We start from the raw sequence: 57,671 nt of genomic DNA on the forward strand, positions 1-57,671 counted from the left end.
CGCGCAAATCTTTGCCCGGCACGGGCAGGATGAAGGGCACGGAGCCTGTGGCGATGACAAGCTTGTCGTAGCTTTCGGTAACGCCGTGGTCTGATGTGACAGTGCGCGCGTTGCGGTCGATCGCGACGATCTTGTGTCCCTTGTAGAGGGTGATCCCGTGATCGACGTACCAGCCGTCACCATGAATGACGATCTGCTCGAAGGTCTTCTCCCCCGAAAGGACAGGCGAGAGCATGATGCGATCGTAGTTCACCCGCGGCTCGGCATTGAAGATGGCCACCTTGTAGCGGCCGGGCGCCTGCTCGAAGAGGTGCTCCAGCATCCGGCCCGGCGCCATGCCATTGCCGATGATGACGAGTTTTTCCATTCTGCTACTCATTGGCTTCCCTCTGTCAGAGGTGTCGGAAAACATAAAAAACGCCGCGTGGAGATCGCGCGTGCGGGACGGGCCCGAGCTGCAAAATCCTTGCGACGTCGATGTCTGCTGATGGCGCATCACTTGCGCCTTACGTCCGATCGCCGTTGATCGGTCTGTAGTTACGAATGCAAAGCGTGTGCCAGACTACGAGGAGAGTCGGAACCGATTGTTTGCACTGATAAAAAATCTCGCGCCAGCACCACCCGTGCGAGGATGTTCATGGCGCGATGCCTAATCATTCGGCTCGAAGAGGAAGCGTTGAGCTCTCGTCGTGTGCACAAGCGGCTGGCGTTTCTGGCATGGGCGAAGAAGATGGCATAGCCGTGAACCCGTGGACTTAGGTATCCTCGTCCTGGCGATGAGGTTTGCGCCATGCAACGGGGAAGCTCTCGACATAGTTCGACAGGCTGCCCGGGTCGAAGATATGTCCGTCCATGAAGCGATCGTCCGGCCGTTCGCCCTCTATTCGCAGATCTCCGTCTGCTGGAGCCGCTTCCTCACCCAATGCAGCACGGTAGAGATCCGGTCGGTAAGCGCTGGCCGCAGCCGCAGTGCCGGCTTCCGAATAAGGGACCTGCCCCCAGCGAACCATTTGGCTGTAGATCCACAGCGCATGGCTGGGGCGGGGATAGCCAGCATGGTCGGAGTGAAAGGTGAAGTAGTTCTGGATGACGCGGCTATTGCCCTTGGCGTCCAGGCTGAATTTGCCTGAGAGAACGTGGCGAATGATGTCGACAGGCGCGCTGATATGGCGGGAATCGGCCAAGGCCTCCGCGAGGCTGTCATGATTTTCCGGCTCATCGCACCAGCGTGCCGCCGCATCCAGCGCCACCAGCAGCCGCATGACCGTATCCGGCTTGCTGTCTGCCCATTCCGGCCGCATACCGAGTACTTTTTCCGGTGCAGAGGGCCAGATGTCCTGTTTGGCGGCAACGATCCGCCCTACTCCGCGCTCGGACGCCACCATGTTCCAGGGTGCGCCGACGCAAAAGCCATCGATTGCGCCAGCCGCCAGGGCATCCGAGGTCATAGGAGGCGGCACGACAACAAGGCGGACATCCGTGTCAGGGTCGACACCTCCGGCGGCCAGCCAGTAGCGGAACTCGTAGTTATGGGAGGAAAAAGGATAGGTCATGCCGAGCGTCAGCGGCGCCTCCCCCCGTTCCTTCATCGAACGGACAACCCGTGCCAGTGCTTGGGCATTTTCCAGCGCGCTCGCATCGTCGCGCAAATCAGCTTTGTGTTGCATGCGGGCGAAGAGCCGCGTGGAAAGGGTGATTGCGTTGCCACCTCGACCGAGAGAAAGCGGCGTGATCGTTGGAGACGGGTTCGACCCGAGCCCCAGCATCGAGGCGACCGGCATCGGCGACAGCATGTGGGCGATGTCGAACTGGCGAAAAGCCAGCCGGTCGCGAACGTTCGCCCAGGAAACGTCCCGCACCAGCTCCAGGCTGAGCCCTTCGCGCTGCGCGAAACCGAATTCGGCCGCGGCAATCAGAACCGAGGCATCGACGAGCGGGATGAAACCGGCCCGCAGCACCCGCGAACCCTCGTGTCTAATGCTGGCGGGGGCAGGCACGCGCGGTGCCGAGACAATGCTCTTTGTCATCATGTTCATCCTGGCTTCCTTGAACACGCCGTCACAGCAACAGCCGCGCGGCGGTCACGATGCTCTGCGCGATATCAGCCATCTTCTTCTTTTCGTTCATTGCAGACTGGCGAAGAAGCGCGAACGCCTCCTCCTCCGAAAGTCCGCGCATCTTCATCAAGATGCCCTTTGCCCGTTCGACAACCTTGCGCTCTTCCAAGGCAGAACGAGCCTCCGCCAATTCTCGCTGCAACCGGCTGAAGGCGTTGAAGCGGCTGACGGCCATGTCGAGGATGGACTTCACCCGCTCCTTCTTCAAACCGTCGACGATGTAGGCGGAGACGCCCGCCTCCACTGCAGCCTCAATAGAGGCGGTGTCGGAACGGTCAACGAACATCGCAATCGGCCGGCTGATGGTGCGGGTCAGCTGAAACAGGTGCTCCATCATGTCACGGTTGGGATTTTCGAGATCGATGATGATAACGTCCGGCTTAAGGCTCTCGATCATCCGCGCCACGCCGTGCACCTCGTGAATGACCGTAACCTGCGAATGTCCAGCTTCGCGAAGTCCCTCCTCAATGATCGAGGCGCGGATCGCATTCTCATCGATGACCAGAATTGTAAGCTCGCCCTGCACCATGCGCCATTGATGACGCAGTGCAGCAGAATTGTCTACTAATTATGCTCTAGATGGGCTCGCTTAGAAAATGTGCAGATCTCGGTGTCGCTCCGGCTGGTCAAAGGTCTTGTCATAGGTGATCGCTCGTGATCGCCGGGACTCTCGTAGCGATCGTTTTTTCGTATTGGGACGTCCAGTTCAAATCATCAGCCGCGCGACCAGAGGGTGGTTCGAGTCGAGCAGGCCGTCTAGGACGTTGAAGTGGTGGCGGTCGGGCTCTTCCACGACCTCGGTTTCAGCGCCCAAGCCCTTCCAGATGTTGGCGAGGAGGGTGTTCTGGCGCAGGAACTCCGATCGCTCTGCCGCTCCGGCCCAGCAGGTGATGCGCGTTCCGGGTAAGGGATGGAGAAGGGCGGAACTTTCACGCCGGGCTTCCTCCTCGTCTATGTTCAGTTGGTTGTTCATCGCAGTCTTCATCAGGGGACGGAGATCGTGCAGGCCTGAGACGGAGATGGTGTGAGCGATCCGCTCTCGGACGTGTGGGGGAAGTGGTGAGGTTTCGGTGACCATGCGGCTTGCAAGGTGGCCGCCCGCCGAGTGGCCGATTAGCCTGATCGGCCCTTGGACGAGATCGGCAGCTCTCTCGATCGCGGCTCCAATTTCTCTGGTGATCCCGCTGATGCGGTTGGCGGGGCACAGCGTGTAGGAAGGTATGGCCACTGCATAGCCGCAGCTTACGGCGCCATAGGCGAGATGCGACCAGTAGGACTTGTCCAATCGCAACCAGAACCCCCCATGAACGAAGACGACGAGTCCACTGGGCGCGCCTCTTGGAAGGAAGAGGTCGAGACGGTTCCGATCACCATCAGCGTAGGGGATGTCCGGGCGAGCCAGGCCCGCTGCCAACTGCGCCTCACGGAATCGCCGCGCAGGCTCTACCCAAAGACTCGGCCACCGTTCGCCTCTAGGGATGTTGGGTCCGTTTGCATAAGCGTCGTCCCAATCGATGATCTGATGCCGCATTCGTTGTACCGTCCTGGTGCGAGTCTACCTCTAGTCTTGCATCCAACGTCACCCGAAGGAAGGGGGAGGGCCGGATCTTAAAATTATTACAAACTTAAAATTTCTCTCTTGCCACCCGCTCGGACAGGTGCTTTTCTGGAGAAAAGGCAAAAATGCCGCGGCCGCTGCACCGGAGAAATTCCGAGCGGCGGACCAGAAGAACGCATGGGAACTCGACGATGAAACTGGGACCGACAGGCCATCTGGATTCGTTTGCGCGCGACAATCTTCCGCCGCCGGATCAATGGCCGGAGCTTCTTCTCGACAGCTTCGATTACCCTGAGTGGCTGAATGCCGGCGTGGAACTGACCGACCGCATGGTGGAGCGGGGCTTCGGCGATCACACCGCGCTAATCGGCAACGGTCGGCGCCGGACCTACAAGGAATTGTCCGACTGGACGAACCGGATTGCCCGAGCATTGACGGAGGACTACGGCCTCAAGCCCGGCAACCGGGTGCTGATCCGCTCCGCAAATAATCCGGCGATGGTGGCCTGCTGGCTGGCGGCGACGAAGGCGGGCGCCGTGGTGGTCAATACGATGCCGATGCTGCGCGCCGGTGAACTTGCCAAGGTGGTGGACAAGGCAGAGGTGTCGATTGCCCTCTGCGATACTCGCCTGATGGATGAGTTGGTGGCGGTGGCGAAGGAAAGCCGGTTCCTGGAAAAGGTGATCGGCTTCGACGGGACGGCCAATCACGATGCGGAACTGGATCGCGCAGCACTCGACAAGCTGGTGAAGTTCGATGCGGTAAAGACAGGAAGCGATGACGTAGCCCTACTGGGTTTCACCTCCGGATCGACGGGGGTGCCGAAGGCGACCATGCACTTCCATCGGGACATCCTCATCATTGCGGATGCCTATGCGAAGGAAGTCCTGAACGTCACGCCCGATGATGTCTTCGTGGGGTCGCCGCCGCTCGCCTTTACCTTCGGCCTCGGCGGCCTGGCGGTCTTTCCGCTGCGTTTTGGAGCGGCGGCAACGCTTCTGGAGCAGGCGACACCACCGAAGATGATCGAGATCATCGAGACCTACAAGGCGACCATCTGCTTTACCGCGCCGACGGCTTACCGCGCCATGCTGGCCGCCATGGATGAGGGTGCTGATCTGTCATCGCTGCGTGTCGCAGTCTCGGCCGGAGAAACGCTGCCGGCGCCTGTCTATGAGCAATGGGTCAGAAAGACCGGCAAGCCAATCGTGGATGGCATCGGCTCGACCGAAATGCTCCACATCTTCATCTCCAATCGACTGGATGACTCAAAGCCCGCCAGCACCGGCAAGCCCCTGGCCGGCTATGAGGCGATCGTCGTGGATGACGACATGCGTGAAGTACCCGCGGGGACGGTCGGCAAGCTTGCGGTGAAAGGCCCCATCGGATGCCGCTATCTCGCCGATGATAGACAAGGCGACTACGTCCGCGACGGCTGGAACCTCACCGGCGATTCCTTCGTCCGGGACGAAGAGGGGTACTTCCACTTCGCGGCACGTTCGGACGACATGATCGTTTCCGCCGGCTACAACATCGCTGGCCCGGAAGTCGAGGCGGCACTTCTCAAGCATGAGGCGGTTGCCGAATGCGCCGTGATCGGCGTGCCTGATTCAGAGCGCGGCCATATCGTCGAGGCGCACGTCGTGCTTGTAGATCGCAACACCGCGTGTGATGCCATGGCCAAGCTCCTGCAGGAGCACGTCAAGAAGGTTATCGCGCCTTACAAGTATCCGCGATCGATCGTCTTTACCGATGCACTGCCGAAAACGGAATCAGGCAAGATCCAGAGATTCAGGCTGAAGCAAGCGAGGGCGGCATGAGGCGGCGCATGTCGGGAAATCTGGTGTCCCGCAGCTTGGGCTGTGGACGTTCTTTTGCAAGTGTGGAAGGTATCAGCAATACCGAACGGTGATGATCCGAGCGGAAATCCGGCAGCGAGATCGAGGGGTCCGCGCCCGGGGATGGGACAATAAGAACAACTGGGAGTTCGAAAAATGAAGAAACTGATTTCTGCCGCCACTCTGGCGCTCAGCATGAGCGTATCCGGCCTCGCCGTCGCCGAACCTCTGAAGATCGGCATGATCACGACCCTTTCCGGCGGCGGTGCCGGCCTTGGCATCGATACGCGAGATGGCTTCATGCTGGCCATCAAGCAGGCCGGCAACGATGAGATCGAGGTTATCACCGAAGACGATGGACAGAAGCCGGAACTGGCTGTCCAGATCGCCGACAAGATGGTCCAGAGCGACCAGGTCGACATCCTGACTGGCATCGTCTGGTCGAACCTCCTGATGGCGGTCGCCCCAAGTGCCGTCGCCCAGGGTAAGTTCTACGTCTCCACGAACGCCGCCCCGGCGGCACTTGCGGGCGAGAACTGCAATCCGCTCTACTTCAATGCCGCCTACCAGAACGACAATCTTCATGAGGCCATGGGCGAATACGCCAACAAGGACTACAAGAAGATGTTCATCATGGCGCCGAACTATCCGGCGGGGAAGGACTCGCTGACTGGATTCAAGCGTTTCTACAAGGGCGAGGTTACCTCTGAAGTCTACACCCAGGTCGGACAGACCGATTACGCGGCTGAAATCGCGCAGATCCGCGCTTCCGGCGCCGACGGCGTCTTCGCCTTCCTCCCGGGCGGCATGGGCATCGCCTTCATGAAGCAGTATGCGCAGTCGGGCGTCAAAATCTCGATCATGGGCCCGGGCTTCTCCTTCAGCCAGGACGTGCTGGGTGCAATCGGTGATGCGGCCCTCGGTGTGAAGAACTCCGGCCATTGGGCAAAGGACCTGGACAACGAGGCGAACAAGAAGTTCGTCGAGGCTTTCCAGGCTGAATACGGGCGTCTGCCGTCGATCTACGCCGTGCAGGCCTACGATGCAGGCCAGCTGATCGCATCTGCAGCCGCCAAGGCGGACGTAAAGGACACGGAAGCTTTCCGCGCGGAGCTTCTGAAAGCTGACATCCAATCGCCACGCGGCAAGTTCAAGTTCAACATCAACCAGCACCCGATCCAGGATATCTACGTCCGCGAAGTGGTGAAGGATGGCGACGTGCTGACGAACAAAATCATCGCGCCGGTCTTCACCGATCACGAGGATGCCTACGCCAAAGACTGCAAGATGTAAGGCTGCGCGGTGACTCTCGCACTTGCTCTTGAGCAGCTGCTCAATGGCCTTCAGCTCGGCGTCATGTTGTTTCTCATGGCCGCCGGGCTGACGCTGATCTTCGGCGTCATGGGCCTCATCAATCTCGCGCATGGCTCTCTCTACATGGTCGGCGCCTTCGCCTGCGCCGCGGTGGCATCGGCGACTGGTTCCTTTTGGATCGGACTGATCGCCAGCTTCGCCTGCGCGGCGGCTGCCGGCGCCATAGTCGAGCTTCTCGTCATTCGGCGGCTCTATGACCGCGACCATCTGGATCAGGTTCTGGCGACGTTTGCGCTGATCCTGATCTTCTCTGAAGGAACGCGCTGGTTGTTCGGCTCCTTTCCGCTTTACCTCGATATTCCCCGGCTTCTTCAGGGTGCCGTAGCGCTCCCTGGCGGCGCGCAATATCCGGTCTATCGCCTGGCGATCATTGCTGCCGGGGCGCTCGTTGCCCTCGGCCTCTACCTGCTGATCGGCAAAACACGGCTGGGCATGCGTATTCGGGCGGGTGAAAGCGACCGCGAGATGATCGGCGCACTCGGCGTCGATATCCGCACCCTCTACACAGTAGTCTTCGCGCTGGGTGCCGCCCTTGCGGGCTTTGCCGGGGCCATGGTCGGTGCGCTGCAGTCGGTGCAGGTGGGAATGGGTGAACCGGTTCTGATCCTCGCTTTCGTGGTCATCGTCATCGGCGGCATCGGGTCGATCAAGGGTGCGCTCCTCGGCGCGCTGCTGGTCGGCGTTGTCGACACCATGGGGCGCTTCCTGCTGCCGCAGGTGCTGGCATTGTTCGTGCCGCCTTCCCAGGCGGGGCTGATCGGCGGGGCGGCGGCTTCCATGCTGATCTACGTCATGATGGCGCTCATCCTTGCGGTGAAGCCGCGCGGGCTCTTCGCCGCTGCCCATGCGTGAGGGCGTGATGCTGACCCGCGAAACCATCGTCAACATTGTCCTGGCTGCGCTGCTGCTGGCAGTCCCGCTCGCTGCCAATGCTTCCGGGCAGCCGTTCTACGTCACGATTGCGACGCGCGTTGCCATCTTGGCGCTTGCGGCAACCGGCCTCAACCTTGCTCTTGGCCTCGGGGGACTCGTGTCCTTCGGCCATGCAGCCTTCTTCGGGATCGGCGGCTATGCTGCCGGCATCCTGGCCAGCCATTCCTTTTCCGGCGAGCCGCTGCTCTTCGGCCTGTCCGGCACGAAGCAGATGCCGCTGATCTGGGTGGTGGCCATGCTCGTCGCGGGGCTGGTTGGGCTCTTGATCGGCACGATCAGTCTGCGGACGTCAGGCGTCTACTTCATCATGATCACGCTGGCCTTCGCGCAGATGGTCTACTACTTCGCCATTTCCTGGCCAGCCTATGGCGGCGAGGACGGCCTTTCGATCCTGGTGCGCAACCAGTTCGCAGGCGTGAACACGATGAAGCCGGTGAGCTTCTTTCTGATCTGCTATGTGCTGCTGATGCTCGCCCTTGGCCTCTTCGTGCTGGTCCGTGGATCCCGTTTCGGCTCCGCCTTGCAGGCGGCCCGCCAGAACGAGGTCCGGGTCGCGACGGTCGGGATCGCGCCTTACCGCATCCGCCTGACGGCCTTTGCCATCTCCGCCGCGATGACGGGTTTGGCTGGCGCTTTATATGCCGATCTCAACCGCTTCGTCAGTCCGTCCATGCTGTCCTGGCATATGTCGGGCGAACTCATCGTGCTGATCATCCTCGGTGGTACCGGGCGGTTGTTTGGGCCTCTCGCGGGTGCCGCGCTGTTCGTCATCTTCGAATATCTCCTCGGTGGATTGACGGAGCGGTGGCAGTTTTTCCTCGGGCTCATCCTGCTCGCCACCGTGCTCTTTGCGCGGGGCGGGCTTTTGGGGCTGCTGGCCGGAAAGGCCCGTCATGGCTGAGCCGGTTCTTGAACTCTCCGATCTCGTGAAGAACTTCGGCGCGCTGAGGGCGACGGATCATGTTTCGATCGACCTGAAGCCGGGCGAGATCCACGCGTTGATTGGGCCGAACGGCGCGGGGAAGTCCACGCTGATCCACCAGATATGTGGCACGGTCAGGCAAGATTCCGGGACGATCCGCTTTGCAGGTCAGGACATCGGCCATCTCGGCGTAGCAGAGCGTTCGCGCCTTGGGCTTGGCCGCACCTTCCAGGTGTCCTCGCTTGCGCCGGAGTTTTCGGCTTTGCGCAACGTGATGCTGGCCGTCCAGGCGCAGCAGGGAACGAGCTTTGGTTTCTTCAAGCCGGTGATGCGCGACGCTTCCTTGATCGATCGCTCCATGGCTATGCTCAAACGGGTTGGCCTGCAGGACCGGGCGCGTCTTGCGGCCGCCGAGCTCTCCCACGGCGAGCGCCGGCAGTTGGAGATTGCAATCGCTCTTGCATTGAACTCGAAGGCCTTCCTGCTCGACGAGCCGATGGCCGGCATGGGGCCGGAAGGATCGAAGTCCCTGACAGGGTTTCTCGACACCCTTCGGCAGGAAGCGCCAATCCTGCTCGTGGAGCACGACATGGATGCGGTTTTCGCACTGGCGGATCGGATTTCGGTGCTCGTCTACGGCCGCATCATCGCCACCGGGACAGTAGAAGAGATTCGGCGTGATCCCGCCGTAAGGGCCGCTTATCTGGGAGATCACGCCTGATGTTGCTCGACGTCTCGAAGATCGAAGCGTCCTATGGTGCAAGCCAAGCGCTGTTCGGGGTGGACCTCGCGGTTGCGGAAGGCGAGGCTGTCGCACTGATGGGCCGCAACGGCATGGGCAAGACGACCACCATCAGGGCGATCTGCAACCTTAATCCGCCACGCGCTGGGTCCGTCCGGCTGGCGGGTACGGACCTGAAGGGAAAACCGTCCCATCGCGTCGCAAAGCTTGGAATCGGGCTGGTGCCTGAGGGGCGTCGCTGCTTCCCCAATCTGACGGTGCACGAGAACCTGGTTGCAGCCGCGCGACCGGGAGCCTGGACGCTCGACCGCGTGAATGTACTTTTCCCGCGTCTCGCGGAGCGCCATGCCCAAATGGCGCGGTCGCTTTCGGGCGGTGAACAGCAGATGCTGGCAATCGGGCGGGCGCTGATGACAAACCCGCGTCTGCTGATCCTCGACGAAGCCACCGAAGGTCTCGCGCCCGTCATCCGGCAGGCTATCTGGGCAGCGATCCGCAAGCTGAAGGCAGAGGGGCTTTCAATCCTGGTGGTCGACAAGACGCTGTCCGAACTTCTACCAGTCGCAGACCGCTGCGTGATCCTCGAGAACGGCAGGAGCGTCTGGCAGGGCCCGCCGGCCGCATTGACCGCTGATCTGCAGGACCGCTATCTGGGTGTCTGAGCCGTAGCGAACATCGGCCCGCCCTTGAAGGCCGGGAAACCGTAGCCGTTGATCATCACCAGATCGATGTCGCTGTCGCGAGCAGCGATTCCTTGCTCAAGGAGATTTTTGCCTTCTTCCGCCATGGCGGCAAGCAGGCGGTCGATAATCTCGCTGGCGGTGAAGCTGCGGGGAGTGATGCCCTTCTTCGCACGACACTGCGCGATGATCTCGGTCACGTCCGGATCAACCTGCCGCGTGCCTTCTGGATAAACGTACCAGCCTCGCCCGGCCTTCTGGCCGAGACGCCCGGCCTCGCAAAGACGGTCAGCGATTTCCACATAGCGCTCCCCCGGATCGCGCGTCGCCGCCTGACGCTTCCGACGCGCCCAGGCAATCTCCAGACCTGCCATGTCGTAGACGGCGAAGAGGCCCATTGGAAAGCCATAGTCCTCCAGCGCCGCGTCGATCTCATGCGGCAGGGCGCCATCCTCCAGCATGCATTCGGCCTCACGTCGATAGGCGGAAAAGATGCGGTTGCCGATGAAGCCTTCCGTGACACCGGTGACGATCGCTAGCTTGCGAAGCTTCTTGGCAAAGGCAAGTCCGGTAGCGAGAACATCGCGCGCGGTACGGGCGCAGCGGACAACTTCCAGGAGCCGCATGACATGTGCGGGCGAGAAAAAATGTAGGCCGAGGACCCGCTCCGGATGGGCCGTCGCTGCGGCGATTTCGTCCGGGTTGAGGTAGCTCGTGTTGGTGGCCAGGATGGCGTCCGGCGGGACGACCTTGTCCAGCCGGCGGAAGAGGTCGATCTTTACGTCCAGATCATCGAAGACGGCTTCGACAACCAGGTCGCAGGGTTCCAGATCTGCGTCCGATGAGGTTACCGCCAAGCAGTCGCGCTGCGCATCGAACGTCTCTTGATCGATACGGCCAGCGGCGAGATTGCGCTGCAGGAGCTCGATAATCCGCTCGTGACCCTTTGCCGCCGCCTCTGTCGTCTGGTCGAGACCGATCACACGATATCCGGCACCCAGTGCGGCTACGGCGATGCCACTTCCCATCAGCCCGAGGCCGGCAATGCCAACCGTGTCGACAGGACGTGGGTTGATACCTTCCAGTCCGTCGACCTTGGAGGCTATCCGTTCGGCGAAGAAGACATGTCGCAGCGCTGCGGCCTCTGCACTATGCCGCAGGCTGAGGAAAGTTGCGCGTTCGTCGGCGAGGCCTTCCGTCAACGGTCGAACGGCGGCTTCCACCAGGCAGACGGCCTCGATGGCAGCTCTTTGCCCGCGAGCCTTTGCCAGGATCTTGGTCTTCGCGGACTCGATCGCTGAAGGATCTGATGGCGGCAGCTGCAGCTCGCCAGTCCGGCGGAAGTCTGTTTCGGCAAGACGGTGAGCAGCGGCCACGGCCGTGTGCAGCAGGTCAGCCTCTGCGATCTCGTCCACGAGACCCAGAGAACTAGCTTCCGTCGCTTCCACACTGCGGCCGCTTCCGATGATATCGATCGCGGCCGGAACGCCGATCAAGCGCGGCAGACGCTGTGTGCCACCGGCACCCGGCACGAGGCCAAGCTTTACCTCCGGGAGGCCAAGTTGCACGCCGGGAGAGGCAACGCGGAAGTGGCATCCAAGCGCCACCTCCAGTCCGCCTCCGAGAGCCGCACCGTTGATCGCGGCGACGACCGGTTTCTCAAGCCGTTCGATATGCTCAATCACCGACGGCAGGAGCGGCTCTTGAGGCGGCTGGCCCAATTCCCTGATGTCGGCGCCACCGATGAAGGTCTTGCTGGCGCCCGTGATTACGATGCCTGCGATGTCAGGGGCGGCTTCACCATGAGAGAGTGCCCTCTCAAGCCCGCTACGCACATCCGCCGACAGTGCGTTGACAGGCGCGTTGTCGATCGTGACGAGCAGTATTCCGCTTCCGCCCTCATCGACGAGTCCGGCTGAAACGGTTGCGGAAAATTGTGTCACTTCGGCCATTGTTCTATTCCGGAATGACGGCTGTCGCCTGGATCTCGATCTTCGCTCGGTCTTCGACCAGTGCCACAACCTGCATCGCGGCCATGGCCGGGAAGTGCCGACCGACGACTTCTCTATACACCCGGCCAATGCCCTTCAGGTTGCCGAGATATTCAGCCTTGTCGATGAAGTACCAGGTCATGGTCGTAATGTGCTCTGGCTTGGCACCGGCCTCGGCCAGCACGGCAACCACGTTCTCCAGCGCTTGCTTGACCTGGCCGATGAAATCGTCGGTTTCGAATTGGCATTGACCGTTCCAGCCGATCTGACCGCCGACGAAAACCTGGCGGCCGCTGGCGGCGATGCCGTTGGAATAGCCGATAGGCTTGGCCCAGCCCTCAGGCTGAAGGATCGTGTGCATTGCTTGTCTCCAGATGCAGTGTCAGCGCTTCGCGTATGTCGTCGGGCCAGGGGATGGCTTTCGTGGTGTCGTGCGATGTCAGAACCAGCCGTTGTTGTGCCAACCAGAGCGTGCGTCCTTCAGCCTTGACGACATGATCGAGATCGACGGAGGTGCGTCCAAGCCGAACAACCGTCACTTCGAACTCCATTAGGTCTCCATGGAGACCTGGATTGTTGAAGGTGAGGTGCAGCGTCACCGTCGGCAGGCCAAGCCGGCGCTGCTTGATGAGCTCGGGCCATGGAAAGCCAATGACGCCAAAGAACTCTTCGTAGACCCCGACTAGGATATTCAGGTAGGATGGGAAATACGCGATGCCGGAAGGATCGCAGTCGCCGAAGTTCAGCCGGCGCGTCGTGGTGAAAGCCATCCCCGCCTCACGCCTTCAAGAGTTCACGAGCGATGATGAGCTTCTGGACTTCGGTCGCGCCCTCGTAGATCCGCAATGCTCGGATCTCGCGATACAGGCTCTCGACCATCTCGCCGCTCTTTACTCCGCGTCCACCAAACATCTGAACGGCCCGATCGATCACTTGCTGGGCATTCTCGGTCGCGACCATCTTGGCCATAGCAGCTTCCTTGGTGGTAGGCAGTCCCTGAACGTCGCGACGCCAGGCGGCGCGGTAGGTGAGGAGGGCGGCTGCATCGATCTGCGCTGCCATGTCACCGAAGGCGGCTTGTGTCAGTTGCAGGTCGGCGAGAGACGATCCGAACATTGGGCGGTTCTTGGCGTGGGCCAGCGCCTCGTGCACTGCCCGGCGCGCGAATCCGATCGCTGCTGCCGCAACCGAGGCGCGGAAGATATCGAGGGTGCGCATGGCGATCTTAAATCCTTCGCCCGGGCTGCCGAGAAGGCGCTCGGCCGGGATACGGCAGTTTGCGAAGCGAATCGTTGCCAGCGGATGCGGGGCAATGACGTCGATTCGTTCAGCCATTGAGAAGCCAGGATCGTCGGCATAAACGACGAAGGCGGAGATGCCATGGGTGCCGGGTGCCTCGCCGGTACGGGCGAAGACGGTGTAGACATCGGCGATCCCGCCATTGGAGATCCAAGTCTTTTCGCCGTCGAGGATATAGTGGTCGCTTTCCTTGCGCGCGGCACAGGCCATGGCGGCGACATCGGAGCCTGCGTCCTTCTCCGACAAGGCGAAAGCGGCGATCCAATCGCCAGAGCGCGCCTTCGGAAGCACCGTTCGACGCAACTCGTGCGAGCCGGAAAGACATATCGCGCCCGTGCCGAGGCCCTGCATGGCGAAGGCGAAGTCCGCCAGGCCATCGTGCCAAGCGAGCGTTTCCCGGGTGAGGCAGGCTTCGCGTGAGTCGACGGGCCGCTGTCCGCCTGCTCCGGTCGCCGCGTCCAACAAACCCGCTTCGCCGAGTGAGCGAACGAGGCCGCGGCAGGCGCGATCGGTGTCGGCATGGTCGATGCCGGAAAGCGCGCCGGAAGCGGCGTAGCCGTCCAGCTTGGCCGCCAATACTTTGTGGCGGTTGTCGAAGAAGGGCCAATCGAGATGCTCGCGCGTGGGGCCGGCAAGCGATGTCGGTGCCGCCATCTCAATTCCCCTCGAACACCGGCCTGCGCTTTTGCGCAAAGGCTTCGAAGGCACGGCGGAAGTCCTTGGTGGCCATGCAAACAGCCTGCGCCTGGGCTTCCGACTCGATCATCTCATCGATACCCATGGCCCATTCCTGGTTCAGCATCGTCTTGGTCATCGTGTGGGCGAACCATGGCCCGTCCGCAAGCGACTGCGCCAGCTTCAGCGCCTCCGCCTCAACCGTCTCATGCGCATGAAGGGCGTTATAGAAGCCCCAGGCGTGTCCCTCCGATGCGCTCATGGAGCGACCGGTAAACAAGAGTTCGGCAGCACGGCCTTGTCCGATGATGCGCGGCAGTATCCCGCAGGCGCCCATGTCGGCACCCGCAAGACCGACGCGGGTGAAGAGAAAGGCCGTCTTCGCTTCCGGCGTCGCCAAACGCATATCCGAAGCCATGGCGAGAATGGCGCCGGCACCGGCGCAGATCCCATCGACCGCAGCAATGATCGGCTGAGGGCACTTGCGCATTGCCTTGACGAGATCGCCGGTCATACGGGTAAAGGCAAGGAGATCGGGCATCGGCATCTGTGTCAGCGGCTCGATGATCTCGAAGACGTCGCCCCCAGAAGAGAAATTTCCTCCCGCGCCCGTCAACACCACTGCGCGAACATCGGAAGCGTAGGCTAGATCCCGGAACAGATCCCGTAGCTCGGCATAGCTCTCGAACGTAAGTGGGTTCTTGCGGTCTGCCCTATTCAAACGAACTGTGGCGACACGTCCGTCCTCGCTGACATCCCAGAGGAAATGCCGTGCTTCGTAATCCTTGAACGGGCGCAGGTGCCCTGCCATGGAAACCGTGCTCATCCTGCCAATACCTCCCCACCGGCGATGGCGATCGCCTGACCGTTGATCGAACCTGCAGCGGGCAATGCCAGCCACAGAACGGCGTCTGCGACTTCCTCCGGCTTGATTAGCCGCCCCTGCGGGTTGCTTCTCGTGAATTCCTTCAGCGCGTCTTCCCGGCTGCGGCCGGTTTTCGCCATGATCGTCTCGATCGCCTGGGCGATCAGCGGCGTGTCGGTGAAGCCAGGGCAGACTGCGTTGACTGTGATGCCCTTCTGGGCAAGCTCCAGCGCGAGCGATCGGGTGAGGCCGATAACGCCATGTTTTGCTGCCGTGTAGGCGGAGACATAGGCGTAGCCGGTAAGGCCGGCAGTCGAGGCGATGTTGATGATACGGGCACCTTCGCCACGCAGCTTCAGGTCCGGCAGCACCGCTTGCGTGACCTGGAAGACACCAGTCAGGTCGACGGCCATGACCCGGCTCCACATTTCAAGCGAAGTCTTCTCGAAGGGCGCGCTGGGGGCCTCTCCGGCGTTGTTGACGAGGATGTCGATGGGGCCGAAGGCAGCGCGAGCGGCTTGCAGCCCCCCCGCGATCGCGTCTGCACGGGTGACATCGAAGCCATGAGCGGCTTGAACTTGCGAGGTGCCGATCTGCTCTGCCAGAGCCTGTAGCGGTTCGGCGCGACGCCCGGCCAAGGTGACGCGGGCACCTGCGGCAGCGAGAGCTGTCGCGATCGCGGCGCCGATACCACTGCCGGCGCCGGTTACCAGGACATGGCGCCCTTCCAGCTTTCGGGTTGCCTCCATCAGCCGATCCTCATTTCGCTGCCGCGGCACGCGCGAGATTGCTCTCGTATTGCTGCTTGCCAGAGTAATACTGCTTCGGCCAGGCGACGTCGGTCATTCCTATGCGGGCGGCCTCGTGCAGCACCCAGGCTGGATCAGCAAGATGCGGGCGGGCCACGGCACAAAGATCAGCGCGGCCTGCTGCAATCACCGAATTGGCATGATCCGCCTCGGAAATGGCGCCGACGGCAATAGTCGGGATGCCGACCTCGTTGCGGATCTTGTCGGAGAAGGGTGTCTGGAAAAGGCGCCCGTAGATCGGCTTTTCTTCCTTCCACACCTGGCCCGACGAGCAGTCGATCATGTCGGCGCCGGCGTCCTTGAACATCCGGGCGAAGATCGCCGCATCGTCCGGCGTGTTGCCGCCCTCGAACCAGTCGTGGCAAGAAAGGCGCACCGAGATCGGTTTATCTTCTGGCCAGACCGCACGGATTGCATGGAAGATCTCCAGCGGATAACGCGCTCGGTTCTCGTGGCTGCCGCCGTATTCGTCGCTCCTAAGGTTGGTGAGCGGCGACAGGCAGCTCGAGAGCAGGTAGCCGTGGGCGCAGTGAAGCTCCAACCAGTCGGCGCCGGTGCCCGCAGCGAGTTGCGTGGCGCGGACGAAATCCGCCCTTACCCGATCCATGTCGTCGCGGTCCATCGCCTTCGGGACCTGGCTGTTCTTAAGATAGGGGAGGGCGGAGGCTGAGATCAGCGGCCAGTCGCCCGTCTGAAGCGGCTGGTCGATCCCTTCCCACGCAAGCTTGGTCGCACCCTTTCGTCCGGCATGGCCAAGCTGGACGCCGACCTTGGCCGCACTGTTGGAATGAACGAAATCCACGAACCGCTTCCAACCCGCAGCCTGCTCCTCGTTCCAGAGGCCGAGGCAGCCGCGTGTGATACGGGCATCGGGCGATACACAGGTCATCTCGCCGAAGACGAGGCCTGCGCCACCGAGCGCGCGGGCGCCGAGATGGACGAGATGGAAGTCATCCAGCACGCCGTCCTTTGCCGAATACATCGCCATAGGCGACATCACGATGCGGTTCTTCAGGGTTACGCCGCGTATGGTGTAGGGTGTAAACATCGGCGGTGGCACACGTCCATCGGCAGAGGGTTCGACGCCTGCCTCCCTTGCAAACCAGCGCTCGTACCCCTCCAGCCATGTCCTGTCGCGCAGCCGTAGGTTCTCGTGGCTGATGCGCTGAGAACGGGTCAGCATAGAATACATGAACTGCTCGGGCGGCAGCGTGTCAGCATAGCGTTCGCCCACGACCTCGAACCATTCCATTGCGTTGCGCGCCGCATTCTGGATGCGGGCCACGTCGACGCGCCGGATTTCCTCGTAGGTCTCGAGGACCGACGTGATCTGCTCCTTCGTATGGCCGCGCTTGTTGAACTGGTTGGTGAGCTCGATCGCGTCGTCGATCGCGAGCTTTGTGCCCGAGCCGATGGCGAAGTGAGCAGTATGGGCGGCATCGCCCATCAGCACGACGTGCGAACGGCCGGTGAAGTGGCTCCACTTGCCGCAGATGAGGCGGTTGAAGTTCAGCCAGGCCGACCCGCGCAGGTGCCGGGCATTGGTCATCAGTTCGGCGCCTTCGAGAACCTCGGAGAACAAGTCCTGACAGAACTCGATGGAGGCCTGCTGGTCCATTCTCTCAAGGCCATGCTTCTCGTAGGCCTCTTCCGTCGTCTCCACGATGAAGGTCGAGGTCTTGTCGTCGAACTTGTAGATGTGCGCCTGGAACCAGCCGTACTCGGTCTTGCGGAAATCGAAGGTGAAGGCGTCGTAGAGCTTGTTGGTGCCGAGCCAGATGTAGCGGTTCGGCCGTGTCACGAGATCGGGCTCGAATACCTCTTGATAGCGGTTGCGGATCTTCGAGTTGAAGCCGTCCGAGGCGATGATGAGATCGGCATCCGGATAATCCTGGTCGCTCGTCACCTCGGTCTGGAAGACGAGCTCCACGCCCAGCGCCTCGCAACGGCGCTGCAGGATGTTGAGGAGCTTTTTTCGGCCAATGCCGACGAAGCCGTGGCCGGACGTGCGCTGGCGGGTACCCTTGAACGACACCTCAATATCGTCCCAGCGGTTGAAGGCGTCCTCGATCTCCGCCGCGCTCTCGGGATCCCACACGCGCATCGCTTCCATCGTCGCATCGGAGAAGACGACGCCCCAGCCAAAAGTGTCGTAGGGACGGTTACGCTCGATCACGGAGATTTCGTGCGAGGGGTTTTGCTTCTTCATCAAGAGGGCGAAATAGAGCCCCGCCGGGCCGCCGCCGATGCAGACGATGCGCATCAAGTTATCCCTCCCAAGTTCCCGCTTTGTTATTTTAAGTTTAAACTATATGGTTGAAAGCTCGCTCGTCAAGCCACTCGTGACGCAAACGTGCGGCGGTGCTCGCAGTCTTTGACAACTGCGGAAGCGGTTCGTAACAGTTCATCGCCATCAAACGAGACGCAACGGACATGATCGACCACCACGCAGCAAGCCCCGACATGGAGCTGATCGTGCACGGGCCCAGCGGCCGGAACAAGCCGGAGACCCGTCTCTGGCTTCGTATGCTGTCGACGACGCGGTTGATCACCAACGAGATCCGCAGGCGCCTTAGATCGCAGTTCGGTGCGACCTTGCCGCAGTTCGATTTGATGGCCCAGCTGTACCGGGAAGAGGCGGGGCTGCGCCTCGGTGAGCTCTCCCGGCGAACCATGGTGACCAACGGTAATATCACTGGTCTGGTGGAGCGGCTCGAGGCAGATGGGCTGGTCAAGCGCACCACGCATGACCAGGATCGCCGCGTCACCGTCGCCAAGCTCACCCCGGCCGGCATCGACCGTTTCCTGTTGATGGCCGCCGCACACGAAGAGTGGCTGCGCGAGCTCCTGCAGGATGCCGGCGACGAAGCTGTGCAGTCCCTCTGGGTCAACATCGGGTACCTCAAGGCTTCCGTGTCCGCCCATCTTTCAGGCGAAGAAGCGGAATAGGCATGGGATCGGCCCCTTGACGCTCCTTCCTGTCTGAGCGATCCGCAGTTGTGGCAGAGAGAGCTCGTCTTTCGCAGCTTCTGTTCCTGAGGCCCCACCTTCTATGTAGCCGCTGGGTCGTAGCCGCCTGACGTAGACCAAATAATCTTTAGATCGGTGGACAGCTTTCAACTCGCTGTCAGTTGATGAAGTTTCTCATCACAGGCGACCTCGTTGAAGAGAAGTGTGCGCTTGATCAACGCGGAGGCGATCCGGCGGCGGCGTTCTGATCGCGGAGTAGGGGCAGCCGAACTTGGGCTACGAGTCGAAGGTGCTTCCCTGGACGGGACGCTGAGGTGGAACCGCGGCGCTCGGGGTTCGAGGCGCTCAGGTGAGCAATCGCTTTCCTCATGAGTCGAAGGCAAGGCAGTTCTTTGACGATAGTCAATAATTTAACAATGACTTAATCAGTGTGGACAGATATATTCCAAAGTAGTAGGTTGGATTACAGCTCGACGTGGATCTACGGGGGGTCGCAAGTAAGGCAGTGAAAATCGGAGAAAAGCCGTAACTTCTGATCTTGGAGGGGGAAACTATGGACACCATCGCGAGTGCATATGGAATAACTCCTTCGCGGGTAATGCGATCTGGCAAGGAGGGGCATGAGAGCGCAGTTGATGTGGATGGTTTTGTCTCGCCGGAACCCGGCAGAAGCTGTCTGTTGCTTCTAGACAGTCGAACGCTCGACCGCGAATGTCTAGCGAAAGCGCTGATCGGCCGCGGGCTTGACAAGCAAGTGATCGCCATTGGTTCGATTGACGAGTGGAACAGGGAAAAGGACCTCTATCCTTCGATAGACGCGGTCCTTTTCAATATCGGCGGACGTCATGCAGACGATCCGTTCATGGGGCGAGACATGGCGTATCTGCAGGCGGAGTTCCCCTCTTTGCCGATCGTTGTCTTGTCAGACTCGGACGAGCTGTCGCATGTGCTGAAGATGCTGGAACACGGGGCTCGAGGTTTCATTCCCTCATCCGTGGGCGTCGCGGTATGTATCGAAGCACTTTCCTTGGCCATGGCAGGCGGTATTTTCATCCCAGCCAGTGCGGTGCAGGCCATGCGTCACCTCGTGGCTGAACCATCTGGGTCTGATGCTCGATGCCTGAACGGCATGTTTACTCCGCGTCAGGAGGCCGTATTGGATGCCCTTCGAAAGGGGAAGGCAAATAAGATCATTGCCTACGAGCTGAACCTCCGCGAGAGCACCGTAAAGGTGCACATCCGGAACATAATGAAGAAGCTTAACGCGAGAAATCGTACAGAAGTGGCGTATAAGCTGAACGATCTGTTCTACAAGGCAAATCAGAAGCACTAGCGCTTCAGGCGCGGAATGCTATCAGGTAGTCAGAAGGCCTCTACTGCAGCGAAGCACTACTTACTCCTTGAATAAGATGTGCGCCGAGGCAACCAGACATCTCCTTGTCTTGACTACTGCGGGAACTTGTACCGATCCGTGATCTCCCAGAAGGTTCGGTTGATATTCGCCAGCGAGGCAATGCTGCTCTTGATCCGGTTGATTTCGGTCTCGTCCAAAGCTTCGATCTTTCCGTATTTTATAGCATCCCTGCTCTCAAAAATGCGGAGAGACTGCGTCAGGGCAATCTCGCCGGCAGGATCGAAAGAGTAGATGCAGTGATTGTACTTGTTACGGAGCTTTGCCTCATCGCCGAGCCGACGGGTGGCATCGAGGATCTCTGCACGGCAGCTCGGCTCAATCCTTTGCATTTTGGCCAGGCGCTCCACCAGATCCATTCGAGCGCGGGGCGTGTTGAGCGTCAGGAAGATGACGATTGCAGTTTCTTTGTCGACGCCGGCGAGACCCGCGATCATGTGGATCAATAAGCTCTCTGTATTTGTCCAAGTATAGTTCAGCTGACCGATCAGGAGGAGGAGATCCTTGAACTTCGACATGTCCTTCAGTCCTCCTGCGCACGGCGCTGTGTGGGCAATGTGGTCAGGGCTATCAGAAGCACCGCTACCTCCCTTTGGTGTGGATCCCGAGCTTCGAGTTCGTGTGGTAGATGCGGACCCGTCCTGCATTTTCTGCCAGTCTCTAGTCGCGGGCAATACGGTTATTTTTTGCATTTCTCCACAAGCCGAGTGCGCGGATTTCGGTCCTGAATCGTGGGCTGGCCCAATGCGCAAGGTTGATTGGAGCGGCGACCGTCACAAATGCCTCGCTATCCTCCCTGGTTAGAGGATCTCACGCTCCGAAATCCGCTTGCGCAGAACCTCCACACATGTCGGCGATGAAGGTTAGGCGGTTCGCGATCGACAACTCGAAGGCGCGTTGCTGATACCGGACGAAGTTGGCCCTGCCGTGCCGCGCCGGCATTAGCCTGCTTCAGCAGGATCGCTGGCGCCGCGCTAGTGCAAGAGCAGATAATCGGTTAACCCGAAAGAAGCTGTTGAAAGAGCGCAATAGCCTCGAATCCAACGCCTAAGATCGACTTCTTCAGACAGGCTCCTCCAGCCAAGCGGCTGTTTTTCCGCATATTTTTCTGCCGTTCCTGAACCTCGCGTCACAGGTCTAGCGGGTAGGGTTCTACCTCCCCCTTCTGACTGAGCCCGCCCATCAAGCGGCGTAACGATCCTCGCTAGAAGGCCAGTGGCTTACCCGAATAGGGATCTTATCGATCCGAGTGCTCGGGCGCACACTTCGGGCTGTGGTGCGCATACGTCCGGCGAGGAGGCTGGACCACCGACCACTTTCGCAACAGCCAAAGGGAGGACCTTTCATAGACAATTCAATGCTGTGTTTCGCCGCGGCGCTGTAAAGGCTCCGCATTATTCACATCATCGCACTCTCGCAGCAAAGACCCCAAGGAGATGAAGGGTGGTCACGTTGCGGCGATCGAACGAAAAAGGACACGATCATGTCTGGCAAGAACAACCACCATGGGATGAATTTCTACCCGTTCCCGAACGATCAGGAGCAGGATCAGTGGCAAGGCCAGGATCAGTGGCAGGATCAGGATCAGGATCAAGATCAGGACCAGACCAGTACTCAGACACAAACGAGTAACTCGGCCAACCTTAATGGAAATGCCAACCTAAACGTCGATGCCAATCTCAACGCTAATGCAAACTTCAATGCGAGCAAAAATATCAACGAAAACATCAACACGACGACTGTCAACGTTGATGTGAATGTTGACGCGACGATGGAAGAGCAGCTTCCTGACGACAATGACTTCGCCGACATTGACGTGTACGGTGGCGGCTCTGTCGATGGTGTCTTCAATGTGAACTTCGAAGACATTCTCAACGGCGCTCTCGGAGGAGAGGGCAATGACGTCGCCAATGTGCTGAACCAAGTCGCGAACATCCAGGACGACGACCAGCTCGGCTCTGCATCCGTGGCTAACAACAACCCGTTCACCCTAAACCAGACGTCTCACGGCGGCTTTGCCGTGGCTAGTGACGGCATCAACGCCGGTGGCTCTGGTGGTGACGGTGGGAATGATGCCGATGCAGACGGCGGCGATGGTGACGAAGGGGGTAACTCTTCCGGCGGCACGGCGTTTGGAGGCATCGGAGCGGGCGGCCAAGCTGGAAGCGCAGCACTCGGTGGCATCAGTGTCGGCGGCCTAGCCGCTGGTGGCTACGGTGACAGTGGCGACGCCACCGGCGGTGCTGCTGCAGGCGGCACTGGCGAAGGTGGGCAGGGTGCCCGCGGCGGAGACGCCCTCGGCGTAGGGCTTGGGCTTGGTCTCGGACTTGGTGCGGGGCTTGCTTTCGGTGGCGAAGGTGCCTCCGGTGGCAGCAGCAATGCTGGGGATGGCGGTAACGGCGCCGATGGCGGCGATGCCGACGGAGGTAACTCCGCCGATGGGGGCGCCGCTGCGGGCGGGGCTGTCACGCCTCTCGTGGGCTCTCTCGGACTGATCAACCCTATCATGGTCAATGGCAATGACGGCGGCGAAGCGACCGGCGGCGATAGCGATGGTGGCGATGGCGGCGGTGCTGGCTTCGGTGGCTCCGGAGGCTTCGGCGGTGCCAGTGGTGCAGCCGGAGCAGGTGGCGACGGTGGTGCTGCAGCTGGAAACGGGACTGGGACCGGCAATGGAAGCGGCAGCGGAGTTGCCAACGGTGGTGCCGGTGGCGATGGTCTAGGCGGGGCTGGCGGTGATGCAACCGCCGGCGATGCGGCAACCGGTGCCGCAACAGGTGGAACTGGCTGGGCCGGCGGCGGTGACGGCGGAGCAGCCCTCAGCGGTGCCTGGGCAGATGGGTTCGGCGGTGATGCCTTCGGCGGTTGGTCGATGGGCGGTGCCGGTGGCGCTGGTGGCGCAGGCGGTACGGCAACGACCGGATTCGGCGGAGCTGGCGGTGCCAACGGCTCCTGGGGCTCGGATAATGGTGATGATGGCTATGTAACCGGCACGAGTTCTGCGTCGTCGGATGCAGGCATCGACACCAGTGCTTTCAACCAGGACATCGTTCTGGGAGCCAACCTGCAGCAGAACGCAATCGACATGACCATCGTCGGCGGCAGCCTGACCAGCAACGTCATTGGTGAGGACGACGACGCCGCCTGACGCGGATCACCAAACTAACGTCAAATAGGATCTGCGCGACCATCTCGCGCAGATCCGTCCATCAGAACCTCGCCATCAACGGGATCCTTTCAAGGAGCAATCATCGTGATTGGCATGGACAAGATCACCGAAGAGATTTCCCACTTCATCGGGATATTCCAAACCACCTTGGAAGAGGCGAGACAAAGGGAAAGCTACGATGACTTTGCCTTTTCGCCTCCTCGACAAGACCTTCAGACAAACAGCGGTGAAAGCGAAACCTTCGCGGCACCGTTCGACTTGCTGGGGTATGAGCCATTCCTTGCCTATCGGTCGATCACACCGGTCTTTCCAGGCGCGCCGTTTTGGGAACTTCCGTCACCTGTGATGATCACACAGTCGGTGGTTGAAGGGCGGGAGCTGCGCTCCTCCGATGAACCATTGGTGAAACGCGCGCCAGATACTAAAGTGGCAGCCGAGGTTGAGACGCCATCAATCGAGCCGGTCGGATCAGTCGCCAACTACATCCAGCAGCACATTATCCTCAGCGACAATGACGTTTTCTCCATTGGAAACCACGGCTTCGTCGTTGTGGGTACGTCGATGACGCCAAGATCGCTACTTGATAAGGCAGAGATGATCACATCCCTGTCTCCGATCGCCGATGTCCAAGCTCCAGGGTCAGCTGACGAGATGATCGCGCTTGTCAAAGCCGTTGCCGAGGCGCTGGATGTCGCGACACCTGAAGGCGACTGCCTTGTCGCGCAGGGCGGCGCTCTTGATGGAAGCTATGTCAATGGAGAGTTGGTGACGGACGTACCTCAGCTCGAGGATTATCATTCATTTAATGATGAGGAAGACGAAATCGAGGAGGATATTGGCGTTTTCGGCGATGCCGATGGACCGCTTCTGGTCACGGGTGGACCTCTTGCCGAAGCTTCAGTCACCATCAAGGCGGGTGACAATGTGCTGGTCAACAACGTCATCCTCGAGACTCTCTGGACCGGTGCCAAGGTCACTGCGGTCGTCGGTGACCACATTGAGGTAAATGCTGTTGTCCAAGTCAATGCAGTCTGGGATGCGGACGATCTTGGTGCAGCGGTCTCGGGCTGGCACGGCGGTGATCCCAACCAACTCTTCAACATTGCAAGCTTTGAGCGTGAGATCGCAGTCGTTGAAGGGCAAGGTGCGGCTTCCGATGCTTCCCCCGCCTTCTGGACAGTTACGCGCATTGACGGTGATCTGATGATCGTCAACTGGATCGAACAATATACCTTCGTCAGCGATCAGGACGTTGGAGTCATTTCTGCGTCGGGAGGGCACGCCACGGTCGTCAGCGGCGGCAACAACGGCATCAATCACGTGTCGATCTACGAGTTGGGCTTTGGCTACGACGCAATCATCATTGGCGGGTCGGTGTATGACGCGAGCATCATCCAGCAGTTCAACATACTTTTCGATTCCGACAACGTTGATGGCGTCGGTGGCTTCGAAACGTCCGCGGCGGGGACCGCGGCATCATCCGCCAACCTCCTTTGGAACCAGGCGACGATATTGAACATCGGTACTGCTGACAGATTCGAGGGACTGCCCCAAGACTACTTGGACGCGGCGATGTCGGCCGCTGACGGAGAAACAGAACTGTCTTCTGACATTCTACATGATCCAGCATTCTCGGGCCTCGCTGGCTTGCGCGTGCTTTATATCAGCGGTGACATGATCAACGTACAGATGGTGCGGCAAACCAACATCGTTGGCGACGATGATCAGATCGCCTTGGCCATGGATACGATAGCACCGCAGATTGGGGTTAACTTCGTTGTAGAGACTGGAGCCAACACGCTGGTCAACAACGCTGCTATCTTGGACATGGACGCTTTAGGCAAGACTTATGTCGGCGGTGAACAGTACTCGCAGGAGACTCTCATCCAGGCGGAGTTCATCTCCACGCGCCCCGAACTCGGGGGGCAGGATCCGACCCTGCTGGCAAGCGAAGCGGTTCTTTTTCTTGATGACACAATGCTCGAGCCCGATCCCGAGCCTGCTCCGGGCGTCGTGATTGTTGCCGATCATACTCAGAGCCAGGACGACGGCTTGCAAACAATGTTGGCTCACTAGGGGGAGTTAAGTCTTGAACATCCGATCTGAGAGCGTACCCCCAAGCAGGGCGCCGCTGCCCGGTGGTGGTAACTTTATGCTGGCTCCAGCCGACCCAAGGCTCGAGGATTCCTTTGAGAAGATTGATCGGGCAATCCAAGTTTGCTTGCGAGTGGCTGATGAGCCGCCTGCTGGCAAGGCTTTATCTCCTGATCAACGGGATGCCCGTGAGCAGTCGGAGCATCAAGACGTTCCCGACGGCGAATTCATTTCAGTCGATGAAGTGGCGCCGGAGGACGTTGGCGTAGAGGCGACTACTGCGCGCGACGATACTCCTCGTGCGAAGACAGCTGAGGGAATGACAACGATAGACGGAGAATGCGGGCCGATCCTTGCGAAGGGCGGTCGGGAGTCAGGCAAGCCTTTTTCCTCGGGCGGCGGCAAGGGTTCAGGCAATGGAGATGGAACGTTCCACAAACGTCTGGGCCCCATTGATTTCGACGCCAGCCTGAAGGCGGCGGTTAAGGCGGTGCGTCACAACCTTGCGATCGTAATGTTGTTCACCGTGATCAGCAACATCCTGGTGCTCGCCATTCCGATTTACCTGTTCCAGATCTCGGATCGGGTGCTGACCAGCCGCTCTATCGAAACGCTGGTTATGCTCACGGTTATCATCGTCGGAGCTATTCTGCTGCAAGCGATGTTCGACGCGTTGCGCCGCTTTATCCTGATGCGAACTGCTGTCGAGGTGGCGGCCAACTTGGGAGCTCCGATCCTTGGTGCAGCAGCGCGCGCCTCGCTGCAGGGGTCGGGCAAGGAATATCAGACGCTGGGTGACCTGCAGCAAGTACGGTCCTTCCTCGTGTCGCGGACTCTGCTCTCTTTCCTGGATGCTCCGATCGCGCCGCTATTCGTGACCGCAGTCTTCCTCATTCACGTCGACCTCGGCATAATCGTGGTTGCAACGGCTATAGTCCTTCTCATTCTGACGCAGATCAACCAGAAGCTCACGGCCACACCGTTCGCCGAGGCGAACACCGCACAGGTAAAGGCCAATCTTCACGTAGAATCGATGTCTCGCAACTCGCAGATCATCAATGCGCTGGCGATGATACCCGAGGCCGTCCGCATTTGGGGAAGAGACACCGCAAGTTCCCTGCGTGCGCAAGTCGTGGCGCAGGATCGCAACATCATGATGGCTGCACTCTCCAAGGCGGTTCGCCTACTGACGCAGGTAGCCCTGCTCGGGTGGGGTGCCTTCTTGTCGCTGGAGGGGCAATTGACGGGAGGGATGGTCATTGCCGCGTCGATCATCGCAGGGCGAGCTCTGGCTCCGATAGAAGGCGCGATCGAGGGATGGAACCAGTATAGCCAGGCACGTGCTGCATATGGCCGGATCACGGCGCTCCTTACGTCCTCGCCCCTTGCCTTCGAGCGCTTGAGCCTGCCCAAGCCTGAAGGTCGGCTGGATGTGGAAAGGCTACTTTACGTCCCACAGGGAACTAAGCGGGTGGTCCTGAACGGCCTGTCTTTTTGCTTGCAGCCAGGCGACTCCCTGGCCGTTATAGGCAATTCGGGTGCCGGCAAGACGACGCTAGGGAAGATGCTGGTGGGTTCAATCCTGCCAACATCGGGCAGCGTCCGGCTTGATCTCATGGATCTGCGTAACTGGGACCAACGACAGTTCGGTGAGAATATCGGCTACCTCCCGCAGGACGTTCAGCTATTCCCCGGAACGATCAAGGCGAACATTGCTCGGATGCGGACTGATATCGACGACGAGGCAATCTATCGGGCTGCCGTTCTCGCGGATGTCCATGAGATGATCGCCAATCTACCGCACGGGTACGAGACCATGGTCGCGGCTGATGGCTCACCCTTGTCAGGAGGGCAGAAGCAGCGGATCGCGCTCGCGCGGGCATTCTTCGGCGATCCGCGTTTCGTTGTTCTCGATGAGCCGAACTCCAATCTCGATGGCGCCGGCGATGCGGCACTGAAGCGTGCTCTGACCCACGCCAAGGAGCACGGTATAACCGTGGTGACCATCACGCAACGTCCGGAACTGCTTCAGACGGTCGACAAGATCCTGCTTTTGGTCAACGGGACGGTCGCTCTGTTCGGCATGCGCCAGGACGTCCTTCAGGCATTGTCCAGCCGCGGCATCAGCGTGGAGTGCGGTTCCTTCGGCCATCAGCTGCAGTAGGGTGGCACTTATGAGTGAAATTGCAAAGGTGCACGACATCGAGTGGTACTCGGAAGTACCACGTTCCATCTGGAAACAAACACTGATTGGCCTGCTATTGATGGGGGTGTTTCTCGGAGGGTTCGGCACATGGGCCTTGACCGCACCGCTCGCCGCCGCCGTGATCGCGCAGGGAAGCTTCGTCGCCACTGGCCGCAATAAGATCGTCCAGCACCTGGAGGGCGGCGTAATCCGCGAGCTTCTGGTCAAGGAAGGCGATCATGTCGTCGAGGGTCAGCCGTTGGTGCTACTGGACGAGACAGCAGCTCGCGCCAAAACACGGGAGCTGTTTCTACGCCGTGTAAATCTGGAAGCCACAGCAGCGCGGTTGACGGTGCAATCGCAACAGGCTGCGCGCTATGTTCCACCGTCGTTCGTGGCCGAGCATCGAAACGATCCTGAAGTGAACTCGATCCTGGTGAGCCAAGAGCTCAATTTCAAGGCGCAGCAGGTGAAGCTATCCAGTGAGCTCTCCTTGTTGACGCAAAACGTGGAGGCTCTTCAGTATCGCGCCAAGGGATATGCGCGCCAGCGGGATGCCTATGTGCAGCAGCTGAATCTGCTGACGGCGGAACACGAAAGCAAAAAGGCGCTGCACAAGAAGGGGGTGATACGGGCGAACGACGTTCGGACCCTGGAGCGAGCCATGGCTGATGCGACGGGGCAGATCGGTCGGCTGGAGGCTGAGGTGGCGGAAACGGAAGCACAGATAATCAAGACAAAGCAGGAAATGGAAAGGGCGCATCAATTATACCGCCAGGACGCGCTCGACCGCCTTCAGGACATCCAGAGTGACCGGGATATGGTGCGGGAGCAACTGACACAGGCGGAAAACGTCCTCGCACGGGCGACCATCCACTCGCCGGTCACGGGAGTCGTCGTTCGCACTCACTACAATACCACAGGCGGCGTCATCGAGAGCGGGAAGGGGATTCTGGAGATACTGCCCTCTGGCGTGCCGCTCATCATCGAAGTCCAAATTCCACGTACATCAATCGATCGGGTGAGGGCGGGGCAGACGGCAACCGTTCGTCTTATCTCACTCAACCAGCGAACAACGCCGGTGCTGAACGGGAAGGTTATCTACGTTTCCGCAGACGCGCTCCAGGACGCCCAGAAGGAACACCAGGACGTTTACGTTGCGCGCGTAGACGTGCCCTCAGAGGAACTGGCGCGCGTTCATGGATTTAGCCCAACTCCAGGCATGCCAGCGGAGGTGATGGTGCAGACCGAGGCGCGCACGTTCTTCAACTATCTCGTCAAGCCGATCAGGGACAGCATGTCGCGAGCGTTCACCGAGCGGTAGTGGCGTGAGCAGCGAGGATGTCACTGTAACCGGTTATCCTTCGCGCCCGGCGTGCCGAAGGAACCTTGAGGCTATCAGCAGAAGACCAAGATCCATTTGATACCTGAATCGAAAGACGAGCGGATCGAAATCAGCTTGCTGGAAGGAGGCCAACTACGGACTTGGTCGTGAGCCTGATCCTTTTGCGTGCCTCCGTCTACACTTACGTTCGCCTTGAGCATGCAATCGTCCGAAACGAGCCTGCATCAGGCTTTGTGCGCAGCGCCCAGGAGAGGGCATGACCTATGCGATGCTGTCGCACTTACACGGCGTCCTACTGAAGCCGACCGTTCCCATTCATCGAGCTTTCGGGCGCCTCCCCACTGACGAAATGCAAGGCATTGCAGAAAATGTGGGAACGCCGGGTGCGTTATGCGCCTGACGCTCCACCTCCCGCTTGCAGTTGGTCCTGGCGGTTGCGATCTACTCCGTCGGAATAGTCGCCGCTGTCAATCGTCTTGGTGTCTGTCATCAGCCGGGGCAAGATAGGGTTGATGCTTCGGTTCCTGAGGAAGTCGACACCGGGTGTGCGAGCCGTCGCGCCTGCACCGCGATAGTATTCTCCTTCGGCCGCTGATGTGGCTGTTGCAAGGCCTGCGGAGGCGGCCAATGCGGCCGCGAAGATGATGTGCCGGTTTTTCATTGTTCTGTCCTTTCGGTTGATCGCACGGACACTTCCACCGTGCATCAGGGTCTGACGTAGTTTGGCATCCCGCTGATTAGGGGATCGCCTTCATGTCATCATTGGGCAGTCTGTTGTCTCTAGATGTCGGGGTTCGCGGTGCTGCGCCATGCCGCCATCGCGTCCCACCGGTGAGCCGGTCGACCTGATGGTACTGCGCGCCTACAACTACATGAACCTGAACAGGCCGCACGATGCGTTGCGGCTGTTTGAGGCCGCCGCTGCAACCGGCAACCGGGATACAAGCAGGGGCCTTGCCGACGCGAAGGCAGCCGTCGGCTTGAACTGATGCCACGAAACGGCCACTGCGATCGGTTTCGCTGGCGCAGATCGTCTGTTTCGGCAGCTGAAAAGAAAGAAGGCGCACCAGCTCAAGACGCGCGAGACAGGAGGCCCCGATGGAAACCACGCTCATGGCAGAGCTGCCGCTGGAACTGCGGCGGCTGACGGCGGTGCGGTCTCTGCTCGATCTTCATTTCGGGCCCGACGCCTGAGCTTGCCGCCACTGCCGAGCTTGCGCAGCGCGTCTTTTCGGTGCTGCGGGCAGGCGTGCATGTGCTCGACGAGAACTGGCTGCGGATCGCCACCCAGGCCGGTCTCGAGATTGCAGAGTGTTCCAGCGACATGTCGATCTGCACCCGGGTGGTGCAGATGCGCGACCTCATCATCATTTCCGATCTGCGCGAGCATCCGGAACTGCGTCACCGGCGCACCGGAATTCCGCTTCTATGCCGGGGTGCCGCTCGAACTGGAGCCCGGTCTGATCGTCGGGACATTTTGTCTGCTGCACGACGAGGCGAAGACGCTGACGGAGGAGGATGTGGAGACATTGCAGCGCTTCGGCCCTGCTTCGCCTGCAAAGGGGCCAACTGCATGCTGAAGATCAGCGAGGATAATCTGACCGACGCGGCCATGCGCGATCCGCTGACGCGCTTCTACAATAGGCTGGCGCTCGAAAAGATCGTCGACGCCAACCTGCAGGCAGACGAAGCCCGAAGCGAACTCCTCGGCGTCCTCTACCTCGACATGGACGGCTTCAAGGCGATCAACGATACCTACGGCCATCGCCGTGAGGTGACGCTGCACGCGGTTGCAGACCGGATCCGACAGATCGTGCGCGGCAGCGACGTGGTGGTGCGCATGGGCGGCGATGAATTTGCAATCTTCATGCCGGAGCTGGAATCTCGCGATCAGCTGAAGCGCGTGGCAGAGCGGCTGCGGCGCAGTTCCAGGAGCCGATCGCGCTAGACGGCAAGGTGGTGCAGGCCGGCGCGAGCATCGGCGGCATCGTCGCCGCCAAGGGCGACATCGACCGCAACGTCCTTCTGGCGACGGTGGACGAGGCGATGTACGAAGCAAAGGCCGCCGGCCGCAACCGCTTTGTGGAGAAAGCGTTTTAGAGCTGACTTCGGGCGGGAAGCGTGTCTCCAGCTTTGCATTGGCAATGCCTACTAGCTTGGGTCCAATCGTCCCCCTTAGACAAGCGCCGTTCGACAGCGATGCGTGTGGCTGAATCTCCCAAGCGTCGGTTTTCTCTGGCGACAGATCATACCGCTTTCCGCGGAAAGAAACGATCCGCGAGATCTGGATTACCGTCGCCGGTCAGCGGCCAAAATCTCCCGGGCTATCTGCTCGAGGGGGACGATGCGGTTGACGCCGCCGCGGGCGATCGCTTCCTTGGGCATGCCGAATACAACGGAGGTGGCCTCGTCCTGGGCCAGCGTGAAGGCGCCGGCCTCGTGCATTTCGAACATGCCTCGGGCGCCGTCGTCTCCCATGCCGGTCATGATCACACCCATTGCATTGGCGCCGGCGGAGCGTGCGGCCGAGCGGAAGAGGACGTCGACGGAGGGCCTGTGGCGGTTCACGAGAGGGCCGCTTCGCACCGAGACCTCGTAGCGGGCGCCGCGGCGTTCCAGCAGCGTGTGTTTTTCGCCGCCCGGCGCAATCAGCACATGGCCGCGCAAGACTGCATCCCCATCCTCGGCTTCCTTGACCTCGACAGCACACAAGCCGTTTAGGCGTTTGGCGAAGGCGGCAGTAAACTTCTCCGGCATGTGCTGGACAATGACCATTCCCGGCGCATTGGCAGGCAAGGCCTCCAACATTTCGCGCAAAGCCTCGGTTCCTCCGGTCGAGGCGCCGACGCAAACGACCATCTCAGTGGTTTTCGCCATGGCGCCCGCCTTCGGCGGCGGAAGGACCGCATCCGCGGTGAGCTTTGCGTTGGTCGCTTCCGGCGGCTTGTGACGCCGCAGCTTACCAACCTGAGCCCGCGCCGCCGACTTCACGACGGTGCGGATACGTTCAGCCGCTTCCGCCAGATGATCCGCAGCACCGATCTTCGGCTTGAGGATAACGTCGACGGCGCCGGCTTCAAGCGCCTGCATCAGCGTCTGCGAGCCGGCCTCGGTCAGTGATGAGCACATCACCACCGGGATCGGGTGCTGGCTCATCAGCTTGCGCAGGAAGGTGATTCCGTCCATCTGCGGCATCTCCACGTCGAGCGTGATGACGTCCGGGATATCGTCGCGGATCTTGCGCGCGGCCATGAACGGATCGTTCGCGGCGCCGATCACCTCGATCTCGGGATCGGCCGACAGCACGGCCGTCAGGGTCTGCCTGACGCTGGCGGAATCGTCGACGATCAGCACCCGGGTCTTCTTCGACATCGTTCAGATCCGCTTGAAGATGGTGTTGGCGACCTGGCGAAGCGGCAGATCGAAGCCGGACGCGGTCTCGGAATGACCGATGAACAGATAGCCACCGGGTGCGAGGCAGTCGCAGAGGCGGGACAGCACCCGCTGCTGCGTCGGCTTGTCGAAATAGATCATCACGTTGCGGCAGAAGATGATGTGCATCAGGTCGCCGACGGGATAGGCGGCGTCCATCAGGTTGAGGCGGGCGAAGCCGACGCGCGAACGCAAGTCGGGAGAGATGCGAACCTCCGAGCGGCGACGGTTCGACGAACGCATCACGTATTTGCGCATCATGTCGGCAGGCACCGGATCGATGAGGTCGGCCGTATAGATCCCCTTGTGCGCCTTCTGCAGCACTTCGGTGGAGAGATCGGTGGCGAGAACGAAGTATTCGCGTTCCGGCGCGGACCGCGACAACCAGTCGTCCAGCACCATCGCGATGGTATAGGGCTCGGCACCGGTAGAGCATGCGGAACTCCAGGTGCGGATGCGTCGTTCGCCGAAGGCGTTCAGGATGTCGGGGAGCGCCTGTTGCGCAAGATACTCGAAGTGCTTCGGCTCCCGGAAGAAATCGGTCTTGTTAGTGGTGACGGAATCGATGAGGTGAAGCGCCTCCGATTGAAGGCCACCTTCCTCGAACAGGTAGTCGCAATAGGCGTCGAAGCTTCCGATACCGGTGACTCGCAGCCGTCGGCGCAGCCGGCCTTCCAGCATCGTGACCTTGCTGATCGGCATCTTGATACCGCTGTAGTCGTAGATGTATTTCGCCAGCCGGTCAAAATTGCGCCGGCTGAGGCGATCGTCGAGCGGTTGGCTCTTCAAGGCGATGTTCAATGCGGCTCTCCGGCTCAAGCGACCCGTGCCGCCGGTGCGACAACAGCAAGGGCGGGGCCGGCATCGGAGAACAGTCGCGAAAGATCGACGATGACGACGAACCCCTCGTCGCGCCGCACGACCCCGGCAATATAGTCGGAGCGCCAGCGGACGCCGATATCCGGGGCCGCCTCGATCTGCTCGCGACGGAACGGCACGACTTCATAGACGCGGTCGGCGACGAGCCCGAGCGCCAGCACCTTCTCGCCCATCGGCACATCCATCACCAGGATACGGGTATGGGGTGTCTTGACGGTCGCCCTCATCCCAAGCCGCAGCCTGAGGTCGATCACCGGCACCCCCTGGCCGCGCACGTCGCGCAGGCCGAGGAGGTAATCCGGTCCATGCGGGATCTTGAAGGCATCCTCGTGGTCGAGAATTTCCCGGACCACTTCAACCGGGACTGCGAAGAGTTCGTCGCCGAGACTGAAGGTGACGAATTGTGATTCTGTGCTGACCATGGTCATGCGGTCTCCCGGAAATCATCGTCTTCGGCATCGGGACCACCCATGGACATGTCGAGTGCGAACCCTTTAACCCGCGACTGCTGCGCAGCAACGCTGTGCGACGGTCGGGCGGCGGCAGCCTTGGGCGATGTCGTGACCTTCGTCTGAGCCTGTTTTGCCGGAGTGCGGCCTCGCATCGAAGATGACTCCACCCGGAAGAAAGAGATTGATGCCTGAAGCTCTTCGGCCTGGGCGGCGAGCTCCTCCGAGGTGCCGGACATCTCTTCCGAGGCCCCGGCATTTTGCTGGGTGACCTTGTCGAGCTGCTGGATCGCCTCGTTGATCTGCGCGGCACCGATGTCCTGCTCCCGGCAGGCGGCGGAGATCTCCGAGACGAGCTCGGCGGTCTTCTGGATGTCGGGCACCAGACGGTTCAGCATCTCGCCAGCTTCGGTCGCCACCTGCACGGTTTCCCCAGAGAGGGAGCTGATCTCGGCGGCAGCGGCTTGCGAGCGCTCGGCAAGCTTGCGCACCTCCGAGGCGACGACGGCAAAGCCCTTACCGTGTTCGCCGGCACGGGCCGCTTCGACCGCCGCATTGAGGGCGAGAAGGTCGGTCTGGCGGGCGATCTCCTGGACGATCGAGATCTTTTCCGCGATCGTGCGCATGGCGCCGACGGCACGGTTGACGGCTTGGCCCGAGGTTTCCGCGTCACGCGAGGACTGACGGGCAATCTTCTCCGTCTGCGCTGCGTTGTCGGCGTTCTGCTTGATGTTGGCGGCCATCTGTTCCATCGAAGCGGAAGCCTCCTCGGCGGCCGAAGCCTGCTCGGTTGCGCCCTGGCTCAGTTGCTCCGACCCTGACGAGAGTTCCTGACTGCCGGAAGAGACGTTGTCCGAGGCGGCAAGCGCATCGGCAACGACCAGACGCAAGCGCTCCACCATGCTTTGCAGTGAGAGCCCCAGGACGTCCTTTTCCGAAAGGGGTTTTGGCGTAACCGTTAGGTCGCCGCCGGCAATCTGATCCGCAAGGTTAGCGGTGTTGCGCAGGTTGCCGGTCATGACGTTGATGGTGTCGACGACATCCTTGATCTCGTCGTTGGTCTTGATCTCGATCGTTTGCTCAAGATCACCGACCGCGATGGCGTCGGCCACGCGGCGGATGTTCGACAGCCCGCGATTTATGCCGAGAGTGATCCAGAAGGCGGCCACGGTTGCCAGCACTAAGGCGGCCGCCGCGAGTGTAATCAAGAGATAGAAGGCAGAATTGAAGCTCGTATCGGCCGCAAGATCGGATTCTTGGATGGCCGCCTCCGTCTGTGCCGCGAGGTCTTCCGTAAGAGTATCCAGCTTCTCGCTGGCGGCCGTACCTTCAGTTTGGTTCACCTCCAGCGCCGCATCTCGTAGGCCTTGATCAACAAGAGAGATCACCCTGTTGTTGATGGTAAGGTAGTCATCCCAGAAGTCGCGAATTGCTTGCCACTTCGGCTTGAACGCCTCCGGTGCATCCTTCGCGCCGTCGTTCATCGCCTGTTCAAATGCGTGACGTTCTGCTTCGATCGTCGCCTTAGCCTTCTCCAGCCGTTCCCGCGTGTTGGCTAGGAGGAGGTCACCTTCGGCAAGACCGAGGCCGTCAAAGGCGGCGGCGATATCATTGGCGTGATCGTCCTGCTGGATCGGGCCTTCGACCAGTTCGTTTCGCAGGGCATTCATCTGCTGCATCTCGTAAATGCCCAACCCTGCCGATGAGCAGACAACAAGAATGAGAAAGCCGAACGCCAGCGCCAGCTTCAGTTTGATCGTCAATCGCATAGCCTTATTCCTCAGATGAGGGTGTCATTGATGCTTCTTCAGAACTGCCCTCGAAGAAGCGGAACAAGCGAAGAAGACCGATCCATTCACTCTTCTGCCATTTCCGACGGGGTCGGAGTGCCAAACGCCTACATGCGTTTGGCACCCGGGGCCGATTGGCCCAGGGTCTTCTGTTTCAGGCGCTTTCGCGGAAGTGCATGTCGTCAGCGTCGGGGCCACCCATGGACATGTCGAGCGCGAAACCCTTGGCACGTGCCTGCTGGGCCCTCACCGGATGCTCCTGAGCATTGAAGGGCGCGGCGCTCGACCTGGCTGGCACCTTGGGCTGTGCCTTCATCGGTGCGGCTGCCTTTGGAGCCTTGACCCCTGCGGCACCGTCCACCCGGAAGAAGGCGATGGAAGCCTGAAGCTCTTCGGCCTGGGCGGCGAGTTCTTCGGAGGTCGCCGACATCTCTTCCGATGCGCCGGCATTCTGCTGGGTGACCTTGTCGAGCTGCTGGATCGCCTCGTTGATCTGCGCCGCACCGATGTCCTGCTCCCGGCAGGCGGCGGAGATTTCCGAGACGAGTTCGGCCGTCTTCTGGATGTCGGGCACCAGACGGTTCAGCATCTCGCCAGCTTCGGTCGCCACCTGCACGGTTTCCCCAGAGAGGGAGCTGATCTCGGCGGCAGCGGCTTGCGAGCGCTCGGCAAGCTTGCGCACCTCCGAGGCGACGACGGCAAAGCCCTTACCGTGTTCGCCGGCACGGGCCGCTTCGACCGCCGCATTGAGGGCGAGAAGGTCGGTCTGGCGGGCGATCTCCTGGACGATCGAGATCTTTTCCGCGATCGTGCGCATGGCGCCGACGGCACGGTTGACGGCTTGGCCCGAGGTTTCCGCGTCACGCGAGGACTGACGGGCAATCTTCTCCGTCTGCGCTGCGTTGTCGGCGTTCTGCTTGATGTTGGCGGCCATCTGTTCCATCGAAGCGGAAGCCTCCTCGGCGGCCGAAGCCTGCTCGGTTGCGCCCTGGCTCAGCGTCTCGGAGCTTGCGGAGAGTTCCTGGCTACCGGACGAGACATTATCGGAGGCGGCAAGCGCATCGGCAACGACACCCCGCAACCGCTCGATCATCGTGTTGACGTAGCCGAGCATATCACCGATCTCGTCCTTGCTGGTGATCGGGGCGAAGCGTGTGAGGTCGCCTTCCGCGACGTTCTGCACGGATTGGATGGCATTGCGCAAGCCGCGGTTGATGCTCATCGCTATCCAGAAGGCGGCAGCGACGGCGATCAGAAGGGCGGTGGCGGCGACGATGATCATCACCAGCCGAGTCTGGGCGTAACCCTCGTCCGAGGTGACTTCCGCCTCCTTCAGGCGCGACTGCTCAAGACCGACTACTTCCGCGAGCAGCGTATCGATCTCGTTCGTGACCGCACGTGCCTCGTTGGCGGAGACCTGCGCGGCGGCTGCACTGTTGCCGGCCAGCATCATTGAACGGATTCGGTCGTCCTGCTTGCGAAACTCGGCGGTGAAGTCCTGAAGCTTGTTCCAGAACACCATGCCCTGCTCGGTCGCGAGCGCCATCACTGACCGGAACGATTGGTCGAACTTGCGGCGAGCGTCGTCAGACTTGTCGATATAGCCCTGCATCTCCTGAGTGCTTGTCGCCATGAGGAGGTTTTTCTGCTGACGGATCTGCTGCAGCTGCTCGGTGCTTAGCTCTTGCGCGAGTCTCAGGCGCTCGGCAGGACCTTGAATAACTGTGTTCAGTGTCTGGTTCAGGTTGCCGAGGCTGAAGATGCCGTATCCGGCAGTCGCGAGCAGCATGAGGATGACGAAGCCGAAGGCGGCCCCAAGTTTGAATTTAATCGTGGCGCGCATGGTAGCCTCTTGAACCTAGGTGGTGCTGGAGCCAGTTTGGCGTTGAGCGTGATTGGCGGAAAAGATCGCCTGGAGGTTCGGAACGATGATGAAATCGCTTCCGCGCTTGACCAGGCAGTCGATGAAATCGGGGCGCCAGCGCATGCCGACGCTTGGCGGAGGTTCGCCGGCAGTTCGCGACAGCGTCGTTACCTCGTGAACCTTGTCGGTCCGGATGCCGGTGAGCGTCGGCTCGCCGTCGATTTCCAATTCGATCACGATAATGCGGCTGTCGATGGTCGGCTGGGTCGCCTCCATGCCGAACGCAAGCCGGATGTCGGCGAGCGGGATGACCTTGCCGCGGAAATTGATGACGCTGCCGACGAAGGCCCTGGCCCCGGGAACCGTCGTCTCCGGTAAGAGGTCGAGGATCTCCTGGACGGCCGCCGCCTGCAGGGCAAAGACTTCCCCCGCGATGTCGAAGGTGACCACCTCGATCTCTTCGCGACCTTCCCAGACTGTATCGGGTATTGCTCTTGCTGCTTCGCTCATCCGGCCGCGCGTAGGTGCGCCTCCTGTTGCTGGCCCTCGGCGACCAGGTGTCCGACATCAAGGATCAAGGCGACATCACCATCACCGAGGATGGTGGCGCCCGAGAACGTGCCGACGTCATGATGGAGCTTGGACATGCTCTTGATCACCGTCTGGTGGTCGCCGATGATCTGATCGACGACGAGGCCGACCCGTTCGGCACCGGTCGAGATCACGACCACCTTCTGGAAGGGATCGGGCGCTGTGCCGGTGCGGAAGAGATCGCGCAGGCGGATGAAGGGCACGAGGCTGTCGCGTAGCGAGATGAAGCTGCGGCCGCGCGAGCGCATATCTTCTTCAACCGACAACTCCAGGCATTCCTCGACCGCTGACAGCGGAATGACATACCGGCCGGTGCCGACGCGTACGAGCAGTCCGTCGATGATCGCCAGCGTCAACGGAATAGCGAGCGAGATCTCGGAGCCTTCTCCGGGGCGGCTGATCACGTTGATCGCGCCGCGCAGGGCGTCGATCGTGCGCTTGACGACATCCATGCCCACGCCGCGGCCGGAGAGGTTGGTCACCTCCTGCGCGGTGGAAAAGCCCGGCTGGAAGATCAGCTGGTAGAGCTCCTGGTCGGTCAGGCTCTGGTTGGCGGCGATCAGGCCGGAGGCCTCGGCCTTGGCGCGGACCCTCTCCTTGTTGATGCCGCGGCCGTCGTCCTTGATCGTGATGATCACCTCCCCGGCCTGCTGTCGTGCCGAAAGGAAGATGCGCCCCGCCTGCGGCTTTCCGGCAGCAATACGTTCATCAGCAGGCTCGAGACCATGATCACAGGAATTGCGCACCAGGTGCACCATCGGATCGGCAAGTCGCTCGATGACGCTCTTGTCGACCTCGGTTGTTTCGCCTTCGGTGACGAGCTCGATGCTCTTCCCGGTCTCGTGGGCGAGATCGTGTACGAGACGGCGGAAGCGCCCGAACAGTTGCGCCACCGGCACCATGCGCAGCACCATCATCGTGTCGCGAAGCTCACCGGACAGACGTTCCACGTCCTCGGAAACGGCGCGCAGTTGCAGGTCGCCGCTGCCACCGGCGAGCTGGCTGAGACGCGACTGGGCGATCACAAGTTCACCGACGCGATCCATCAACTCGTCGAGGCGCTCGGCCGGCACGCGGACATTCTCGGCGGCCTTGGCAGCCTTCGCGTCGACCAATGCCGGCGTGGCTGCACTTACCGCACGGGTGGCAGCAAAAGCGGGCTGCAAAGGCTCGCCCGCAGCACTTTCTTGCTGGTCCGGGTCTTTCGGTTGCTCGATCGAAGGTCTCGCTTTCGAGACCTCCAACTGCATCTCGTCCATCACGAAAATGAAGACGTCATCGATTGCCGAGCGCGGCTCCTCGGTCTCCAGTTCGACAGTCCAGGAAAGGTAGAGGTCGGTCGGCTCCAGCGCATCCAGGGTGGGGATCGCAGAGCGATCGGCAATAACGCGGCAATCGCCGAGTTCCCGCAGCTCGTCCAGCAGCCCAAGCGGATTGGTCCCGTTCGCCATGGCATTCTGCGGCAGCGAAAAGCGGACCGTGTAGCAGGTCACGGGAGGCGCGCTTGTCGTGGTCGTGGCGAGGGGAGCGCCGCTCGCCATGACCACGGCAGACCGTAGCTTTGCCAGCAGAGCCTCGCTCACCGCATCGTGGTCTCCCGCCGGTGTTTCTACCAGCGTGCGCATATGGTCCATTGCTTCGAGAACGGCGGATACGAGTGCTTGCGTCGCAGGCACCTCGCCCTTGCGGACCCGGTCGAAGGCAGTCTCGCAGTGATGGGTGAAGGCGGCGAGCGCGTCGAAGCCAAACATTGCGCCCGAGCCCTTCAGCGTGTGAAGGCCGCGGAACACCGCGTCGATCTGGTCCTTGTTGCCAAGATCGACGTTGAGGTCGAGCAGCCCGCCCTCGATTTGCTCAAGAAGTTCGGCCGCCTCCGTCCTGAAAACCGCGATCGGATCAGGAAAGCTCATCGGCCGAGAACCTTGCGAACGATCTTGACCAGGCTTTCCGGGTCAAACGGCTTCGTCAGCCACCCGGTGGCGCCTGCGGCCTTTGCCTGCTGCTTCATGTCGGCATCGGATTCAGTGGTCAGGAAGATAACGGGGACGCCGGTATGGGCGGGCAGCTTGCGCAGCTCGCGGATCATCGTCAGGCCATCCATGTTCGGCATGTTGAGATCGGTGACGATCATGTCGAACTGGCCGGAGCCCAGCTTCGCCAGGCCATCCTGGCCATCCACGGCTTCCGTGACTGTATAGCCGGCATTGCTTAGCGCCACCCGGGTCGTCAGTCGGATACTGGCCGAATCGTCTACTGTCAGGATGCTTGCCGTCACTGCGTCTCTCCTTGGTGGAGCCAGAATTGTCTGTCGTTGATGTTCATGGTGTCGATAATGCCGCCACGCTCGAGCACGGAAAGCAGTGTGCCGGAAGCTGGTTTGGCCAACCTGAGCCCCTTCTCAGCACTCGCGAAAGAGATGCGCGCAGCTTCAACGATCTGTACAAAGCTGAGGTCGACCGGCGCCCGCTCCGCAACATCGAGCTCGGTCGCGGCATGACGACCCAGCGAATCGAGCAGGAGGCTCTTGATCTCGGCGGCACTACGCATCGTCAGGTTTTCCGGCAGTGCGAGATAGTGGACGGCGGGCTCTGGAGAAGGCATGTCGGCTTCCGATCGCCTCAGTGGGCGGAGTGAGATTTCGACCGGAAAAGTCGGCTCTGTACATTAAGCCATCTCTAATTTTGTAGGCTGAGTTTTTAGGAGGGATTATTGGGAAGCGGGATCTCGCACTGGAAGGCCATCCATTCGTTAACCACTCGTGACGCTTCCCTCGCCGGATTCTCAAGCGGTTAACCTTCGCCGGTAGAGGCTGCTGCTGGCCTCTGGGACAGGTGGCGCAAAGCCGCAGCTGATCCAGAACGAGACAGGCGGGCGTTGCGCCCGATGATGAAGGCGGCACATGCCGCCGATGCGAGGGAAACGTGGCAGCGACTGCACTCAGAACGCCGATGGCGAACCTCCCGGACCCGGATCTTACGTCGGTGGTCCGGCTCCTTGAAACGGCGCGGGGTAGCATCGAGGAGCGTTTCCTTGACGGCGGCAATGCCATCCTGGCGATACTCGATGTCCTTAACGGTTTGGTTGGTTCTCTGGACGAACTCACCACGTCGCTGGATGCGGACACCGCCCAGCAGACGACCGCAGAACTCGAGAAGACGGGGAAGCGACTTACAGAGTTGACCGACGTCGAGCTCGGCCGGCAGGACAGCTTCCGATCGATCCTTGCGGCGCAGCAGGCACTGCGGCCACAGGTCGCGCAGATGCAGGAGACCCTTCGTTATCTGCGCACCTTCGCCGTGACTGCCAAGATCACCGGCGCCGGAATTCCCGAATTTGCAGGCTTTGCCGAAGAAATCCTCCAGCGCATCGGCGACGGTCGGGTGCAGGTGGACGATCTCTCCTGCAAGCTCGGCAAACTGGGCGCGGGCCTTGCTCCGGTCATCGAAAGAGGCGAAGCAATCCTCGTCACCTACCAGAACTCGATCCCGGCGATCATTTCCAACCTTAGCGAAGGGGGAGAGAAAATCGCCCACCACCGCAGCCTGCATGCGGCTCACGCGGCAAGCGTCAAGGCGGTGACGGCCCGCATCCAGGCGAAGCTGGGCGCGACGCTGTCGGCAATGCAGATCGGGGATGCTACGCGGCAGCGGATCGAGCATTGTCAGTCGGCAATCGCGATCCTCGAGGAGGCATCTTATCTCCCTGAAGACGACCGACAACTGCTCGACGCGGCGATACGCCAACTGGTATACCTCCAGATTGAACAAACCTCCGCAGACTTCGCCCGCGAAACGCGCAAGATCGTCGAGACCGTCGCAAGTTTCCGCTCGGATCTGCAGGAGATCGCTTCGCTTCGCGGACTGATGAACGAAGGGGGAGAGACCGATGATGCTACGCCCCTGCGCCTTCTGGAGCAGGCCATTAGCGAGGCGCGCGCCGCCGTCCGGGAAGTCGAGGCGGTTGCGCAAGAGGCTGCCCAAATCAGTCGCGGCACGGCGGAAACGGTGGCGGAGCTCACGCACGGCATCGGCGTCGTGCAGATGGTCCGCACGGACATCCACTACATGGCACTCAACACCAATCTTCGCTGCAGTCGCGTCGGAGAGGATGGAAAGGCGATCAACGTCGTCGCTGCCGAACTACGCAACTTCGCCGCTCAACTGGACGAGAGCGCCGAGAAGATCCTCGGTGCGCTGCAGAGCCTAGAAGCTGCGGCCACTACGTTGCGGGCGTCGGACGCGGATGCCGATACATCGCTGGACAGCCGTCTGGAAGCGGCACGCGCCGCCATTAGCCACGCGGCAGAGAAGATGGCGGCAGGCCTTCGGCGCCTGACGCAAGACAGCGCGACGGCCGAAGAGCAGACGATGACCCATCTCGGGCGGCTCGACTTCGATGGCGCGCTCGGAAACATCCTGCACAGCTGCGCCGAGCAGATGTCAGGTGCATCCGCAGGCCCCATCTTCGTCGGAGATCGCGAGCCGCTGAGGGAAATCGGCAACCGCATCCTTAAGCTCTACACCATGGCGCCTGAACGCGAACTGCATGCGCAGATCTTCGGGGCCAGTGTTGCGCAGACAAGTGCACCGCCCGGCAACGCCTCCGGCGTTCAAGATGATGACGACCTTCTCGATGCGCTGTTTTAGCGTCTTGAAGAACGACTAGCCGGCCCTTGCGCTTCTGCAGGATTGGGAAAGCGGCAGAGCAAAGTCGAGGCGAGCTGGCTGCGTCGCCAAGACTGCGGCCGATCTCGGTTCATGTTCTCAGGTACGAGACGGAGCCATTTTGGCGAGCCCCTGCTCCGGGTTCAACCGAGGAGCAGGGGCATCATACCGTCATCAAAAGTTCTCAAATCTGTCGCTCGGCTGTCATCAGCGCGCTCCATTAGCCGCTCCGGTCAAGGAGTAGTGCAATGCAGCAATCTGTCGAACTCGCCGGTATTGGCAAAGGCTTCGGCGCATTCGATGTGTTGAAGAACATCGATCTGTCCGTGCGGCCGGGCGAGTTCCTGTCGCTCGTCGGTATGTCGGGCTGCGGCAAGTCCACGCTCCTAAGGATCATTGCCGGGCTGGAGCGGCCGGACCGTGGCAGCGTCGCGATCGGTGGGTCCGATGTGACCGAGCTTGACCCCAGCGCGCGAAACCTTGCGATGGTCTTTCAGTCTTACGCCCTCTACCCGCATATGAGCGTGCGCCAGAACATCGCCACGCCGCTTCGCATGCGCCGCCTCTCTCTGGCCGGCCGCCTGCCGCTGGTTGGGGCACTGGCAGCGTCTGCAGAGGTTCTTCACGATATCGACAAGAGCGTGGAGCAGGCGGCGGAGACGTTGCAGATTTCGCATCTGCTCGACCGCAAGCCCGCCCAACTCTCCGGCGGCCAACGCCAGCGTGTGGCGCTTGCCCGTGCTCTGGTGCGCTCTCCTGCTGCCTTCCTGATGGACGAGCCGCTCTCCAACCTCGACGCCAAGCTCCGGGCTCACATGCGCAACGAGCTGGCGGCACTGCATTGCCGCCTGGGTGCTACCTTCATCTATGTCACCCACGATCAGATCGAAGCGATGACCATGTCGGACCGCATCGCGCTGATGAACGAGGGGCAGATCGAGCAGCTGGGCACACCCAGCCAGCTTTATGAGCATCCGGCGACCCTGACGGTTGCCCGCTTCATCGGCACGCCTTCGATCAATCTTGTGCCGGTCGAGGTCCTGTCCAACGGAAGCGTGAGCCTTTTCGGTCACGTGCTTGGGCTTGCGGCGGGTGGCCACGATGCCGGGCCGGCGACCCTTGGCGTGCGTGCGGAACACATCAGCATCGGTTCGGAAGGTCTGCCGCTTCGCGTTCTGCGCACCGAGACCCACGGTGCGGACCGTTTCGTCCATGCGCATCTTCTGGCAGATGAGACACTGCGGGTAACGCTTCGTCTTACCGCGGGCGAGCCGCTTGCGGCCGATACCGCGGATGTCATCCAGGTTTCGTTTCCGCCGGAGCGGGCCCACCTTTTCGGCCGTGACGGCGTGCGGCTCGCGGCCTTGCCAACCGACCGGGTGGCGGCATGACGCTCGCCATGGACCTCGGCCCGGTGTCCGCTTCCGCGGCGGCAAAAGGTCGGTCGAAGATCGAGCGTCGCATGATGTGGCGCGCACTCCTCTTCGTGGCGCCCGCGGTCCTGCTGCTGGCCGCAATCTACATTATTCCGGTCCTCGTATTGGCCGGTTTTTCGCTGACCGACTACCAGCTCGGTGCGCTGTCGACGCGGTTCATCGCTTTTGAGAACTTCGTCCAAGCCTTCAATGACCCGGTCTTCCTGCGGTCGCTGACGAACACGGTTATCTACGCGGTGATCGTCATTCCGCTCGGCGTGTTCCTCGCCCTCGGCCTGGCGCTTCTCGTCTACAACCGCAAGCGCAGCCGTGCCTTCTGGGAGGCCGCCTATTTTCTGCCGGTCACGGCTACCCTGGTCGCCATGGCGACGGTCTGGCAGTTCCTGCTGCATCCATCGATCGGTCCCGTTAACGCCGCTATCAAATGGCTGGGCTTTGAGCCGGTTGCGTTCCTGTCCAACCCCACGCTCCTCATTCCGACCATGGCGATGATCGGTGTCTGGCAGATCCTCGGCTTCAACACGGTTCTCTTTCTTGCCGGGCTGACGGCAATCCCCAAAGATCTTTATGAAGCTGCACGTCTGGACGGAGCGCGCCACCCGTTCGACCGTTTTTTCACCGTGACCTGGCCGATGCTTGGGCCGACGACCCTTTTCGTCGTGGTGACCACCTCGATTTCGGCCTTCAAGGTCTTCGAGACCGTCGCCGTGCTGACCAAGGGCCGCTTTGGCTCCGAAACGCTGCTCTTCGACCTCTACCTTGAGGGGTTCGAGTATTCCAACACAGGCTATGCCGCGGCGCTGACGCTGATCTTCCTCGTCATCATTCTCGTCCTGTCGATCGGCCAGACGCTCCATCTCGACCGGAAGGTCCATTACTGATGGCCAGAATTCGTCGCTTCCTGCCCCACCTCGTGCTTGGCGCAGGCGCCTTCATCGTGGTGCTGCCGTTCTACTGGATGTTCCTGACATCGATCCGCTCACCGGCTGAGATTTTCGACGTCTCGCTCTGGCCGATCCCGAAGCAGTTCGACATGGCCCAGAATTACGGGCGTGCCGCCAGCCAAGTTCCCATGCTGCGCTTCATGCTGAACGGCCTGATTGTCTGCCTCGGCATCCTTATCGTGCAGGTCGCAACCGCCGTGCCGGCGGCCTATGCGCTGGCCAAGCTGAACTTCCCGGGCCGCAAGCTTCTTCTCACGCTAGTCATCGCAGCGCTCTGCGTGCCTATCCAGGCACTCGCGCTGCCGCTTTTCGTGGGGCTGGCAAAGCTTGATCTGCTGAACACCTATTTTGCCATGATGGCCCCGTTCTTCCTGTCGGTCTTCGCCATCTTCCTTTTCCACCAGTCCTTCCGCAGCTACCCGGACGAGATCATCGAGGCTGCGCGCATGGACGGGTTTTCCGAGATGGAGATCTGTTGGAGCCTGGTGCTGCGCGGCTCGTTGCCGTCGCTCGCGGCCTTCTCCGTGTTCTCCGTTGTCGCCCACTGGAACGATCTCTACTGGCCGATGATCGTGGTGACGGACATCAACCTCGCTCCGCCGCCGCTCGGCATGTTGTTTTTCTCGGACGTTGAATCCGGCGCGAACTACGGCGCCCTGATGGCCGGTGCTGCCCTGATCACCGCACCGATGATCGTCTGCTTCCTTCTTGCACGCCGTCACTTCATTGCAGGCATCACCATGACTGGCGTCAAGTAGCCCTTTTCACCCTCCCACCAATGCTGGAGATCACCATGAAGCTCTACCGTCGTACACTCATGAGCGGGCTTGTCGCCACGCTTGCCTTCTCGGGTCTTGCCAAGCCCGTTTTCGCCGAGGAGATCACGCTCGAGGTTCTCTACAATCTGCCGGGCTTCACGAAATTCCATCAGCCGCTGGCCGATGAATTCATGAAGAACAACCCGGACATCAAGATCAACTTCCTTGCGCCGGCGGCAGGCTACAATGAAGGTCAGCAGCAGGTTCTGCGCGCAGCCGTGACCGGCAATCTTCCTGATGTCTACTTCTCCGGCTACAACCTGACGGCAGAACTCGTGCATGCGCTCGCTCCGCGCGACCAGATCACAGACCTCACGCCGTTCATCGAGGCGGAAGGCGGCCAATCCTTCCTCGACAAGAACTACTCGCCCAAGATGGTGGCGCTCGGCCAGATCGACGGCAAGCAGTACGGCCTGCCGGTCAATGCCTCTTCGCCGATCATGTACATCAACGCCGACCTGGTGAAGAAGGCCGGCGGCGACCCGGACAACATGCCGACGACCTTCCCGGAGCTCATCGAGCTTGCAAAGAAGATCCATGCGCTCGATCCGAAGATCGCCGGCATGGGCTACGACATCAATGGCTGGCCGGACGACTGGCTGTGGCAGGCCCTGATCTTCCAGCAGGGCGGCAAGCTGGTCGACGAAAGCACCAAGACGGTGGCCTTCGATAACGAGATCGGTCTCAACGCACTGAAGCTGACGCGTCAGTTCGTCACCGAAGGCGGCCAGAGCCTGCTCGACTGGGACCAGTCGCGCCAGCAGTTCGGAGCGGGGCTTACCGGCTTCATCTTCTCTACTCCCGCCCATGTCCAGACAATCGAGGGCCTCGTCGGCGACCGCTTCCCGCTGAAGACGGCGACCTTTCCGCTGGACAACCAGGAATACGGCGGCGTTCCGACCGGCGGCAACTCGGCTGTAATCCTGACCCAGGACAAGGCCAAGCAAGATGCGGCCTGGAAGTATCTGAAGTGGGTCACCGGCCCGGAAGCGCAGAACACCATCGTTCGCATCACCGGCTATCTGCCGACCAACAAGCTCGCCACCGGTTCCAACTATCTCGAGCCCTATTACGCGGAACATCCGAATGTGAAGACGGCCTCGCTGCAGGCGGATCGCTCGCTTCCTTGGGCCGGCTATCCGGGCGGTGACTCCGTTCGCATCTGGCGCACCCAGCGCGACATCATCGGCACCGTGATGCGCGGGGAGGTGTCACCGGAAGACGGACTCAAGCAGCTGGTCGAGCAGACCAATGCGCTAATGAAGTAAGCCGAGCTCGCAAGGCTTGCGCTGTTGTGGGGCCTGCGTGGCCCCGCAATCCTTTGGACGAAGAGATTGGCTCCATGAAAATCATCCAGATCACCGACACCCACCTGATGCCCTCAGGCATCGTCGTCAACGGCGTGGATCCAGAAAAGCAGTTGCGCGCCGCGGTGGCCGATATCGTCGAGAAGCACGGGGATGCCGATCTGGGGGTCATGACCGGTGACCTTTGCAACTTCGGCGATTCGGAAGCCTATGCGCTGCTGAAGGACATCCTGGCGCCCGTCCCCTTCGAGATGCGCCTTCTGGTCGGAAATCATGACGACCTGCCAAACTTCCGCTCCGCCTTTTTCGACCATCCGGTGGACGACCTCGGTTTCATCCAGTCGGTGCTGGACACACCTTATGGGCGGTTGCTGTTTCTGGACAGCCACGAACCGGGGACAATCGGCGGCGTCTATGACGACGATCGCTTGGGTTGGCTGGAGAGCGCTCTGGAAGGGGCAGGGGAGCAGCCGGTGACGGTCTTCATCCATCATCCGCCGATGGATTGCGGAATTGCGCATTTTCAGCATATCGGGATGCATGACGACGGACGTCTCATGAAGCGGTTAGCGGCCCATCCGGCTGGGGTACGCCACATCGTCTTCGGCCACATCCATATGCCGCTTGCAGGAACGACCGCGGAGGGCATCGCCTTCAGCTCCGGCCAAGCCTGCGCCCACCGCTTCATCACTGATCTCGACGCGCCCGCACCGCTCTGGACTGGCGGTCATCCCTGCTACCGCATCCTTACGCTGGATGATTCCGGGTTCCGTGCCTTCGCAGTGGAGGTAGGGGAGGTGTCAACAGCGCAGGCGGCGGTATGCCTTGGGCCATGAGCTGATCCATCATCGGGCAAGCTGCTGTGGCGGTGGCGCCGGCTGGACATAGCAACCGTTGAAACGCTGCGTCACGCCTGACGACGATACCTCGACCGCTCTTCTGTACAGCTTCCTGTTTGAAGGCAAGCAGCCATAGCTTTCCCGATCCGATAGCTAATCCTGATTTCACTGGCATTGTGCAAGGATTGTTTGCACCCCTTTGGATGAAGCAGGTTATAGCTTTCATTCACCTTCTCCTGCATGATGCCTTCGAAACGCGTCGAAACTGAAGTGAAAGGCGACCGATGTTTCTGAGCCCTCGGCAGTCGGAGATCGTCGAGCTTGCGAAGTCGCAGGGCCGCGTTCTGGTCGAAGAACTGGCGGTGCGTTTTTCCGTCTCACCGCAGACAATTCGCAAGGACCTGAACGATCTCTGCGATCAGCGGCATCTCAACCGTATCCACGGCGGCGCGACGTTTCCAAGCAGCACGGAAAACATGCGGTATGAGGCCCGCAGACAGATCGCGGCCCAGGAAAAACAGGCGATCGGAATTGCCGCCGCAGCCCTCATCCCGAACAACGCCTCGCTCTTCATCAATATCGGCACCACCACCGAAGCCGTGGGCGAGGCACTGGTGGACCATCACGAGATGATGGTCATTACCAACAACATAAACGTGGCCAATCGTTTGCGGCTTCTTCCGGCGATGGAGGTGGTCATCACCGGCGGTGTAGTGCGCGGATCTGACGGAGGAATTGTGGGGGAGGCGGCCGTGGACTTCATTCGGCAGTTCAAGGTCGACTTTGCCGTGATCGGTGCCTCGGCGATCGACGCCGATGGGGCGCTACTCGATTTCGACTTTCGCGAAGTGAAGGTCGCGCAAGCGATCATCGCTAACGCCCGCCACGTCATTCTCGTGGCTGATTCCACCAAGTTCGAGCGGACGGCGCCGGTGCGGATTGCCCAGATCGAACAGGTCCACAGCTTCATTACCGACCAATGCCCGCTCCCGTCTTTGCGTCGGCTCTGTACGGAGAACAACGTGAAGCTGATCGAGACGGCTATCGTGAGTAACCGCTTGTAAGGTTTCGTTTGACATTCGTTTTTTCTTCGTATCAACTCGTTTGAGTTTCCGGCAGCGGCTGGATGGCAGCATCCGAGGTGAGTGTGACTGAGCCTGACACCGACATCTTCGTCATCGGCGGCGGCATCAACGGATGCGGCATAGCGCGCGACGCTGCTGGCCGTGGCTATAGCGTCGCACTTGCCGAGATGAGCGATTTTGGCTCGGGCACCTCCTCGGGCTCCACCAAGCTCATTCACGGGGGGCTCCGCTACCTCGAGCATTACGAGTTCCGCCTCGTGCGTGAAGCGTTGATGGAGCGGGAGGTGCTGTGGGCGATGGCGCCGCACATCATCTGGCCGATGCGTTTCGTACTGCCCTTCCAAAAGGGCGGGGTGCGTCCCGCATGGCTGATCCGTCTGGGCCTGTTTCTCTACGACCATCTCGGTGGTCGAAAGCTCTTGCCGCCGACGAAGAGCCTCGACATGCGGCGCGATCCCGCAGGAAAGCCGCTCAAGCCGCTTTTCACCAAGGCCTTTGAGTATTCCGACGGTTGGGTGGATGACGCACGCCTGGTGGTGCTGAATGCACGAGACGCCGCCCAGCGCGGGGCTCACATCCTTCCGCGCACGAAGGTGACACGGGCAGAGCAGCGCGATGGCGTCTGGTCGATCGAGTTGGAGGACACCCGCATTGGTGCGCTTCGTCGCATGACCGCGCGCATGCTCGTCAATGCGGCGGGTCCCTGGGTTGATCAGGTGCTGTCCAAGGCCATGGGGCAGAATGGCCGGCGGAGAGTCCGTCTCGTGCAAGGCAGCCACATCGTCGTGAAGAAGAAGTTCGACGATCCACGCGCCTACTTCTTCCAGAACCCGGACAACCGGATCATTTTCGCCATCCCCTACCAGCAGGATTACACGCTGATCGGCACCACCGACCGAGATTTCGACGGCGACCCGAAGAAGATCGAGATCAGCCAGGAAGAGGTGGGCTACCTGTGCTCGGCCGCCAGTGAGTACTTCCTCGATCCGGTCCAAACGGAAGACATCGTCTGGACCTACTCGGCCGTGCGCCCGCTCTATGACGATGGTGCATCGAAGGCGCAGGAAGCAACCCGTGATTACGTCCTGAAGATGGACCAAAGTTCAGGCGCTCCGCTGCTGAACGTCTTCGGCGGCAAGCTCACGACCTACCGGCGGCTCGCCGAGCATGCGCTCGAGAAGATCGGAGAGGCGATTGGTGCGAAGGGCGCACCGTGGACGGCGGGCAGCCACTTGCCGGGCGGCGAGTTTCCGGCCACCGGCTATGAGGAGCAGGTGCGGCGGCTTCTGCAGTTGTTCCCATTCCTGATCGAATCCCATGCGCGCCGCCTGATCCGCGCCTATGGCACGGACACGTTCGAAATGCTGGCGGGCGCCAAGTCCCCAAAGGATCTCGGAACGTTGTTCGGCGGTGATCTCTACGCTCGTGAAGTCGACTGGCTGATCGAGCGCGAATGGGCCTACAGTGCTGATGACATTCTCTGGCGCAGGACGAAACAGGGCCTGCGCCTGACCACAGATCAAGTGCATACCTTGGAGGAGTACATGGCTGCGGTGCCAGCGAGGTCGGCAGGCTAGCGCGTGTGATCCCCGCGGAGGAGGAGGCCCGGGAACCGTAATGCTGGAATTGCGAAACGTCGAGAAGGTTGTCGGGGAGGAGGTTCACATCCGTCCGACGAACCTTGTTCTGGAACGGGGAACGTTGAACGTCCTGCTGGGGCCGACGCTCTCTGGCAAGACGTCGCTCATGCGGCTGATGGCCGGGCTCGACGTGCCGACGTCCGGTTCCGTCCATTTCGACGGCAAGGAGGTCACCGGCGTTCGCGTGCAGGATCGCAACGTTGCGATGGTCTACCAGCAGTTCATCAATTACCCGGCGATGACGGTGTACGAGAACATCGCCTCGCCGATGCGGATTGCCGGCAAGGACAAGGCAACGATCGAGCGGGAGGTGCGAAAGGCGGCAGGTCTCCTGAAGTTGACGCCCTATCTCGGGCGGACGCCGCTCAACCTCTCCGGTGGTCAGCAGCAGCGCACGGCGCTTGCTCGCGCGCTGGTCAAGAACGCCAGCCTCGTCCTGCTGGATGAGCCACTCGCCAACCTCGATTACAAACTGCGGGAAGAACTGCGCGAAGAGCTTCCCCGCATCTTCGCGCAATCAGGCGCCGTCTTCGTTTACGCGACCACCGAACCGACCGAGGCGCTGCTGCTTGGCGGTAGAACCGCGACACTGAGTGAGGGGCGGGTAACCCAGTATGGCGAGACGATCGACGTCTACAGACGCCCCGGCGACTTGCTTACGGCAAGGACATTCGCCGATCCGCCCTTGAACACGGTCGCGATGACAAAGAAGGGACAGGTCCTTCACGTCGACGGTGAGCAGGCCATTCCCCTGCCGCCGCATCTGGGTGCCGTTCCCGATGGCGAGGTAACCATCGCCTTCCATCCGCACCACCTGTCTGTGCACCCGGTTTCAGATGCCTCAGCCATGATCCCGGTAAAGGTCCTCGTCTCCGAGATCGCAGGCTCAGAGAGCTTCGTGCATGTCGACTATCGGGGAAATCGCTGGGTGATGCTGCAGCATGGGGTGCACGACGTGGAGGCGGACAGCAGCATGGACGTCTTTCTCGACAGCCGGCACCTGATGGCCTTCAATGCCGACGGCCACTCCCTTAACATGAGTTCGGGAGGCGTATGATGGCCCGGATCACGCTCGACCACATCCGCCACTCCTATGGACCGAAGCCCACGGAGGCGAAGGATTATGCGCTGAAGGAGGTGCATCACGAATGGGAGGACGGCGGCGCCTACGCCCTTCTTGGTCCATCCGGCTGCGGCAAGACAACCCTGCTCAACATCATCTCCGGCCTGCTGACGCCGTCTGAGGGGAAGATCCTCTTCGACGGTACCGACGTCACCAACCTGCCGACCGAGAAGCGCAATATAGCCCAGGTCTTCCAGTTTCCGGTCATCTACGACACGATGACCGTTTACGACAATCTGGCCTTCCCGTTGCGCAACCGCAAGCTGCCGGAGGCCGATGTCGACCGGCGGGTCAACGAGATCCTGTCGATGATCGACCTTTCGGACTGGGCCAAGCGCAAGGCGCAGGGGCTGACGGCCGATCAAAAGCAAAAGATCTCGCTCGGCCGCGGTCTGGTGCGAAGCGACGTTAACGCAATCCTCTTTGACGAGCCGCTGACCGTCATCGATCCACACATGAAGTGGGTTCTGCGATCGCAGCTGAAGCGGCTGCACCGGCGCTCGGGCTTCACGATGGTCTATGTCACCCACGACCAGACGGAAGCGCTTACATTCGCCGACAAGGTCGTGGTGATGTACGAGGGCGAGATCGTCCAGATCGGCACGCCGGTCGAACTCTTCGAGCGGCCGCGCCACACCTTCGTTGGCTACTTCATCGGCTCGCCGGGCATGAACATCATGCCGGCGGCGCTCGAAGGATCAGCCGTTGTCGTCGGCAACCAGCAGATTGCGCTGCCGAAGAGGCCGGCGGTTGCATGTGAAGCGCGGCTTGAACTCGGTATCCGTCCCGAATTCGTGCAGTTGGCACGGGACGGCATGCCGATTGCGATTTCCAAGGTGGAGGACGTGGGGCGCCAGAAAATCGTCCGCGCCAGCTTTGAGGGCCATCCGCTGGCGGCCGTCGTGCCGGAAGACACGGAGATTCCAGCTGATCCACGCGTGACCTTCGACGCTGATGCCCTCAACCTCTACGCCAATTCCTGGCGTGTCGAGACGGGAGCCTGACCATGAACAAGACGTGGAACAACAAGGCCTGGTTCCTGGTAATGCCGGTGCTGCTGCTCGTCGCATTTTCGGCCATCATCCCACTGATGACGGTGGTCAACTACTCGGTGCAGGACACATTCGGCAACAATCAGTTCTTCTGGGCGGGTACCGACTGGTTTACGGATGTTCTGCACTCCGACCGGTTCTGGGATGCTCTCATCCGCAACCTGATCTTCTCCTTCGTCATCCTGGCGATCGAGGTTCCCCTTGGCATCCTCATCGCCTTGAACATGCCGAAGCGGGGCATCGGCGTGCCGGTCTGCCTGGTACTGATGGCGTTGCCGCTCCTGATCCCATGGAACGTCGTGGGCACCATCTGGCAGGTCTTCGGCCGCGTCGACATCGGTCTACTCGGCCATTACCTGCGGATCCTCGGCATCGACTACAACTATACCCAGGATCCGGTCGACGCCTGGGTGACGGTCATCGTCATGGATGTATGGCACTGGACCAGCCTGGTGGTGCTTCTATGCTATGCTGGCCTCGCGTCGATCCCGGACGCATATTATCAGGCGGCTAAGATTGATGGCGCCTCGGGCTGGTCGGTGTTCCGCTACATCCAGCTGCCGAAGATGAAGCGCGTGCTGCTGATCGCCGTCCTGCTGCGCTTCATGGACAGCTTCATGATCTATACCGAACCCTTCGTCGTCACCGGCGGCGGCCCAGGTAACTCGACCACCTTCCTCTCCATCGATCTCGTGAAGATGGCCGTGGGCCAATTCGATCTGGGGCCGGCGGCGGCGATGTCGATCATCTACTTCCTGATCATCCTGCTCCTGTCATGGGTGTTCTACACCGTCATGACCAGTCAAGATGCAAAGAGCTAGGAGGGCACCATGAGCACGTCAGACGCCAAGAGAAGCTGGTCGTGGGTCATCCCCACGCTCTACATCCTGTTTCTGATCCTGCCGATCTACTGGCTGATCAACATGAGCTTCAAGAGCAATTCGGAGATCCTCGGAGACTTCTCGCTCTGGCCGCAGCGGCCGACGATTGCCAACTACATGGTGATCTTCACGGACCCGTCGTGGTACAACGGATACATCAATTCGATCATCTACGTGGTGATGAACACAGTGATCTCGGTCGCTGCGGCGCTGCCGGCTGCCTACGCATTCTCCCGCTACCGGTTCCTCGGCGACAAGCATCTGTTCTTCTGGCTGCTGACCAACCGTATGGCGCCGCCGGCCGTCTTTGCCCTGCCGTTCTTCCAGCTCTATTCCGCCTTCGGTCTCATTGACACGCATATTGCGGTTGCGATCGCGCACTGCCTCTTCAACGTGCCTTTGGCGGTCTGGATCCTGGAAGGGTTCATGTCCGGTGTACCGAAGGAGATCGACGAAACAGCCTATATCGACGGTTACTCCTTCCCGCGCTTCTTCGTGAAGATCTTCATGCCGTTGATCGCCTCAGGCATCGGGGTTGCCGCCTTCTTCTGCTTCATGTTTTCCTGGGTGGAACTGCTGATCGCCCGTACCCTGACTACGACGGATGCCAAGCCAATTGCAGCGACCATGACGCGTACCGTTTCCGCGTCAGGCATGGATTGGGGCGTGTTGGCGGCAGCCGGCGTGCTGACGATCATTCCCGGCGCGCTGGTGATCTATTTCGTTCGCAACTACATCGCCAAGGGCTTCGCCCTGGGGAGGGTTTGATGGCCGCAGCTTTCAAACGCAGCCGCCGCTGGCCGATTGCTCTCGCGGGCGTCGTCGCCGTTCACGCCATCGTCGTCGTGGCGTTGATCCTGGCACTGCCGGTAGAGGACGGGGAGCGCGACTGGTTTGCGCCTCTGTCCCCCGGCGGGTGGATGGCCTGGTCCTTCCCGACGGCGGTGTTCTTTCTAACGATCCTGACGCTCCTCGCGCTGATGGCTGTCTGGGAATATGCGCGGCCCGGGGGACATCCGAGGGTCGGCATTCTGCGGTTCGAGACGACCCGCGGCGACCGGCTTTTCATCTCGCTGCTGGGATCGGCCTTCATCAATCTCGCATGGCTGGGGCTAACCGGCGCCAGCCTGTGGTGGTCTCTTGCGCTCAGCCTGGTCTACACTTTTGCGGTGTTCAGGACCGTCTGACGCAAGTGAATGGGATGTCAGGCGACATCCCATAGTATGTGCAATCGCAACCTGGGAGGATGATATGCGACGGCATCTTTTGACAACAACGGCAGCGGTGCTGCTCGCCATGACCGGCAATGCCTTTGCCGGGATGGAGGAGGCAAAGCAGTTTCTCGACGCGGAGATCGGCGACATGTCGGTGCTATCCCGCGCCGAGCAGGAACAGGAAATGCAGTGGTTCATCGATGCGGCACAGCCTTTCGCCGGGATGGACATCAAGGTCGTTTCGGAAACGATCACGACGCACGAGTATGAATCGAAGGTTCTGGCGCCGGCCTTCACGGCGATCACCGGCATCAAGATCACCCACGACCTGATCGGCGAGGGTGACGTCGTCGAAAAGCTGCAGACACAGATGCAGTCCGGCGAGAACATCTACGACGCCTATGTCAACGACTCCGACCTGATCGGTACCCATTGGCGCTACCAGCAGGCCCGCTCGCTGACCGACTGGATGGCGAACGAGGGCAAGGATGTCACAAATCCGATGCTGGATCTGGACGACTTCATCGGTCTGAAGTTCACTACGGCACCGGATGGCGATCTCTACCAGTTGCCCGACCAGCAGTTTGCCAACCTCTACTGGTTCCGCTACGACTGGTTCAACGACGAGAAGAATAAGGCGGACTTCAAGGAAAAGTACGGCTACGATCTCGGCGTGCCGGTCAACTGGTCGGCCTATGAGGACATTGCCGAATTCTTCACCGGCCGCGAGATCGACGGCAAGAAGGTCTATGGTCACATGGACTACGGCAAGAAGGATCCGTCGCTCGGCTGGCGCTTCACGGACGCCTGGCTTTCCATGGCCGGCAACGGCGACAAGGGCCTTCCGAACGGTCTGCCCGTGGACGAGTGGGGCATCAAGGTCGACGAGAACTCGCGTCCCGTCGGCTCCTGCGTTGCCCGCGGCGGTGATACCAACGGGCCAGCGGCGGTCTACTCCATCCAGAAGTATCTCGACTGGATGAAGGCTTATGCGCCGGCAGCCGCACAGGGTATGACCTTCTCCGAATCCGGACCCGTGCCGGCTCAGGGCGAGATCGCGCAGCAGATGTTCATGTACACCGCCTTTACCGCCGACATGGTCAAGGACGGACTGCCGGTGGTCAACGAGGACGGTACGCCGAAGTGGCGCTTCGCCCCGTCGCCGCACGGTGTCTACTGGAAGGAAGGCATGAAGCTCGGCTACCAGGACGTCGGTTCTTGGACCCTTTTGAAGTCGACGCCAGACGATCGGGCGAAGGCGGCCTGGCTTTATGCCCAGTTCGTCACGTCCAAGACGATCGACGTGAAGAAAAGCCATGTGGGCCTGACGCTCATTCGCGAAAGCACCATTCAGCATGAGAGCTTCACCGACCGCGCGCCCAAGCTCGGCGGCCTGATCGAGTTCTACCGTTCGCCGGCCCGCGTTCAGTGGTCGCCGACGGGGACGAACGTTCCGGACTATCCGAAGCTTGCTCAGCTCTGGTGGCAGGCAATCGGTGATGCCTCGTCCGGCGCCAAGACGCCTCAGGAGGCCATGGACTCGCTTTGCGCCGAGCAGGAAAAGGTCATGGAGCGCCTCGAGCGCGCAGGCGTTCAGGGCGATATCGGTCCGAAGCTCGCCGAAGAGCATGACCTTGAATACTGGAACGCCGAAGCGGTAAAGGCCGGAAATCTCGCTCCTCAGCTAAAGATAGAGAACGAGAAGGAAAAGCCGATCACGGTCAACTACGACGAACTGGTGAAGAGCTGGCAGCAGTAAGACCTTAATGTTGGAAGCCGGGGTGGCAAGCTGCCCCGGCTTCCAGACGACAAGATTGGCGGCCGCGAGACCGGAATCTTGCTCCCGATCGAGCATCCGTCCGTCAAGAACTGCGAGACTCGAGCGAAATTCCATGGTTCCGACGGCGGTGAGCCGGCACCTCACCTTTGCGCTCCGAGCCCTATTTGGCGGTGATCGGTCCCGATGAAGGCCCTCTTGAGCGTTTAGCAGCGCCTGAAAGATGCGCCCAACCCGGTCGCTCGAACAAGAAAACGCCGATGCCGACCTTCTCTGTGATCCACCATAGCACCAGCGGCGAAGTCAGGGCGACGGCCAGAACGACGAGACTTAGCAGGTTCGGCTCATCAAGGCCGATCCCGAGCAGCAGCGTGCGCGCGATCCCCATCGGGATGACGAAGGCAACATAGACCACCAGCGACTGCGCGCCCAGCTGCCGCAGCCAGCCTGTTCCGGGAAGACCGACAAGCAGTGAAGCAGCGATGATGATTGCGATCGCACCGGCGAATGCCGCCAACAGATGCAGGCCGGGCAGGGCGGCCCAGCCCATCTGGATATGCACCGGATCAAGACGGAAGCCGGGGGTGAATACCAGGGTGGCGTTCACCAGCGCCCAAATCAGCAGGATGCCGGCTGCGGCGGCGCGATGTGTTTGCGTCCAGCTGGCGAGCTGGAAGAGCAGTGGCGCGAAAACGTAGCCTGCGTAGAAGTAGACGAAATAGGCCGCGAACTGGTCGATCAGATAGCTGCCGGTGTGGACGGATGAGATCTGTAGCGCCGCAGCGCACGTCAGCGTTGCCCAATGCGGCGCTTTGAGCTCGTGGAGCAGCTTGCTCGAGAGGCTGAAAAACGCCAGCATGTAGATGAACCACCACACGCCATAGGGCTCCACGGTCGCCAGGGCCAGAG

General features: G+C 60.9%; 50 protein-coding genes and 1 pseudogene (1 of these 51 running past the window's edge). 28 read left to right on the forward strand and 23 right to left on the reverse strand.

Annotated elements, in window-relative coordinates; translation table 11 throughout:
* From MUU54_RS14180 to MUU54_RS14195, 4 genes are all read right to left on the reverse strand, one after another.
* Positions 1-367, reverse strand: a 367-nt coding sequence (locus MUU54_RS14180; RefSeq protein WP_376742096.1) for an FAD-dependent oxidoreductase, incomplete at its 3' end; no start/stop codon positions are given.
* A gap of 388 nt (positions 368-755) precedes the next feature.
* Positions 756-2,036 (reverse strand): CmpA/NrtA family ABC transporter substrate-binding protein, encoded by a 1,281-nt coding sequence (locus MUU54_RS14185; protein WP_247244675.1) that lies wholly within the window; start codon positions 2,034-2,036, stop codon positions 756-758.
* A gap of 22 nt (positions 2,037-2,058) precedes the next feature.
* On the reverse strand, positions 2,059-2,646 hold the full coding sequence (locus tag MUU54_RS14190; protein WP_247244676.1) for an ANTAR domain-containing response regulator: 588 nt from the start codon (positions 2,644-2,646) through the stop codon (positions 2,059-2,061).
* Positions 2,647-2,823: 177 nt separating this feature from the next.
* On the reverse strand, positions 2,824-3,648 hold the full coding sequence (locus tag MUU54_RS14195; protein ID WP_247244677.1) for a hormone-sensitive lipase: 825 nt from the start codon (positions 3,646-3,648) through the stop codon (positions 2,824-2,826).
* Between the two features lie 218 nt (positions 3,649-3,866).
* On the opposite strand from MUU54_RS14195, the gene MUU54_RS14200 reads away from it, so the two are divergent.
* From MUU54_RS14200 to MUU54_RS14225, 6 genes are all read left to right on the forward strand, one after another.
* On the forward strand, positions 3,867-5,495 hold the full coding sequence (locus MUU54_RS14200) for an AMP-binding protein (protein ID WP_247244678.1): 1,629 nt from the start codon (positions 3,867-3,869) through the stop codon (positions 5,493-5,495).
* A 174-nt stretch (positions 5,496-5,669) separates the two neighbouring features.
* On the forward strand, positions 5,670-6,806 hold the full coding sequence (locus MUU54_RS14205) for an ABC transporter substrate-binding protein (RefSeq protein ID WP_247244679.1): 1,137 nt from the start codon (positions 5,670-5,672) through the stop codon (positions 6,804-6,806).
* A 9-nt stretch (positions 6,807-6,815) separates the two neighbouring features.
* Positions 6,816-7,739 (forward strand): branched-chain amino acid ABC transporter permease, encoded by a 924-nt coding sequence (locus MUU54_RS14210; protein WP_247244680.1) that lies wholly within the window; start codon positions 6,816-6,818, stop codon positions 7,737-7,739.
* 7 nt (positions 7,740-7,746) lie between these two features.
* The gene (locus MUU54_RS14215; protein WP_247244681.1) at positions 7,747-8,721 is read left to right on the forward strand and encodes a branched-chain amino acid ABC transporter permease; all 975 of its coding nucleotides are present in this window, start codon (positions 7,747-7,749) and stop codon (positions 8,719-8,721) included.
* Complete coding sequence (locus MUU54_RS14220) at positions 8,714-9,463, forward strand: ABC transporter ATP-binding protein (protein WP_247244682.1); 750 nt, start codon at positions 8,714-8,716, stop codon at positions 9,461-9,463. Before MUU54_RS14215 ends, MUU54_RS14220 begins: the two co-directional genes overlap by 8 nt.
* A complete protein-coding gene (locus tag MUU54_RS14225) occupies positions 9,463-10,146 on the forward strand; it encodes an ABC transporter ATP-binding protein (RefSeq protein ID WP_376742097.1) in 684 nt (227 codons plus the stop codon). The genes MUU54_RS14220 and MUU54_RS14225 overlap by 1 nt, the downstream gene beginning before the upstream one ends.
* Here the strand turns inward: MUU54_RS14225 and MUU54_RS14230 are convergent.
* From MUU54_RS14230 to MUU54_RS14260, 7 genes are read right to left on the reverse strand one after another with little or no spacing between them, the layout of a single operon-like run.
* Entirely contained in the window at positions 10,131-12,116 is a 1,986-nt protein-coding gene (locus tag MUU54_RS14230) for a 3-hydroxyacyl-CoA dehydrogenase NAD-binding domain-containing protein (RefSeq protein WP_247244683.1), read from the reverse strand. The two genes, MUU54_RS14225 and MUU54_RS14230, sit on opposite strands and share 16 nt — an antisense overlap.
* Before the next feature lie 4 nt (positions 12,117-12,120).
* Positions 12,121-12,516 carry a RidA family protein gene (locus MUU54_RS14235; RefSeq protein WP_247244684.1) on the reverse strand — a complete coding sequence of 132 codons (396 nt, stop codon included), beginning with the start codon at positions 12,514-12,516 and terminating at the stop codon, positions 12,121-12,123.
* Positions 12,494-12,925: an acyl-CoA thioesterase gene (locus tag MUU54_RS14240; protein ID WP_247244685.1), complete on the reverse strand. Its 432-nt coding sequence runs from the start codon at positions 12,923-12,925 to the stop codon at positions 12,494-12,496. Before MUU54_RS14240 ends, MUU54_RS14235 begins: the two co-directional genes overlap by 23 nt.
* Positions 12,926-12,932: 7 nt before the next feature.
* Entirely contained in the window at positions 12,933-14,108 is a 1,176-nt protein-coding gene (locus tag MUU54_RS14245) for an acyl-CoA dehydrogenase family protein (RefSeq protein WP_247244686.1), read from the reverse strand.
* Between the two features lies 1 nt (position 14,109).
* Complete coding sequence (locus MUU54_RS14250) at positions 14,110-14,955, reverse strand: enoyl-CoA hydratase family protein (RefSeq protein ID WP_247244687.1); 846 nt, start codon at positions 14,953-14,955, stop codon at positions 14,110-14,112.
* On the reverse strand, positions 14,952-15,743 hold the full coding sequence (locus MUU54_RS14255; protein ID WP_247244688.1) for an SDR family NAD(P)-dependent oxidoreductase: 792 nt from the start codon (positions 15,741-15,743) through the stop codon (positions 14,952-14,954). The genes MUU54_RS14250 and MUU54_RS14255 overlap by 4 nt, the downstream gene beginning before the upstream one ends.
* Positions 15,744-15,753: 10 nt before the next feature.
* Positions 15,754-18,066, reverse strand: coding sequence for a bifunctional salicylyl-CoA 5-hydroxylase/oxidoreductase (locus tag MUU54_RS14260; protein WP_247244689.1), 2,313 nt, complete (start codon positions 18,064-18,066; stop codon positions 15,754-15,756).
* A gap of 170 nt (positions 18,067-18,236) precedes the next feature.
* On the opposite strand from MUU54_RS14260, the gene MUU54_RS14265 reads away from it, so the two are divergent.
* Entirely contained in the window at positions 18,237-18,752 is a 516-nt protein-coding gene (locus tag MUU54_RS14265) for a MarR family winged helix-turn-helix transcriptional regulator (protein ID WP_247244690.1), read from the forward strand.
* 574 nt (positions 18,753-19,326) lie between these two features.
* Entirely contained in the window at positions 19,327-20,106 is a 780-nt protein-coding gene (locus MUU54_RS14270; RefSeq protein ID WP_247244691.1) for a LuxR C-terminal-related transcriptional regulator, read from the forward strand.
* Between the two features lie 113 nt (positions 20,107-20,219).
* Here MUU54_RS14270 and MUU54_RS14275 read toward each other — a convergent pair whose 3' ends face one another.
* Positions 20,220-20,702: a hypothetical protein gene (locus tag MUU54_RS14275; protein WP_247244692.1), complete on the reverse strand. Its 483-nt coding sequence runs from the start codon at positions 20,700-20,702 to the stop codon at positions 20,220-20,222.
* Positions 20,703-21,667: 965 nt separating this feature from the next.
* Between MUU54_RS14275 and MUU54_RS24600 the strand changes: the two genes are divergently transcribed.
* The 4 genes from MUU54_RS24600 (at position 21,668) to MUU54_RS14300 (ending at position 28,956) form a co-directional block, all read left to right on the forward strand.
* The gene (locus MUU54_RS24600; RefSeq protein ID WP_281433340.1) at positions 21,668-23,332 is read left to right on the forward strand and encodes a hypothetical protein; all 1,665 of its coding nucleotides are present in this window, start codon (positions 21,668-21,670) and stop codon (positions 23,330-23,332) included.
* Positions 23,333-23,446: 114 nt separating this feature from the next.
* The gene (locus MUU54_RS14290; RefSeq protein WP_247244695.1) at positions 23,447-25,429 is read left to right on the forward strand and encodes a hypothetical protein; all 1,983 of its coding nucleotides are present in this window, start codon (positions 23,447-23,449) and stop codon (positions 25,427-25,429) included.
* 337 nt (positions 25,430-25,766) lie between these two features.
* Positions 25,767-27,611 carry a type I secretion system permease/ATPase gene (locus MUU54_RS14295; protein ID WP_435532481.1) on the forward strand — a complete coding sequence of 615 codons (1,845 nt, stop codon included), beginning with the start codon at positions 25,767-25,769 and terminating at the stop codon, positions 27,609-27,611.
* A gap of 10 nt (positions 27,612-27,621) precedes the next feature.
* Positions 27,622-28,956 carry an HlyD family type I secretion periplasmic adaptor subunit gene (locus MUU54_RS14300; protein ID WP_247244696.1) on the forward strand — a complete coding sequence of 445 codons (1,335 nt, stop codon included), beginning with the start codon at positions 27,622-27,624 and terminating at the stop codon, positions 28,954-28,956.
* A 409-nt stretch (positions 28,957-29,365) separates the two neighbouring features.
* Here MUU54_RS14300 and MUU54_RS14305 read toward each other — a convergent pair whose 3' ends face one another.
* A complete protein-coding gene (locus MUU54_RS14305; RefSeq protein ID WP_247244697.1) occupies positions 29,366-29,638 on the reverse strand; it encodes a hypothetical protein in 273 nt (90 codons plus the stop codon).
* Positions 29,639-29,786: 148 nt separating this feature from the next.
* Between MUU54_RS14305 and MUU54_RS14310 the strand changes: the two genes are divergently transcribed.
* A complete protein-coding gene (locus MUU54_RS14310) occupies positions 29,787-29,966 on the forward strand; it encodes a hypothetical protein (RefSeq protein WP_247244874.1) in 180 nt (59 codons plus the stop codon).
* Between the two features lie 623 nt (positions 29,967-30,589).
* A pseudogene (locus MUU54_RS14315) lies at positions 30,590-31,077 on the forward strand (GGDEF domain-containing protein).
* A gap of 189 nt (positions 31,078-31,266) precedes the next feature.
* Here the strand turns inward: MUU54_RS14315 and MUU54_RS14320 are convergent.
* The 9 genes from MUU54_RS14320 to MUU54_RS14360 all read right to left on the reverse strand — a co-directional run bounded on the left by MUU54_RS14320 (position 31,267) and on the right by MUU54_RS14360 (position 40,583).
* Positions 31,267-32,349 carry a protein-glutamate methylesterase/protein-glutamine glutaminase gene (locus tag MUU54_RS14320; RefSeq protein WP_247244698.1) on the reverse strand — a complete coding sequence of 361 codons (1,083 nt, stop codon included), beginning with the start codon at positions 32,347-32,349 and terminating at the stop codon, positions 31,267-31,269.
* 3 nt (positions 32,350-32,352) lie between these two features.
* Positions 32,353-33,228 (reverse strand): CheR family methyltransferase, encoded by an 876-nt coding sequence (locus MUU54_RS14325; protein WP_376742098.1) that lies wholly within the window; start codon positions 33,226-33,228, stop codon positions 32,353-32,355.
* Positions 33,225-33,716 carry a chemotaxis protein CheW gene (locus MUU54_RS14330; RefSeq protein WP_247244700.1) on the reverse strand — a complete coding sequence of 164 codons (492 nt, stop codon included), beginning with the start codon at positions 33,714-33,716 and terminating at the stop codon, positions 33,225-33,227. The genes MUU54_RS14325 and MUU54_RS14330 overlap by 4 nt, the downstream gene beginning before the upstream one ends.
* Positions 33,713-35,506, reverse strand: a complete 1,794-nt coding sequence (locus tag MUU54_RS14335) for a methyl-accepting chemotaxis protein (protein WP_247244701.1) — start codon at positions 35,504-35,506, stop codon at positions 33,713-33,715. Before MUU54_RS14335 ends, MUU54_RS14330 begins: the two co-directional genes overlap by 4 nt.
* Positions 35,507-35,681: 175 nt before the next feature.
* A complete protein-coding gene (locus MUU54_RS14340) occupies positions 35,682-37,370 on the reverse strand; it encodes a methyl-accepting chemotaxis protein (protein ID WP_247244702.1) in 1,689 nt (562 codons plus the stop codon).
* 15 nt (positions 37,371-37,385) lie between these two features.
* Positions 37,386-37,901, reverse strand: coding sequence for a chemotaxis protein CheW (locus MUU54_RS14345; protein ID WP_247244703.1), 516 nt, complete (start codon positions 37,899-37,901; stop codon positions 37,386-37,388).
* Positions 37,898-39,892, reverse strand: a complete 1,995-nt coding sequence (locus tag MUU54_RS14350; protein WP_247244704.1) for a chemotaxis protein CheA — start codon at positions 39,890-39,892, stop codon at positions 37,898-37,900. Before MUU54_RS14350 ends, MUU54_RS14345 begins: the two co-directional genes overlap by 4 nt.
* On the reverse strand, positions 39,889-40,257 hold the full coding sequence (locus MUU54_RS14355) for a response regulator (protein ID WP_247244705.1): 369 nt from the start codon (positions 40,255-40,257) through the stop codon (positions 39,889-39,891). The genes MUU54_RS14350 and MUU54_RS14355 overlap by 4 nt, the downstream gene beginning before the upstream one ends.
* Positions 40,254-40,583 (reverse strand): STAS domain-containing protein, encoded by a 330-nt coding sequence (locus MUU54_RS14360; protein ID WP_247244706.1) that lies wholly within the window; start codon positions 40,581-40,583, stop codon positions 40,254-40,256. The genes MUU54_RS14355 and MUU54_RS14360 overlap by 4 nt, the downstream gene beginning before the upstream one ends.
* Before the next feature lie 320 nt (positions 40,584-40,903).
* On the opposite strand from MUU54_RS14360, the gene MUU54_RS14365 reads away from it, so the two are divergent.
* The 14 genes from MUU54_RS14365 (at position 40,904) to MUU54_RS14430 (ending at position 56,744) form a co-directional block, all read left to right on the forward strand.
* Positions 40,904-42,628 (forward strand): coiled-coil domain-containing protein, encoded by a 1,725-nt coding sequence (locus tag MUU54_RS14365; protein WP_247244707.1) that lies wholly within the window; start codon positions 40,904-40,906, stop codon positions 42,626-42,628.
* A gap of 266 nt (positions 42,629-42,894) precedes the next feature.
* Entirely contained in the window at positions 42,895-44,037 is a 1,143-nt protein-coding gene (locus MUU54_RS14370; protein ID WP_247244708.1) for an ABC transporter ATP-binding protein, read from the forward strand.
* Positions 44,034-44,963, forward strand: coding sequence for a carbohydrate ABC transporter permease (locus MUU54_RS14375; protein ID WP_247244709.1), 930 nt, complete (start codon positions 44,034-44,036; stop codon positions 44,961-44,963). The genes MUU54_RS14370 and MUU54_RS14375 overlap by 4 nt, the downstream gene beginning before the upstream one ends.
* Positions 44,963-45,784, forward strand: a complete 822-nt coding sequence (locus MUU54_RS14380; RefSeq protein WP_247244710.1) for a carbohydrate ABC transporter permease — start codon at positions 44,963-44,965, stop codon at positions 45,782-45,784. The genes MUU54_RS14375 and MUU54_RS14380 overlap by 1 nt, the downstream gene beginning before the upstream one ends.
* Positions 45,785-45,819: 35 nt before the next feature.
* Positions 45,820-47,112: an ABC transporter substrate-binding protein gene (locus MUU54_RS14385; protein WP_247244711.1), complete on the forward strand. Its 1,293-nt coding sequence runs from the start codon at positions 45,820-45,822 to the stop codon at positions 47,110-47,112.
* Positions 47,113-47,186: 74 nt separating this feature from the next.
* Positions 47,187-47,987 (forward strand): phosphodiesterase, encoded by an 801-nt coding sequence (locus tag MUU54_RS14390; RefSeq protein ID WP_247244712.1) that lies wholly within the window; start codon positions 47,187-47,189, stop codon positions 47,985-47,987.
* Positions 47,988-48,274: 287 nt separating this feature from the next.
* Positions 48,275-49,054: a DeoR/GlpR family DNA-binding transcription regulator gene (locus MUU54_RS14395; protein WP_247244713.1), complete on the forward strand. Its 780-nt coding sequence runs from the start codon at positions 48,275-48,277 to the stop codon at positions 49,052-49,054.
* A gap of 62 nt (positions 49,055-49,116) precedes the next feature.
* Positions 49,117-50,652 carry a glycerol-3-phosphate dehydrogenase gene (glpD, locus tag MUU54_RS14400; protein ID WP_376742099.1) on the forward strand — a complete coding sequence of 512 codons (1,536 nt, stop codon included), beginning with the start codon at positions 49,117-49,119 and terminating at the stop codon, positions 50,650-50,652.
* A gap of 40 nt (positions 50,653-50,692) precedes the next feature.
* Positions 50,693-51,772 (forward strand): ABC transporter ATP-binding protein, encoded by a 1,080-nt coding sequence (locus MUU54_RS14405; protein ID WP_247244715.1) that lies wholly within the window; start codon positions 50,693-50,695, stop codon positions 51,770-51,772.
* The gene (locus tag MUU54_RS14410) at positions 51,772-52,842 is read left to right on the forward strand and encodes an ABC transporter ATP-binding protein (protein ID WP_247244716.1); all 1,071 of its coding nucleotides are present in this window, start codon (positions 51,772-51,774) and stop codon (positions 52,840-52,842) included. The genes MUU54_RS14405 and MUU54_RS14410 overlap by 1 nt, the downstream gene beginning before the upstream one ends.
* Before the next feature lie 2 nt (positions 52,843-52,844).
* On the forward strand, positions 52,845-53,711 hold the full coding sequence (locus MUU54_RS14415) for a carbohydrate ABC transporter permease (RefSeq protein WP_247244717.1): 867 nt from the start codon (positions 52,845-52,847) through the stop codon (positions 53,709-53,711).
* Positions 53,712-53,720: 9 nt separating this feature from the next.
* Positions 53,721-54,539: a carbohydrate ABC transporter permease gene (locus MUU54_RS14420; protein ID WP_247244718.1), complete on the forward strand. Its 819-nt coding sequence runs from the start codon at positions 53,721-53,723 to the stop codon at positions 54,537-54,539.
* Between the two features lie 152 nt (positions 54,540-54,691).
* Positions 54,692-54,958, forward strand: a complete 267-nt coding sequence (locus MUU54_RS25010) for a DUF2160 domain-containing protein (RefSeq protein WP_247244861.1) — start codon at positions 54,692-54,694, stop codon at positions 54,956-54,958.
* Between the two features lie 64 nt (positions 54,959-55,022).
* The gene (locus MUU54_RS14430) at positions 55,023-56,744 is read left to right on the forward strand and encodes an ABC transporter substrate-binding protein (RefSeq protein WP_247244719.1); all 1,722 of its coding nucleotides are present in this window, start codon (positions 55,023-55,025) and stop codon (positions 56,742-56,744) included.
* A 181-nt stretch (positions 56,745-56,925) separates the two neighbouring features.
* On the opposite strand, the gene MUU54_RS14435 is transcribed toward MUU54_RS14430, so the two are convergent.
* A protein-coding gene (locus MUU54_RS14435; RefSeq protein ID WP_247244720.1) for an acyltransferase family protein crosses the window boundary here: on the reverse strand, positions 56,926-57,671 show its 3' portion. 298 nt of this gene lie beyond the right edge of the window; only the last 746 of its 1,044 coding nucleotides appear in the window; the start codon falls outside the window, past its right edge; it ends in the stop codon at positions 56,926-56,928.

It is taken from the genome of Pseudorhizobium tarimense (assembly GCF_022968135.1).
Taxonomy (GTDB): Bacteria; Pseudomonadota; Alphaproteobacteria; order Rhizobiales; family Rhizobiaceae; genus Neorhizobium; species Neorhizobium tarimense.

Excerpts from the sequence above, each read along its gene's own strand:
- MUU54_RS14185 (WP_247244675.1), bottom strand. The coding sequence starts at position 2,036 with ATGAACATGATGACAAAGAGCATTGTCTCGGCACCGCGCGTGCCTGCC.
- MUU54_RS14190 (WP_247244676.1), bottom strand. The coding sequence starts at position 2,646 with ATGGTGCAGGGCGAGCTTACAATTCTGGTCATCGATGAGAATGCGATC.
- MUU54_RS14195 (WP_247244677.1), bottom strand. The coding sequence starts at position 3,648 with ATGCGGCATCAGATCATCGATTGGGACGACGCTTATGCAAACGGACCC.
- MUU54_RS14200 (WP_247244678.1), top strand. The coding sequence starts at position 3,867 with ATGAAACTGGGACCGACAGGCCATCTGGATTCGTTTGCGCGCGACAAT.
- MUU54_RS14205 (WP_247244679.1), top strand. The coding sequence starts at position 5,670 with ATGAAGAAACTGATTTCTGCCGCCACTCTGGCGCTCAGCATGAGCGTA.
- MUU54_RS14215 (WP_247244681.1), top strand. The coding sequence starts at position 7,747 with ATGCTGACCCGCGAAACCATCGTCAACATTGTCCTGGCTGCGCTGCTG.
- MUU54_RS14220 (WP_247244682.1), top strand. The coding sequence starts at position 8,714 with ATGGCTGAGCCGGTTCTTGAACTCTCCGATCTCGTGAAGAACTTCGGC.
- MUU54_RS14225 (WP_376742097.1), top strand. The coding sequence starts at position 9,463 with ATGTTGCTCGACGTCTCGAAGATCGAAGCGTCCTATGGTGCAAGCCAA.
- MUU54_RS14230 (WP_247244683.1), bottom strand. The coding sequence starts at position 12,116 with ATGGCCGAAGTGACACAATTTTCCGCAACCGTTTCAGCCGGACTCGTC.
- MUU54_RS14235 (WP_247244684.1), bottom strand. The coding sequence starts at position 12,516 with ATGCACACGATCCTTCAGCCTGAGGGCTGGGCCAAGCCTATCGGCTAT.
- MUU54_RS14240 (WP_247244685.1), bottom strand. The coding sequence starts at position 12,925 with ATGGCTTTCACCACGACGCGCCGGCTGAACTTCGGCGACTGCGATCCT.
- MUU54_RS14245 (WP_247244686.1), bottom strand. The coding sequence starts at position 14,108 with ATGGCGGCACCGACATCGCTTGCCGGCCCCACGCGCGAGCATCTCGAT.
- MUU54_RS14250 (WP_247244687.1), bottom strand. The coding sequence starts at position 14,955 with ATGAGCACGGTTTCCATGGCAGGGCACCTGCGCCCGTTCAAGGATTAC.
- MUU54_RS14255 (WP_247244688.1), bottom strand. The coding sequence starts at position 15,743 with ATGGAGGCAACCCGAAAGCTGGAAGGGCGCCATGTCCTGGTAACCGGC.
- MUU54_RS14260 (WP_247244689.1), bottom strand. The coding sequence starts at position 18,066 with ATGCGCATCGTCTGCATCGGCGGCGGCCCGGCGGGGCTCTATTTCGCC.
- MUU54_RS14265 (WP_247244690.1), top strand. The coding sequence starts at position 18,237 with ATGATCGACCACCACGCAGCAAGCCCCGACATGGAGCTGATCGTGCAC.
- MUU54_RS14270 (WP_247244691.1), top strand. The coding sequence starts at position 19,327 with ATGGACACCATCGCGAGTGCATATGGAATAACTCCTTCGCGGGTAATG.
- MUU54_RS14275 (WP_247244692.1), bottom strand. The coding sequence starts at position 20,702 with ATGTCGAAGTTCAAGGATCTCCTCCTCCTGATCGGTCAGCTGAACTAT.
- MUU54_RS24600 (WP_281433340.1), top strand. The coding sequence starts at position 21,668 with ATGTCTGGCAAGAACAACCACCATGGGATGAATTTCTACCCGTTCCCG.
- MUU54_RS14290 (WP_247244695.1), top strand. The coding sequence starts at position 23,447 with ATGGACAAGATCACCGAAGAGATTTCCCACTTCATCGGGATATTCCAA.
- MUU54_RS14295 (WP_435532481.1), top strand. The coding sequence starts at position 25,767 with ATGACAACGATAGACGGAGAATGCGGGCCGATCCTTGCGAAGGGCGGT.
- MUU54_RS14300 (WP_247244696.1), top strand. The coding sequence starts at position 27,622 with ATGAGTGAAATTGCAAAGGTGCACGACATCGAGTGGTACTCGGAAGTA.
- MUU54_RS14305 (WP_247244697.1), bottom strand. The coding sequence starts at position 29,638 with ATGAAAAACCGGCACATCATCTTCGCGGCCGCATTGGCCGCCTCCGCA.
- MUU54_RS14310 (WP_247244874.1), top strand. The coding sequence starts at position 29,787 with ATGCCGCCATCGCGTCCCACCGGTGAGCCGGTCGACCTGATGGTACTG.
- MUU54_RS14320 (WP_247244698.1), bottom strand. The coding sequence starts at position 32,349 with ATGTCGAAGAAGACCCGGGTGCTGATCGTCGACGATTCCGCCAGCGTC.
- MUU54_RS14330 (WP_247244700.1), bottom strand. The coding sequence starts at position 33,716 with ATGACCATGGTCAGCACAGAATCACAATTCGTCACCTTCAGTCTCGGC.
- MUU54_RS14335 (WP_247244701.1), bottom strand. The coding sequence starts at position 35,506 with ATGCGATTGACGATCAAACTGAAGCTGGCGCTGGCGTTCGGCTTTCTC.
- MUU54_RS14340 (WP_247244702.1), bottom strand. The coding sequence starts at position 37,370 with ATGCGCGCCACGATTAAATTCAAACTTGGGGCCGCCTTCGGCTTCGTC.
- MUU54_RS14345 (WP_247244703.1), bottom strand. The coding sequence starts at position 37,901 with ATGAGCGAAGCAGCAAGAGCAATACCCGATACAGTCTGGGAAGGTCGC.
- MUU54_RS14350 (WP_247244704.1), bottom strand. The coding sequence starts at position 39,892 with ATGAGCTTTCCTGATCCGATCGCGGTTTTCAGGACGGAGGCGGCCGAA.
- MUU54_RS14360 (WP_247244706.1), bottom strand. The coding sequence starts at position 40,583 with ATGCCTTCTCCAGAGCCCGCCGTCCACTATCTCGCACTGCCGGAAAAC.
- MUU54_RS14370 (WP_247244708.1), top strand. The coding sequence starts at position 42,895 with ATGCAGCAATCTGTCGAACTCGCCGGTATTGGCAAAGGCTTCGGCGCA.
- MUU54_RS14375 (WP_247244709.1), top strand. The coding sequence starts at position 44,034 with ATGACGCTCGCCATGGACCTCGGCCCGGTGTCCGCTTCCGCGGCGGCA.
- MUU54_RS14380 (WP_247244710.1), top strand. The coding sequence starts at position 44,963 with ATGGCCAGAATTCGTCGCTTCCTGCCCCACCTCGTGCTTGGCGCAGGC.
- MUU54_RS14385 (WP_247244711.1), top strand. The coding sequence starts at position 45,820 with ATGAAGCTCTACCGTCGTACACTCATGAGCGGGCTTGTCGCCACGCTT.
- MUU54_RS14390 (WP_247244712.1), top strand. The coding sequence starts at position 47,187 with ATGAAAATCATCCAGATCACCGACACCCACCTGATGCCCTCAGGCATC.
- MUU54_RS14395 (WP_247244713.1), top strand. The coding sequence starts at position 48,275 with ATGTTTCTGAGCCCTCGGCAGTCGGAGATCGTCGAGCTTGCGAAGTCG.
- glpD (WP_376742099.1), top strand. The coding sequence starts at position 49,117 with ATGGCAGCATCCGAGGTGAGTGTGACTGAGCCTGACACCGACATCTTC.
- MUU54_RS14405 (WP_247244715.1), top strand. The coding sequence starts at position 50,693 with ATGCTGGAATTGCGAAACGTCGAGAAGGTTGTCGGGGAGGAGGTTCAC.
- MUU54_RS14410 (WP_247244716.1), top strand. The coding sequence starts at position 51,772 with ATGGCCCGGATCACGCTCGACCACATCCGCCACTCCTATGGACCGAAG.
- MUU54_RS14415 (WP_247244717.1), top strand. The coding sequence starts at position 52,845 with ATGAACAAGACGTGGAACAACAAGGCCTGGTTCCTGGTAATGCCGGTG.
- MUU54_RS14420 (WP_247244718.1), top strand. The coding sequence starts at position 53,721 with ATGAGCACGTCAGACGCCAAGAGAAGCTGGTCGTGGGTCATCCCCACG.
- MUU54_RS25010 (WP_247244861.1), top strand. The coding sequence starts at position 54,692 with ATGGCCTGGTCCTTCCCGACGGCGGTGTTCTTTCTAACGATCCTGACG.
- MUU54_RS14430 (WP_247244719.1), top strand. The coding sequence starts at position 55,023 with ATGCGACGGCATCTTTTGACAACAACGGCAGCGGTGCTGCTCGCCATG.